This is a genomic window from Actinomadura luzonensis (assembly GCF_022664455.2).
In the GTDB taxonomy this organism is placed as follows: domain Bacteria; phylum Actinomycetota; class Actinomycetes; order Streptosporangiales; family Streptosporangiaceae; genus Nonomuraea; species Nonomuraea luzonensis.
The window spans coordinates 4004214-4061424 of record NZ_JAKRKC020000001.1; the positions used below are offsets into that span (position 1 = coordinate 4004214).

Genomic DNA, 57211 nt, shown 5'->3' on the forward strand with positions numbered 1-57211 from the left:
CAGCCGCCTCGGCCTGCGCACGTCCCTCGCGGCGGCCTTCGGCGACGACGACTACGGCGACTTCTGCTGGCGCACCCTGGAGGAGCAGGAGTCGGTCGACCTGTCGCGCTCGCGCCGCTTCGAGCACTGGCACTCGCCCGTCACGGTCTCCATGGCCGTCCACCGCGACCGCAGCATGGTCACCCACGGCCATCCCCCGCCCATGCCCGCCTCGGAGATGATCGGCAAGCCGCCGCGCTCCAAGGCCGTGATCGTGTCGCTCTCCCCCGACGAGCCGCTCGGCACCCCCGGCAGCGCCTGCAACTGGGCGGAGCTGGCGCACCGCGACGGCGCGCTGCTGTTCGCCGACGTCGGCTGGGACCCCTCCGGCGCCTGGCCCGCCGGGGTGCTGGAACAGCTCTCGCTGTGCCACGCGTTCATGCCGAACGCCATCGAGGCCATGGCCTACACCCGCACCGACACCCCGCGTGACGCGCTCTACGCGATCGCCGACCTCGTCCCGCTCGCCGTGGTCACCGACGGCGCCAACGGCGCGATGGCCATCGACTCCTCCACCGGCGAGGAGTCGTTCGTCCCCGCCCCGCGCGTCACCGCGCTGGACCCGACCGGCGCGGGCGACGTGTTCGGCGCGGGCTTCGTGCTCGGCACGCTGTGCAACTGGCCGCTCGCCGACCGGCTCGCCTTCGCCGAGGTGTGCGCGGCGCTCGCCGTGCAGCAGTTCGGCGGGTCGCTGGCCGCGCCCGGCTGGGGCGACATCGCCGACTGGTGGCACGAGGTGCGCGCGGCGGCCCGGCACAGCGGCGCCTACGGCAGCTCGCTGGCCCGCCGCTACGCCTTCCTCGACCGCCTCGTCCCCACCGTCCCGGTCGGGGCGGTGCGCCGCGCCGCCGCCACGATCGCCCGCTACGCCGACGTCGGCGTCGCACCGGGTGCCCAGCAGGCCCCGGCCGCGGCGGACGAGGACCCCGGCACCCCCCGCGTGCCCGCGCAGAAGGAGTAACCCCCCATGACCCCCTCGACGCGACGGCCACGCCGCGCCCCGGCGACCGCGGCGACCGCGCTGCTCGCCGCCGCCCTCGTCCTGACCGCGTGTGCCCCCGGCTCCACCGCCCCGCCCGCCCCCGTGACCTCGGCCCCGGCCGCCGTCCGCACCGACGCCGCCGCCCTCGGCGACGTCACGCTCACCGTCTGGGACCAGGAGGTGCGCGGCGGGCAGGCGGCCCAGATGAAGCAGCTCAACGCCGCCTTCGAGGCCAAGTACCCCAACATCAGGCTCAACCGGGTCTCCCGCTCCTTCGACGACCTCAACACCACCCTCCGCCTCGCGCTCAGCGGCAACGAGCCGCCCGACGTGGTCGAGGCCAACAACGGCCGCTCGTCGATGGGCGCGTTCGTCAAGGCCGGCCAGCTCCGCCCCCTCGACGCCTACGCCGACGCCTACGGCTGGAAGCGGCGCTACCCGGAGTCGGTGCTGCGCTACTCGCGCTACAGCGCCGACGGCAAGCTCTTCGGCGAGGGCAACCTGTACGGCCTGCCGCAGGTCGGCGAGGTCGTCGGCGTCTTCTACAACAAGGCCAAGCTGACCGGGCTCGGCCTGCAGCCGCCGAGGACGTGGGCCGACTTCGAGACCGCGCTCGGCACCGCCAAGGCCGCCGGCGAGGTGCCGCTGCAGCTCGGCAACCTCGACAAGTGGCCGGCCATCCACGTCTTCGGCACCGTGCAGGGCCGCCACGTGCCGCCGCGGCAGATCTCCACCCTCGCCTTCGGCCGCAAGGGCGCCTCCTGGACCACCCCGGAGAACACCGCCGCCGCCGAGCAGCTCGTGAGCTGGGTGGACAAGGGCTACTTCAACAAGGGCTTCAACGGCCAGGGCTACGACCCGGCCTGGCAGGCGTTCGGCAAGGGCCAGGGCGTCTTCCTCATCGGCGGCACCTGGCTGCTGGCCGACCTGCAGAAGGCCCTCGGCGCCGACCTCGGCTTCATGCTGCCGCCCGGCGTCACGGCCGACGCCGCGCCGGTCGCCACCGGCGGCACCGGCCTGCCCTTCGCCATCACCGCCAAGAGCCCCAACCCGGACGCGGCCGCGGCGTACATCGACTTCATCACCAGCGCCGACGCCATGCGAACGCTGACCCGGACCGGCAACCTGCCGGTGGCCGAGACCGGGCAGCAGAGCGTGCCGGCGGGGCCGCAGCAGGACGTCTTCACCGCGTTCGGCACGGTCACCGCCAAGGACGGGCTGGTGCCGTACCTGGACTACGCCACCCCGACCTTCGCCGACACGCTCGGCGCGGCCCTGCAGGACCTGCTGGCGAAGAAGACGGCGCCGCAGGAGTTCCTGACCACCCTGGAGAAGGACTACAAGACCTTCGCCGAGAGCAACGGATGACCCAGCGGACGACGGCGGGCCGGCCTCCCGGGGAGCCGCGGCGCGTCGCTTACCTGTACCTGTTGCCGGCCTTCGTGATCTACGCCGCGTTCCTGCTGTTCCCGATCGGGCGGGCGGTGCAGTTCTCGCTCTATGACTGGGACGGGCTGTCCGTGGGCAGGTGGGCGGGGTTGGACAACTACGCCGCCATCGTGGCCGACGAGGGGTTGCGGGCCGCCTTCGGTCACGCGCTGGTGCTCGTCGTGTTCTACGCGCTGATCCCGCTCGGCATCGGGCTGGTGCTGGCGGCGGTGCTGAACCACGCCAAGGTGCGCGGGCTCGGCTTCTTCCGCACGGTGGTGTTCCTGCCGCAGGTGGTGGCCATGGTCGTGGTGGCGGTGGCGTGGCGGCGGGTGTACGCGCCGGACGGCACGCTGAACGGGCTGCTCGGCGCGCTCGGCCTGGAGTCGCTGGCGCGGGGCTGGCTGGGCGAGTACGCGTTCGCGCTGCCCGCGGTGGGGGTGGTGGGCACGTGGTTCGAGACGGGGCTGGTGACCGTGCTGCTGCTGGCCGGGATGAGCCGGGTGCCGGGCGAGCTGTACGAGGCGGCGCGGCTGGACGGCGCGGGCGCGGTGCGCGAGTTCCTGGCGGTCACGCTGCCGTCGGTGCGCGGGGAGATCGCGGTCGCCCTGACGCTGACGGTGATCGCCGCGCTGCGCACGTTCGACCTGGTGTACGTGACGACGCGCGGCGGCCCCGGCACCTCGACCACCGTGCCGTCGTACGAGGTGTACCACCGGGCGTTCGGGCTCGGGCAGGTGGGGTCGGCGGCGGCGGTCGGGGTGACGCTGACCCTGGTCATCTTCGTGATCTCGTTCGGGGTCAACCGGTTCGCCGACAGGAGGCTCACGTGATCTCGCGCGGGGAGCGATTGGCGAACTACGTCATCCTGTCGGTGTTCGCCGCCTTCGCGCTCTTCCCGATCGTGACGATCCTGGGGGCGGCGCTGGGGCCGGCCGAAAGCGGCGGCACGTCGGGACCGGCGAACTTCGCGGCGGCGTGGGAGGCGGGCCGGTTCGGGACGTACCTGCGCACGAGCCTGGCGGTGTCGGCGTTCGTCGTGGTCGTCAGCGTGACGTTGTCGATCATGGCAGGGTACGCGTTCGGGACGATGCGCTTCCGCGGCCGGTCGGCGTTGTTCTACCTGTTCATGCTCGGGATCATGATGCCGAGCGAGGCGGTGGCGGTGCCGCTCTACTTCGACCTGCGCTCGCTGGGGCTGATCGACACGTTCTGGTCGGTGGCGTTGCCGCAGGTGGCGTTGTCGGTGGCGTTCGGGACGTTCTGGATGCGGGCCTACTTCCTGGCCTCGAACCGGGCGATCGTGGAGGCGGCGCGCATCGACGGGGCCTCGACCTGGCGGGTGCTGTGGCAGGTGCTGGTGCCGCCGGCGCGGCCGGCGGTGGTCACGCTGACCGTGCTGGTGTTCATGTGGACGTGGAACGAGTTCCTCATCCCGCTGATCATGGTGACCAGTGAGTCGCTGCGGACCGCGCCGCTCGGCCTCGCCTTCTTCCAGGGCCAGTACACCTCGGGCTTCACGCTGCTCGCGGCCGGGTCGGTGATCGTCGCGACGCCGGTCGTGATCTTCTACCTGTTCCTCCAGCGACACTTCGTCCGCGGGCTGCTCCAGGGGGCGGTCCGCGAGTAGAACCCCCCGGAGGCGCCATGCGATTGTTCCTGTCCGCCCTGCTGATGCTCGTCCCGGCCGTCGTCGCCGCTCCGGCGCCGGCCGCCGCCGCGGCTGCCGTGGACCTCGACGCGTTGTTCGTCGGGGCGCACCCCGACGACGAGGCGTTCAGCCTGTCCACGCTCGGCCAGTGGAACGAGGACCACCGCGTCCGCACGGGCGTCGTCACCGTGACCAGGGGCGAGGGCGGCGGCAACGCCGTCGGCCCCGAGGAGGGGCCCGCGCTGGGCCTGCTGCGCGAGGCCGAGGAGCGCGCCGCGGTCGCCAGGGCCGGCGTGCGGGAGGTGTTCAACCTCGACGACGTCGACTTCTACTACACGGTCAGCGCCCCGCTGACCGACCAGGTGTGGGGCGGCGACACGCTGGAGAAGGTGGTCCGGGTGGTGCGGCAGACCCGGCCGGAGGTCCTGCTCACCATGGACCCCGCGCCGACGCCCGGCAACCACGGCAACCACCAGGAGGCGGCCCGCCTCGCGGTCGAGGCGTTCTACGCCGCCGCCGACCCGAAGGCGTTCCCCGAGCAGCTCACGAAGGAGGGGCTGAAGCCGTTCGCGCCGGCCCGGCTGCTCACCGGCGGCGGGCGCGGCACGTCGCAGCCGGGGCCGTCGTGCGCGGCCACGTTCCAGCCGGCCAACCCCGCGCAGAACGTGTACGGGGTGTGGAGCGGGCGCGCCTCCGGTTCCGGCCGCACGTGGGCGGCGATCGAGCGGGACGCGCAACGCGTGTACGCCTCCCAGGGCTGGGCCGTCTTCCCCGACGTGCCGGCCGACCCCGCGCAGCTCGGCTGCGACTTCTTCACGCAGGTGGACGCCCGGGTCCCGTTCCCCGAGCCGGGCAGCCCGGCCGCCGCGGCGCCCACCGCGATCCTGGACGGGGCGCTGACCAGGCCGGCGGGCGGATTGCCGCTCGGCACCGGGCTCACGCTGCGGACGTCGGCGTTCGACGTCCGGGAGGGCACGCCGTTCACGGTGGAGGTCACGGCGTCGGCGCGCGAGCCGCTGGGCCGGGCGCGGGCCGCGCTGCGCGTCCCCGCCGGCTGGACGGTCGCCGGCTCCGGCGACCTCGGCCGGCTCGCGGCGGGCCGGTCCGCCACGGCGCGGTTCACCGTGACGCCCGCGGCGGGCGCGAGCGGCCGGGCGCGGATCGGCGCGGTGCTGACCACCGAGCGGGGCCGCGGCTACACCGACCGGCAGGTGGAGGCGGGCCCGGCGGTGCGCGGGCAGCAGCAGCTCCTCCCGCAGGTCGCGCAGTACGAGAGGTGGACCTCCGACGTGGGCGTGCCACAGCTCCGCGGCCTGGTCACGCCGGTGCTGACGCTGCCGTCCGGCGGCTCCCGCCAGGTCGGCGTCGTGGTGACGAACGTCGGCGGCGCGGCGCGCTCCGGCACCGTCCGGATCGGCCTGCCCGCGGGCTTCACCGCCGACCGCACCGAGGCCGGCTACCCGGAGCTGGCTCCCGGCGCGTCGGCGACGGTGCCGTTCACCGTCACCAACACCGACACCGCGCTGAAGACGTCCAACGAGGGCGGCGACTACGCCTACACGGTCACCGTGGACGGCGTCGTCACCGGCCGGCCGGCGCTGGAGCTCGTCCCCGCGACAACCATCCCGCGGGCGGCGACGGCCCCGGCGGTGGACGGCGACGACGGCGACTACCCCGGGCCCGCGCTCGACGTCTCCCGCCTGTGGGAGGGGACGGCGTGCTCGTCGGCGGCCGACTGCTCGGCCACGGCGAAGCTGGCCTGGCACGAGGACACGCTGTACGTGGCGGTGCGGGTCAAGGACGACGTGCTCGGCACCCGGCTGGCCGCGGCCGACTGCAAGCGGCACTGGCGGACCGACTCGGTGGAGATCGCGCTCGACCCGCGCGGCACGTCGGAGAACACCTCGACCACCTTCAAGGCGGCGGTGCTGCCGGTGACCGCCGAGGGGCCGCCGTGCGCGCTGCGCGACGCCGACAACCACCAGGGCCCGGCCACCGGGGTGCGGATCGCGTCGAAGGTCGCCGCCGGCGAGTACGTGGTGGAGGCGGCCGTACCGCTGGAGCTCCTGCCCGGCTCGGTGGATCCGCGGCACCTCGGGCTGAACATCCTGGTCTACGACTCCGACACCCAGGACAAGACCGGGCAGACCCGGATCGGCTGGTCGACGTGGGGCGGCGTGCAGGGCGACCCGTACCGGTGGGGCGTGGCCTCCCTGGACGGCTACCAGGCCGCCGAGCGGCCGGCGCCCGACCCGGTGATCCCGGACACGGCGCTGTCCAGCCTGGACTCGCCGCAGTCGCTGGAGCAGGCGGTCCGCGTACGCCTGCCGCTGGCCGGCGGGCCGCCGGCCGCGGACGCCGGCGCGGTGGTGTCGGCCGTCCGGGCGGGCCAGGCGGTGCGGGTCACCTTCCGGGCGGCCGGGCCCGGCAGGGCGCACCTGTTCGCGCGGGACGCGCAGGGCACGGCGGGCGGCAAGGTGGTCACGGTCGCCGCCAAGGGGACGGTGACGGCGAGCGTGCCGCTGACCCGCGCCCTCGCCGGTGACGCGACGGTGGTGGCGGGCTGGGAGCCGTCGCGCGGCGGCACGTCGGCCTCGCAGGCCCACCTCCGCTGAAGGGGCCCGCCGCAGGGGCACGTGGGTGCCGGCCGCCCGCCAGTTGGTCCGGCCGGCACCCGTGCCCCGGTGCGGCCCCGGTCAGGAGGTCCCCGTGGCCGTCTGCGCCGGCGGGGCCGGCGTGGACGGTTCAGGGGACTCGCCGGGGCCGTCCTGGGGGATCGTGGTGACCGAGCCGGTCGGGCGGGGGCAGTCGCGGCGGGCCGCGCCGTTGCCGCGCCGCCGGCCGGCCGGGTCGGCGCACCCGCCGGGGTCCGGGTCGCCGGGCTCGCCGGCGTCCGGCGGGCGGAAGGTCTCCTCCCGGTCCGGGGTGGGCGTGATGACGGCGACCGGGCCCTCGGTGCGGGTGCGGGTGACGTACACGGTGGGCGTCGAGATGACGGGGACGGTCGCGGCGGTGGCCGCCCGGCTGGGCGGCGGCCCGCCGGTGCGGCCGGCGCGGGGCCGGTAGGTGGACCCGGCGCTGCCCTGCGGGTGGACGGCGGCGGGCGGCGCGACGGACCCGCCCTCGGGGTTCCCCGGCGGCCCGGCCGCGGCGGCGATGACGGTGACGGCCGCGATCGACACGGTGGCGAGGGCCGCGAAGGTGGCGTGCGACAGGTGCGCGCCGCCCCTGGCCCGGCTCCGGCCGCGCCGGGGCGCCGTACGGGCCGCCGGAGCGGACGCCTCCGCGTGCGGGAGCCCGGCCCGCGAGGAGGACGCCTCCTGGAGCGGGAGGGCGTCGTCCGGGAGCGGCCCGTCCGGGGGCGCGCCGCCGCCCGCCGGGTACGGCACGGGCGTCCAGATCTCGGCGAGCACGCCCTCGACCGCCTGCCGCAGGTCCCACGGGTCACCGACGCCGCCCGCCGCGAGCAGCGCGCGCAGCAGCGCGGCGGCGCCGGGCCGGGCGTCCGGGTCCTTGGCGAGCGCGGCCTCCACAGCGGGCCGCAGCAGGGCGGGGACCCCCTCCAGCCGGGGCGCGCCGAACAGGATCCGCCGGGTGAGCGCGTCGGTCTCGCCGCCGCCGAAAGGGTGGTGCCCGGTGGCCGCGAACGCCACCAAGCAGCCCCAGGCGAACACGTCCGAGGCGGGCAGCGCGGGGCCGCCGGTCAGCCGTTCGGGGGCGACCCAGCCGGGGCTGCCCATGACCTGACCGGCCTGGGTGTGCGCGGCGGCGACGTGCCCGCCGCCGGGGCCGTCCGCCTCCGGGGCGACGTCGCGGGCGATGCCGAAGTCGATGACGCGCGGCCCGCCGGGGGACAGCAGCACGTTGGCGGGTTTGAGGTCGCGGTGCACGAGCCCGGCCTCGTGCGCGGCCACCAGCGCGGCCGCCGCGCCGAGCGCGACGCCGTAGGCGAGGTCGGGCGTCAGCGGGCCGCCGGCGAGGACGACCTGCGACAGCGCGGGCCCCGGGATGTACTCGGTGACCAGGTAGGGGCGTTCGGCGCCGGTGGCGCGGTCGGTGCCGTCCTCCAGCACGGCCGCGGTGCAGAAGGGCACCAATCTGCGCGAGAATGCGACTTCTTCGGCGAAGCGCGCCCGCAGCGTGTCATCGTGGAGGTGCGCCGCGTGCGGTGTCTTGAGCGCGACCAGGCCGCCCTGAGGGTGCTCGGCCAGGTAGACCACTCCCATCCCGCCCGCCCCGAGGCGGCCGAGGAGCAGGTACCGGCCGATGACGACCGGGTCGCCCACCGTAAGCGGTCGCACGCCGGGAGGCATGCCGCTCGCACCACGCGCCATCCGGATCTCGCCTCTCCTGTCTGGAACACGGCCAAGCACACTGTGGCCGGATCCGGGGAGGCTTTCCGCATGTCTTACATAAGGGGTATTGGAGGTAAGGCGGTCGTCCCCAAAAGGTAAGAAATGGGTGGGATGCGATGGCCTGAAGTGGCCATACGGGAGAAATGTTCCTGGCGGCGTCAGCGCGTGAGCGCGGCGGCCTCCTCGGCCTCGACCTCGCGGTTCCAGTCGCGCTTCACCGCGCGCCAGCCCTCGTCGTCGACGCCGCGGCGCCAGTAGCCGGAGATCGACAGCCGGTTCAGCGGGACGCCCCGCTCGACGCGCAGGTGACGGCGCAGCTCCTTGACGAAGCCGGCCTCGCCGTGGACGAACGCGTGCACGTCGGCGTCCGGGAACTCCAGCTCGCGGACCGCCTTGACCAGCTTCTCCCCCACCGGGCGGTCGCCGCGGTAGAGCCAGGTCACGTGCGCCTCGGCCGCCGTGCTCAGCTTCAGCTCGTCCTCGGGCCCCTCGACCTCGACGAGGACGTGCGCGAGCGCCCCGCCGGGCAGCGCCTCCAGCGAGGCGGCGATGGCGGGCAGCGCGCTCTCGTCGCCCACCATGAGGTGCCAGCCGGCCTCGGGGTCGGGCGCGTAGCCGCCGCCGGGGCCGAGCAGGAACACCTCGTCGCCGGGCGCGGCCCGCTCGGCCCACGGCCCGGCCAGGCCCTCGTCGCCGTGCACGACGAAGTCGAGCGTCAGCTCCCGCGTGTACGGGTCCCAGGCGCGCACGGTGTACGTGCGCAGCCGCGGCCACACCTCGCGCGGCATGGTCTCCCGGCACGCCTTCACGCTGAAGGGCCGGGGATATTCGACGCCCTCGTACGGGAATACGATCTTGACGTAGTGGTCGGTCAGCCCTGAGGTGCCGAAGTCGGCCAGCCCGTCGCCCCCGACCACGACGCGGACCATGTGCGGCGACAGCCGCTCGGTGCGCCGGACGACCCCCCGGTGATGATCCACAGGCTTGTCAGCCATGAAGAACTGCCCCCTGACGAAGTAAGGTATACCTTACCTTACACTCCGTAGGCCGAGCGGGGCCAGCGGCCCTTGCGTCACATAACGCTCAGGCGGCCGCCTCGTCATCCCGGGAGGCCGGTTCCGCCCCGACCGCGGCCAGGAAGCGGGCCATGTGCCGGAAGGCCAGCCGCGCCTCGGGCAGCACGTCGGCCAGGATCGGGAAGACGTGCGGCATGCGCCGCCACTCCTCGTAGCGGACCGGCACCCCGGCGCGGCGCGCCGCCTCGGCCACCCGCCGCCCCTCGTCGCGCAGCACCTCGGTGGAGCCGGTCATGATCATGAGTGGTGGCAGCCCGGTGAAGTCGCCGTGCACCGGCGAGACCAGCGGGTCGCGCGGGTCCAGCCCGTCGGTCCAGTGGCGGGCCAGCCAGCGCACCCGGCTGGCCGGCAGCAGCGGGTCCTGCCAGCGGTTGGCCCGGCGCGGGACGTCGGTCAGGTCGGCCCACGGCGACAGGCACAGGGCCGCGGCGGGCAGCGGCATCCCCCGGTCGCGCAGCGCCAGCAGCGTGGCGAGCGTCAGGTGGCCGCCGGCCGAGTCGCCCGCGACGATGATGTCCTCGGGCGCGTGGCCGCGCCGCAGCAGGCACGTGTAGGCGTCCAGGGCGTCGGCCAGCGAGTCGGCCAGCCGGTGCACCGGCCCCTGCCGGTAGTCCAGCGCCAGCACCGGCCGCCGGGCCACCACCGACAACCGCCAGGTGATGGACCGGTGCGTCCGCGGCGAGCAGGAGAAGTAGCCACCGCCGTGGAAGTACAGCAGCGCCTTGCGCTCGTCGAGCCCCTGGCCGCCGCGCACCCACTCGCCGCCGCAGTCGGAGAAGGCGGCCGGCACGATCGACACGTGCGCCGGGTGCGGCACCTGGACCAGCCGGGCCAGCTCGCCGACGCGGGCCACGCCGACCAGCGCGAGCGGATGGCGCATGAAGAGCGTGGAGGCCGGTTTCAGGGTGCCGCGCATGACGCCGGTGAGCGCGCGCGCCTGCCAGCTCAAGGGGTATTGCGGTACTACGTCCCCATCAATCCACATAGTGACCCTCCGACCGTTTTCTTCCCCCCAGACGGGCCCCCTACCGGCGAGTAAGTATCTCATTGCTTACACGGATATTTCGGGTTGATGTCGCCGGAAAATCCGTTGCGTCCCCAGCCGCGCCGGACGGATAATTCCGTGCTTTCCGTCGGCAGACCCGTGCGCGGGTCCGGTCACGGCTCGTGACCGTGCCCTCACCCATCGGAGGTGCAGAACCATCCCGCTCTACGCCCGGCTCGTCCGGTACGGCTTCCGCAAGCACGCCACCTACGTGTGGGCGGCGCTCGCCGGCGCGTTCACCAACAGCGTGTTCGGCGTCCTCCGCTCCTACATCCTCATCGCCCTGTGGCAGGCCCGCCCCGGCCTGGCCGGCTACGACGTCACCGACGCCGTCACCTACTGCTTCGTCACCCAGGCCCTCATCGGCCCGATGCAGCTCTTCGGCGGCGGCCTCGGCCTGCCCGAGCGCATCCGCAGCGGCGACATCGCGCTCGACCTGGTCCGCCCCGCCTCGCTGCAGCTCTGGACGTTCGCCGAGGACGCGGGCCGGGCCGGCTACCTGTTCCTGGTGCGCGGGCTGCCGCCGATGCTGCTCGGCGCGGCGCTGTTCGGCATCACCGTGCCCGCCGACCCGGCCCGGTGGGCGGCCTTCCTCGCCGGCTTCGCGCTCGCGTTCGTGGTCAGCTTCGGCTGGCGCTACCTGGTCGCGCTGTCGGTCTGCTGGCTCGCCGACGACCGCGGCGTGGCCGTGCTGTCGCTGGTGCTCAGCACGTTCTTCTCCGGGCTGATGCTGCCGCTGCGGATCTTCCCCGGCGCGCTCGGCGACCTGGCGGCCGCCCTGCCGTGGGCGGCCATGGTCCAGGTGCCCACCGACCTCTACCTCGGCCGGGCGCCCGTCCCCGGGGCGCTGGCCTTCCAGGCGTTCTGGGCGGCGGTGCTGCTCGGGCTGGGCGCGCTGGCCACCCGGGCGATCCGCCACAAGGTGGTGATCCAGGGTGGTTAGGACGTACGTGCTGCTGGCCTGGACGTGGACCCGCGCCGCCGCCGCCTACCCCGCCTCGTTCTGGCTCATGACCGTGCTCGGCCTCGCCGTGGCCGTCACCGACGTGGCCGTCATCCTCGTCGTCTTCGCCAACACCACCACCCTCGCCGGCTTCTCCCGCGAGGAGGTCCTGTTCCTGTACGGGGCCGCCGGCCTGCCCTTCACGCTGTGCGACATGTTCGTCAGCAACATCGACCGGGTCAGCCAGCACATCAAGGCCGGCACCCTCGACACCTTCCTCATCAGGCCGGCCGGCGCCTGGCTGCAGCTCGCCACCGACCGCTTCACCGCCACCAGGATCGGCCGGGTCCTCCAGGCGGGCGGGGTGCTCGGCTACGCCCTGACCGCGCTCGGCCCCGACCCCGGCCGCCTGTGGATGCTCCCGGTCATGATCGCGACCGGGGTCGTCATCTTCACCTCGCTCTGGACGCTGGCCGGCGCCCTGCAGTTCGTGCTCACCGGCGCGCCCGAGGTGGTCAACTCCTTCACCTACGGCGGCTTCCAGCTCACCCAGTACCCCATGTCGATCTACGGGCGCGACCTCGTCAGGGGCGTCACGTACGTGCTGCCGCTGGCCTTCGTCAACTGGCAGCCCGCCCTGTACGTGCTGGACCGGGCCGACCCCTTCGGCACGCCGGGGTTCACCCGTTTCCTCGGGCCGGTCGCCGCGGCCGTCCTCGCCCTGCTGGCCGCGCTGGCCTGGCGGCAGGGCATCAGGCACTACCGATCCACCGGGAGTTGAACAATGATCGAGCTCGATCGGGCGGGACGCTCGTTCAAGGTCAGGCGGAACGTCGTGCACGCCGTGCGCGACCTGTCGTTCACCGTGTCGGCGGGCGAGTTCGTCGGCTACCTCGGGCCGAACGGCGCGGGCAAGTCCACCACGATCAAGATGCTGTGCGGCATCCTCACCCCCACCTCCGGCCGGGTCCGGGTGGCCGGGCTCGACCCCTCGCGCCGCCGCACCGCGCTCGCCCGGCGCATCGGGGTCGTCTTCGGCCAGCGCACCACCCTGTGGTGGGACCTGCCGCTGGCCGACAGCTTCGAGCTGATCCGGCTGCTGTACAAGGTCGAGCGGAGCGCCTTCCGCGCCCGGCTCGACGAGCTGACCGCGACGCTCGACCTCGGCCCGTTCCTGCGCACGCCGGTGCGCCAGCTCAGCCTCGGCCAGCGCATGCGCGGCGACCTCGCGGCGGCGCTGCTGCACGCGCCCGAGGTGCTCGTCCTCGACGAGCCCACGATCGGCCTGGACGTGGTGAGCAAGGCCGGCATCCGGGAGTTCCTGCTGCGGCTCAACGCCGAGCGCGGCACCACCGTCCTGCTGACCACGCACGACCTCGGCGACATCGAACGGCTGTGCCGCCGGGTCATGCTCATCGACCACGGCCGGCTGGCCTTCGACGGGACCCTGGAGGAGCTGATGGCGACCGCACCCGGCCAGGCGAGCATCGAGGACGTCGTCACCCGCCTCTACACCGGCGCCGGCGAAGAAGGCCCTGCCGTGATCCAGTAGCGGCGTGGTTCAGTAGTAGCTGCCCTCCGGCGAGCTCTCGTAGTCGTCGTCGGCGTCGTCGTGCGGGCGCGACCAGCGCGAGGGCATCAGCACGGGGATGAACAGCGCCACGCCCAGCAGGGCCAGCACGCCGCTCGTCAGGAGGGTCCGCGCGCCCGCGCCCGCCTCCCTGAGCAGGGCGTTCACCGACGGCTCCGCGGGGATGAGGGAGAGCGCGCGAGGCTGGTCCAGCGCGTACACCACCGTCCAGGCCAGCAGCACCATCGAGGGCACGAACGTCGCCAGCGGCGAGACCCGCCCCGCCACCACGAGCCCGAACACCAGCCCGACCGCGGCCATCGCGCCGAGGGCGATCCACAGCTTCTGGTCGTCGAACGGGACCGCCGCGGCCTGGCCGGCCTGCGCCGCGGCGGTGCCGGCCGCCTGGGTCAGGGCCTCCGACGTCGCCCAGCCGCCACCCGCCAGCACGGCCGCCGTCACCACGAGCCCGAGGAGCAAACCAGCTAAGTGCCGCAACGTTCTCACCTCTATGTCAACGTAGATCGGCACGACCCTAGCGACAAAAGCGGCCCGACGCCCAGGCATCGCCCGGTCGAGGTCACAGGGGACCTTGCCCCGTGAGACGATGTGGCACACCCATGCGTGCGCGACTCCCCCTGAGGCTGGCGCGGACGGCGGCCTTCTCCGCTGTCTGCGTGACCCTCGCTGCCCTGGCCCACGTGCTGGGTGGCGGCTCGGGGCCGGCCGCGGCGACCGCCGGGCTGGGGCTCGCCGCGGCGGCCGGGCTGGGGCTCGCGCTGTCCGGCCGGGAGCGCTCGGCCCCCGCCGTCAACGTCGCGCTCGTCGTGGCCCAACTGGGGCTGCACGAGCTGTTCGCGGGCGACGACGCCTCAGGGACCACCGCATACGTGCCGGTGCACGGACACGGGCAGGGGCTCGCGGTCAACGCCGGCATGCTGGCCGCCCACCTCACGGCCACCCTGATCACCGGGCTGTGGCTGGCGCGCGGCGAGGCCGCGCTGTGGGCGCTGCTGCGCCGGGCCGGGCGGCGGCTCACCCTGCTCCGGCCGGTCGCGGCGCCCGCCGTGCCGCCGCGCCCGCGGCCGTCCGGCCGCACGCGGGCGGTCCCCCTCCAGCCGGTCCTCCGGCACTGCCTGGCCAGGCGCGGTCCTCCACTTCCCGCCTGACCGTCTGACACCCCTTTTTCTTCTTCTCACCAAGTGGAGTTCCCGCATGTCCTTCGTACGCCGTGCCGCGACCGTGCTCGCCGCCGCCACCGCCCTCACCGCCGGGCTCGCGCTGCCCGCCCTCGCCCACGTCACCATCCAGCCCGGCTCCGCCGAGCAGGGCGGCTTCACCAAGGTCACCTTCCGGGTGCCGAACGAACGCGACGACGCCTCGACCACCAAGATCGAGGTCGCCTTCCCCGCCGACCACCCGCTCGCGTTCGTGTCGGTCAAGCCGGTGCCCGGCTGGGACGTCAAGGTCACCGAGGGCAAGCTGCCCACGCCGGTCAAGACCGAGTACGGCGACCTCAAGGAGGCCGTCACCAAGGTCGTCTGGTCCGGGGGCAAGATCGAGTCGGGGCAGTTCCAGGAGTTCGAGGTGTCCATGGGGCAGCTGCCCAAGGACGCCCAGCAGCTGATGTTCCCGACGAAGCAGACGTACTCGAGCGGTGAGGTCGTCGACTGGAGCGAGGCGCCGAAGGCGGACGGCTCGGAGGCCGAGCACCCGGCGCCGCTGCTCAAGCTCACCCCGGCCACCGGCGAGGACGGCCACGCCGCCGCCTCCGCCTCCCCCGCCACCTCCACCGGCGCCTCCTCCGGCGCGGCGCCCGCCGCCGGCTCGCCCAGCGTGGCCCCGGTCGCGGCCGGCTCCTCGCCGTCGTCCTCCGACGGCACCGCCCGGCTGCTGGGCGGGGCGGGGCTGGCGGTCGGCGTGATCGGCGTCGTCATCGCCCTCCTCAGCCTCCGCCGCCGCCCCACCGCCTGACCACCCCTCAAGCCCCTGCCACCTCCCCACCCCCGCCCGGCCCCGGCGCCCTGTCCCGGAACCACGCCTTCGGGGGCTGAAGAGGGCGGCGAACCACCGCGCCGACCCGCCGGACCGGGCAGCACCAGGGGCGACGCGACCGGGCCAGGGCGGCACGACCAGGCGGTGCGGCGCCGGACGACTCGGCACCGCACCGCCCCCGGCTCGGCCCAGCCGGGCGCCCCGCACCCGCTCGGACTGGCGGCAGAGCGAGTCGGGACGGCGGGGTGCCGGGCGTCCCCCCGGAGCACGGAAGGGGCCCGGGAGCAAGCGGCCCACGGCAAAGCGGCGCCGGGCGACTCGCCACCGTACCGCCCTCGGCTCGGCCCAGCCGGGCGCCCCTCGCACCCAGCGGGCCGGGCCTCAGGGCGGGCCAGCACAGAGCCCACCAGCACCAGGGCGGGCCAGCGCCAGGGCGGGCCAGCCCTAGAGCCGGCCGACGCCGGCGCGGGCGTCGGGGTGAGCGAGGGCCGGGTGGGGGTGGACGGGGTGGGGGTGGACGGGGGAACGTCGGAGGTATGGCCGGTAACAGGCGTACCTCCGTGACGTGGACCGCGTTCGGGCCGATGATGATCGCCGCCTGCGAGCGGTTCCTCCCCCCTGAGGCCAGGATCGTGGACGACGACCTGGCCCCGCGGCTCCTGCCGCCCGCCCTGCGGCTGCTGATCCGGCTGCCGGCCGCCCGCCGGGCGCTGGTCGCCGGGTCGGAGCGCCGCCTGCCCGGCATCTGGGCGAGCGTGCTGTGCCGCAAGCGGTATGCCGACGACCAGGTGCGGGCCGCGCTGGAGGCCGGCGTCGACCAGGTCGTGGTCCTCGGCGCGGGCCTGGACACCCGGGCCTGCCGCCTGGCGGGCCCCAAGGTGCGGGCGTTCGAGCTGGACCTGCCGGACAACGTGGCCCGCAAGCGGCGCCGGCTGACCCGCGCGTTCGGCCGGGTGCCCGAGGGCCTCACCCTGGTCCCGATCGACTTCGACCGCGGCGGCCTGGCCAGGACGCTGGCGACGGCCGGGTTCCGCGCCGACCGCCCGGCGGTGTTCGTGTGGGAGGCGGTCACCCAGTACCTCAGCGAGGACGGCGTCCGCGCCACCCTCGCCTCCCTGTCGAGGGCGGCCCCGGGCAGCCGCCTGCTCTTCACCTACGTCCGCCGCGACTTCCTGGACGGCGTGAACCTGTACGGGGGCGGCCGCATGCGCCGCGACTTCGTCGAGCGGCGGCCGGTGTTCCGCTTCGGCCTGCTGCCTGAGGAGGTGGCCGGGCTGCTGGCCCCGTACGGGTGGGCGGAGGCGGAGCAGGCCGGTCCGGCCGAGTACGCGGCCCGCTACCTGCGTCCGTCGCGCCGGGACCGGGGCCTGAGCGCCCCGACGGAGATCGAGCGGTTCGTGCTGGCGACGACCGCGGCGGCGCGAGAAGGTTAGTTAAGGCAATATAATAGTTATATGGCACTAACTAATGTCGGCCGCCGCGGCCGTCAGGAGGCCCGGCCGCGCAGGCCGATGCTCGTCCTGGCCATCTGCTGCACGAGCCTGTTCATCGTCGGGCTGGACAACACGATCGTGAACGTCGCGCTGCCGTCCATCCGGCGCGACCTCGGCGCCTCGGTCTCCGGCCTGCAGTGGATCATCGACGCGTACACCGTCGTGCTGGCCTCGCTGCTGATGTTGTCCGGCTCGACCGGCGACCGGGTCGGCCGGCGGCGCACCTTCCAGACCGGTCTCGCCCTGTTCACGCTGGGGTCCCTGCTGTGCTCGCTGGCGCCCGGCCTGGGCTGGCTGATCGCGGCCCGCGCGCTGCAGGCCATCGGCGGCTCGATGCTCAACCCCGTCGCCATGTCGATCATCACCAACACCTTCACCGAGCCGCGCGAGCGGGCCCGCGCGATCGGCGTCTGGGGCGCGGTCGTCGGCATCAGCATGGCGCTCGGCCCGCCGCTCGGCGGCGTGCTGGTGGCCTCGATCGGCTGGCGGTCCATCTTCTGGATCAACATCCCGGTCGGTCTGGCGGCGCTGGCGCTGTGCGCGCTGTTCGTGCCGGAGTCGCGCGCGCCGCGCCCGCGGCCGGTGGACGCCGTGGGGCAGGTGCTGGTCGTGGTGCTGCTGGCGAGCCTCACCTACGGGCTGATCGAGGCGCCCGACGCCGGCTGGGCCTCGGCGCAGACGCTGGGCTGCTTCGCGCTCGCCGCGCTGGCGCTGGCCGTGCTGGTGCCGTACGAGCTGCGCCGCCGCGAGCCGCTGATCAACCCGCGCTTCTTCCGCAGCGTCCCGTTCGCGGGAGCCACGGTGATCGCGGTGTGCGGCTTCGCCACGCTCGGCGGCTTCCTGTTCCTCAACACCCTCTACCTCCAGGAGACCCTGGGCTACTCCGCCCTGCACGCCGGCCTGCTGACCCTGCCCATGGCCGCGCTCACGGTGGTCTGCTCGCCGGTGTCGGGCCGCATCGTCGGCGCCGCCGGGCCGCGCGTCCCCCTGGTCATCGCCGGGACCGCGCTCACCGCCAGCATGCTCATCCTGACCACGCTCACCGCGCACACCCCGCTGTGGCTGCTCATCACGGCGTACGTGCTGTTCGGGCTCGGGTTCGGGATGCTGAACGCGCCCATCACCAACACCGCCGTCTCCGGCATGCCGGTCGCGCAGGCCGGGGTCGCCGCCGCGGTGGCCTCCACCAGCCGGCAGATCGGCCAGTCGCTCGGCGTCGCCGTGCTCGGCGCGCTGGTCACCTCCGCCGTACGCGGCCCGCTGCCCACCGGCTTCCCCCAGGCCAGCCACATCGGCTGGTGGGTCGGCGCCGGGTGCGGCGCGGTGATCCTGCTTCTCGGTATCCTCACCACAGGCCACTGGGCCAAGCAGAGCGCCGCCCGCACCGCAGAGCGGCTCATCCACGGCTCGACGAGGACGGCGGACACCTGATGAGCGACCCAGCGCCCCCCGACGCGCGCGCCACCGCCGTCGCCCGGGTGTGGGCGGCGATGCGCGTGCTGGTGCTGGAGGAGGAGGACCGCCGCAAGGAGGTCGCCGACACGCTCGGCATCAGCTTCTCCCGCGCCAGGGCGCTGCGCCGCCTGCTGCCCGGCCCGCTGACCATGCGCGAGCTGACGGCCCGGCTGAGCACCGAGAAGCCGTACACGACGCTGGTCGTGGACGACCTGGAGGAGCGCGGCTACGTGCGCCGCACCGTGCACCCGGACGACCGGCGCAGCAAGATCGTCACGCTGACGGACGCCGGCCGGGCCGCCGCCGAGCGGGCCGACCGCATCCTGGCCCGCCCGCCGCGCCGCCTGGCCGCACTCGCCCCCGACGACCTGGCGGCCCTCGACCGCATCCTGACCGGCCTGTTCGCCGCCGAGCCCTGAACCGCGCCTCCCCGGCCGGCCTTCCCGGCCCTCAGGACGTGATGTCCTTGCCGGTGAAGCGGGCCCAGGCGATCGAGCCGAACAGCGCGATGTAGGCGGCGAACGACAGCAGCCCGTCGCGCAACGCCCCAAGATCGATGGGGGTGCGCAGCACCGCGTCGAAGCCGGTGAACCGGGTCGGCAGCAGGTACGGCGTGATCGGCGCGAGGTCCGGCACCGCGCGCAGCACCTGGCACACGATGAGCAGCACCATCGTGCCGGCGATGGCCCCGATGGCGACCTCGGTGAACGTCGACAGCGCCAGCGCGACGGCGGCCAGCGCCGCCATGCCGGCCCCCACGTAGCCGATGGCGATGAGGATGCGCAGCAGGCCCTCGCCCATCGTGATCGTGGTGCCCGACAGCAGCGTCACCGAGCCGCCGGGGAACAGCGCGAGGCCGGTCAGCAGCGCCGACACGGCCACGACGACGGTCGCGGCGTAGGCGAAGACGACCGCGTTGAGGTACTTGACCGCCAGCAGGCGGGTCCGGCCCGCGGGGGCGGCCAGCAGGTAGCGCAGCGTGCCGCCGCCCGCCTCGCCCGCGATCGAGTCGCCCGCGACCACGCTGACCGCGACCGGCATCAGCAGCAGCACCAGGAACGAGAACGACAGGAACGTCAGCATGAGGCTGTTGCCGGCCACGTCCTGGATGATGCCGCCCATCTCGCCGTCGCCGGTCGTGCCCGCGGCGAGGCGCAGGCCCACGCCGAGCACGATCGGGACGACGCCGAGCACGGCGAGCAGCGCCATGTTGCGGGGGCGGCGGAAGGTCAGGCCGAGCTCCGAGGCCAGCAGCCGCCAGAACGCGCCGGGCCGCCGCCGCCCGGCCGCCGCGCCCCCGCCGGCGGTCACCCGAATCAGGTCCTCGTGCTCCTCGCCGGCGGCCGGGCCGCCGGGCTCGGGCGGGCGGCGCTCGACCGTGCGCAGGGTCTCCGTGACCGGCACCAGGCCGGGCATGCGGCGCGGCTCCCGGCGGCCGGCGGCCGCCCGTCCGCGGCGGGCGTGCCCTGCGGAGGCGCCGGGGCGGCCGTCTCCCTGGGCGCCCGCTCCCGGGCCGCCGCGCCCGCCTGGGTGCGGGTGTCAGCCGTCGACATCGAATCCTTCTCCCGTCAGTCCGACGAACACGTCCTCGAGGCTCGGCCGGACGACCGCCAACCCCCGTACCGCCACCTCCTGCCCCACCAGAGCCGCATTGATCGTCTCGGGCCGGGCCGCGCCGAGCTCGGCGGTCACCTCGTCCCCCTCCGCCCGCACCGCGGCCAGGCCGAGCGTGCCGAGCACCCGGGCCGCCGCGGCCGCGTCGGGCGTCTCCACGCGGATCAGCGGCACCCGCCCGGCGCTCAGCGAGGCGATCGTGCCCTGCGCGACCAGCCGGCCGGCCCGCATGATGGCCGCGTGCGTGCACATCTGCTCGACCTCGGCCAGCAGGTGCGAGGAGACGAAGACGGTGGTGCCCTCGGCGGCGATCTCCTTGACCAGCGCGCGCACCTCGCGGGTGCCCTGAGGGTCGAGGCCGTTGGTGGGCTCGTCCAGGATCAGCAGCTCGCGCGGCCCCAGCAGGGCGGCGGCGATGGCCAGGCGCTGGCGCATGCCGAGGGAGTAGGCGCGGTAGCGCTTGCCCGCCGCGGCGGCCAGGCCGACGCGGTCGAGCGCGGCGGCGACCCGCCGCCGGGCGGTGCCGCGCTCGGCGGCCGGGTCGGCGGCGTCGAAACGCAGCAGGTTGGCCGCGCCCGACAGGTACGGGTAGAACGCCGGCCCCTCGACCAGCGCCCCCACCCGGGTCAGGGCCTGCGCGGGCGGCAGCCCGAGCACCGAGAACCGGCCCGCCGTGGGCGTGACCAGGCCGAGCAGCATGCGGATCGTGGTGGTCTTGCCCGAGCCGTTGGGCCCGAGGAAGCCGAACACGGCGCCGCGCGGCACGGTCAGGTCCAGCGCGTCCACCGCGACCTGGCCGCCGCGGAAGCGCTTGGTGAGGCCGCGGGTGACGATGGCGGCGGCGGGGTCCGGCGCGGGCGGGGCCGCCCCGGAGGGCAGCCCCGCTTCCTGCGTCAGGGCGCTCACTTGACGCCCGCCGCCTTGACGATCTCCTCGGGGGTGACCGCGCCGGCCAGCAGGCGGCCGTCGTCGGTCAGCAGGGCGGTGACGAGCTTCGTCTTGATCAGCTTGCCCGAGCCCCACGGCCCGCTCACCGGGGTGGCGGACTTGAGCACGGTGTCGAGCAGCGCGCCGGGGTCGGCGTTCTGCCCGTTGCGCCCGCCCTGGCCGTCCTGCCCGGCCTGGGCCTTCAGGTCGGCCCGCGAGAACGGCAGGACCGCGACGGTCGTCCACCCCTCGCCGACGACCTTGGCCTTGCCCGCCATGTCGGCGGCGTGCTCGGCCCGCTGCTCGGCCTGCTTGCCGAAGCCCTCGTCGCCGATCGTCGCCTCCTCCACCTTGGCGCCGGCGGGCGGCGTGAAGCTGAAGTTCTCCGGCGCCGGCGGGGTGAAGGTGACCTGGGTGAAGCCCACCTGGTACGCCGGCTCGGCCGACCCCTTGGCGTAGAGCTGCACCTGGAGCGGCACGTACGTCTCGCCGTCGAGCGCGATCCGCACCTCCTGCACCAGCGAGCCCTCGGCCTTAGGCGCCAGCACGAGCTGGTAGACCGGCCGGCCCGCGACCTCGGCGGTGTTGATCACCCGGACCGCGGTGTGCTCGTCCACGGCGGCCAGCAGCCGCGCCGCCGCCTGCTGCGGCGTCAGGTCGGTCGGCTGCGGCGTGGGCAGCGCGTGCTGCTCCTCCGCGCCGGCCTTGACGCTCAGCCGGGTGGCGGTGTTGGTGGCGCTGTCCCAGTACCAGATCTGCTTGCCGTTGTAGATCAGGTTGGTCTCGTTGAGCTGGGTGGGCATGGCGACGCGGATCTTGTCCTCGCCGCCGTACCAGACCTTCACCTCGTGCGTGCCGGACAGCAGGCTGAGCGGCGACGTCTCCCCGGCGGACGGCAGGGCGGGCAGGCCGAGCGAGGCGGTCTGCTGCACCGTGCCGGACATCGGCTTGACGCCCTGCTGCTTGCCGGTGGCCGCCGCGGCGTCGGCGAGCAACTGCTCGGCCGAGCGCTCCGGCAGCGCGGGATCGCCGCTCACCGCGGCTATGACGGGGCCGGCGCCGATCGCGGCTCCGATCACGGCCGCCGCCGCGATCGGGACTCCCCACCTCACGAACGTGCCTCTGCGCATCTCACTCCTTAACGGTATGTCGATGCTCATAGCCTGCGTGGGGCATCCTTAGGCGGACCTGAGACAGTCTGAGACCCCTCTCAGTCTTCTCAGCGCGGTCTCAGGGAGGGGACGGGAGAATCAGCACATGAGAGTACTTGTCGTCGAGGACGAGCGGCGGATGGCGGCGGCGCTCCAGCGCGGCCTCCAGGCCGAGGGCTTCGCCGTGGACCTCGCCCACGACGGCGAGGAGGGCCTGCACGCGGCCCGGCAGGGCGACTACGACGTCGTGGTGCTCGACATCATGCTGCCCCGGCTGTCCGGCTACAACGTGTGCAAACAGCTCCGCGCCGAGGAGAACTGGGTGCCGATCCTCATGCTGTCGGCCAAGGACGGCGAGTACGACATGGCCGACGGCCTCGACCTCGGCGCCGACGACTACCTGACCAAGCCGTTCTCGTACGTGGTGCTGGTGGCCCGGCTGCGGGCGCTGCTGCGCAGGGACGCGGGCCGGCGGCCGGCGGTGCTGCAGGCCGGCGACCTGTCGCTGGACCCGGCGCGGCGGCGGGTGGAGCGCGACGGCGCCTCGATCGAGCTGACGCCGCGCGAGTTCGCGCTGCTGGAGTACCTGCTGCGGCGGCGCGACGAGGTGGTGTCGAAGTCGGAGATCCTGGAGCACGTCTGGGACACCTTCGACACCGACCCGAACGTGGTCGAGGTGTACGTCGGCTATCTGCGGCGCAAGATCGACGCCCCGTTCGGCAGGAACGCGCTGCAGACCGTGCGCGGCGCCGGGTACCGGCTGGCGGGCGACGGTGGCTGAGGGCGCCCCGCCCTCGCGCTCGCCGATGGCGTGGTGGCGGCGGCAGGGGCTGCGCTTCCGGCTGACGGCCGTGGCCGCCGCCGTGCTCGCGCTGGCGCTGGCGTTGTCGGCGTCGGTGCTGCTCAGCGTCCTGGACCGGGCGCTGATGGCCACCGTCGACGACAGCACCAGGCAGCAGGCCGACGTGGTGCGCGTCGCGGCCGACGCCGGCACGCTGACCAGCCCGATCACCACCCACGACGGCACGATCGTGCAGGTGCTCGACGCGCGGGGCCGGATCACGCACGTCACCTACGGCACCGACCGGCTGGTGCCGCTGCTGGACGCCGCCGGCCGGGCCGCGGCGCTGACCTCGGGCAGGGCGGTGGAGGTGGACGGGCGGCCGTACGCCGTCCCGGGCTTCCTGCACGTGGTGGTGCTCAGCGCCGACCACGGCCAGACCGTGCTCGCGGCCCGGTCCGTCAGCGAGATCAGGACCAGCCTCGGCACGGCCTCCCGGGTGCTGATGGTGGGCACGCCCGCGCTGGTCGTGCTGCTCGCCGTGGCGAGCTGGCTGATGATCGGGCGCACGCTGCGCCCGATCGCCGCGCTGCGCAGGGGCGCCGACGGGATCACGCACACCGCCCGCTCGCGGCGGCTGCCGGTGCCGGCCTCGCGCGACGAGGTGCACTTCCTGGCCACCACGCTCAACGGCATGCTGGCCCGGCTGGAGGAGGCCGAGCAGCGTCAGCGCGGCCTCGTCTCCGACGCCGCGCACGAGCTGCGCAGCCCCCTGGCCAGCATCCGGCTGCAACTGGAGGTGGCGCTCGGCCACCCCGAGGGCCAGGACTGGCGGGAGACCGCCGAGGGCGTCCTGGAGGACACCCTGCGCCTGTCCCGGCTGGCCGAGGACCTGCTCGCGCTGGCCCGGCTGGACGAGCGCGGCGGCGTCCCGGCCAGGAGCGAGCCGGTCGAGCTGGACGAGGTGGTGCGCCGGGCCGTGGACCGTTACGCCGAGGCCCGGCTGACGGCCTGCGACCCGGTCGTGGTCCGCGGCGACGCGCTGGACCTGAGCCGGGTGCTGACCAACCTCATGGACAACGCCGTGCGGCACACCTCCTCCAAGGTCGAGGTGGCGCTGACCGCCGACGGCGTGCTCACGGTCACCGACGACGGCCCCGGCATCCCGGAGCAGGACCGTGAGCGCGTGTTCAACCGCTTCACCAGGCTCGACTCCGGGCGGAGCAGGGACGAGGGCGGCGCCGGGCTCGGGCTGGCCATCGTGCGCGAGACCGTGCGGGCGCACGGCGGCACGGTGGCCTTGGAGGACGCCGCGCCAGGACTGCGTGCGGTGGTGCGGCTTCCCGTGTCCCGATGAGGTGTTCCCGTGTCCCGGGGAAGGATCCGCCCCCGCCGCCGTCGCCTGAGGGGCGAGGCCGTGGCCAGGGGGCTGAGGGACGAGGGGCCGGTGAGAGGGGCGCCCTCTGGGCCGGGCTGCGTCGCCGGGCCCTGCATATCGGTGCGGATCGGGGGGTTCTTCGGGGTGGTTCTTCGGGTGGTTCTTCGGGGGGTTGCGCAGGAGGGTTCAGGGGTGAGTGGAGCGTTCCGGGGTCAGGCGGCTGTCGTTCCCTTCTCCGCGGTCGCCAGGAAGTCCTGGGCGATGAGCGGCAGTCTGCGGCGGGCGTGCACGACGGCGATGACGCGGCGCACCGCCGGTTCGAGCGAGCGCACCACGAGGCCGGCGCGGGCGGCCTGCTCGGCCATGCCGCGGTACCACAGGAGCGAGGCCCGGCCGGCGCGGACGGCGTTGAGCCAGCCGTTGCGCTCGTCGGTCTCCAGCACGACCGTCGGGGTGACGGCGTAGCGGCCGAACATCGCGTCGAGCTCCCTGCGCCGGGTGCTGCCGCGGGCCGGGAGGGCCAGGCGCATGCCGTGCAGCCTGCCCATCGGCACCGGGTTCGGCAGTTCGAGCCCGGGCGGGGAGATCAGCACGATCTCCTGCCGTTCGAGGGGGTGGGTGACGAGGTCGGCGGGCACCGGCAGGTCGGTGAGACCGAGGTCGGCCCGCTGGTCCCGGATGGCGCTGACGACCGCCTCGCGGCCGTCGCAGCGCACGATCTGGACGCGTACGCCCGGGTGCTCGGCCGCGTAGGCCGGCAGCAGCCGCCCCGCGAGTCCGGGCTCCAGGCTGGGCGTCGAGGCGATGCGCAGTTCGGCGTCCGTGGCGCCGGTGTGGTTGGCCAGGCCCTCGATCTCGTGGACGGCGTCGAGCGCCTCCCGTGCGAGCTTGACCACCCGCCTGCCCTGGGCGGTGACGACGACGCCACGGCCGGAACGGGCGAACAGGGTCATGCCGAGCTCGCGCTCGAGATCGCGGATCGCGCGGGAGAGCGCTGGCTGCGCGATGTACAGCGACCTGGCCGCGTCGGTCATGGTGCGGTGCTCCGCAGTCGCGACCACATAGCGGAGCTGCTGGAGATTCATGCCAAAGAAGCTAGGACACAGCCCGCTCCGCGGACCGAAAGATAACCGAGATCACCTCGAATGATTTCGGACTGTGACCGTGCACTGCTACATCCGTGACGGGTGATAAATCAGTATGCTTTTGCCCCAAATTTGCCAAGGGTCCGTCAAGTCGCCGGACGAAGCGCGGCAAACAGACAACGGGGCGAACGGGGAGACAGGGTGACAGGTAACGGGCAATATCCACCCCCGCCACAGGGGCCAGGGCAGCCACAGCGGCCCCCGTCGTTGCCGTGGCCGCCGCCCGGCCACGGCCGGCAGGGCCGGCAGCCCCAGCCGCCGCAGCCCCAGTCCCAGCCGCAGGGCGGCAACCCGTACGGGCAGCCGCCCGCCGCGCCGCCGCCGGGATACCCGCCGCCGCCCGGATACCCCCCGCCGCCGCCGCAGGGCCCGCCGGGGTACCCGCAGGGGCCCGGGTACCCGCAGGGGCAGCCCGCGTACCCGCCGCAGGGGGCGCCGCAGCACGACGGCCTGACGCGGCCCTACACGCAGCAGATGCCGCCGCCGCCTCCCCCGCCGCCGCAGTACGCGCAACACTACCGGCAGCCCGCGCCTCCCCCTCCTCCGCCGCCGCCCCCGCCGATGCCGCCGCGGCAGTGGCAGCATCCGCCGCCGCGCCGCCGGTCCGGCATGGGCGTGGTCGGCGTGCTGGGCGCCGTGTTCGGCGCGATGGCGGCGCTGTTCGTGCTGCTCGTCGTGGGGGCGGCGATGCTGAAGAGCTCGTCGCGGTCGGAGACGACGACGCCGATCGCGGTCCCGACGTACGAGCCGCCGTCGCGCTTCACCCGTGAGCCGTCGCCGGACCCGAGCAGCACCGCCACCAGGCGGCCGACGCCGCGGCAGACCCGCACGCCGGAGGAGACGGTGACGCCGCCGGCCAGGGTCACGGTCAACACGAGCCTGAAGAACAACACGCTGTACCGGGCGGGCGCGCTGCCCCGGCTGAACTGCCGGGCGGGCAACGTCAGCATCTTCAGCCACAGCCAGCTCAAGGCGCTGATCCTGAGGACCGGCAAGTGCATGGACCGCGCGTGGGGGCCGCTGCTGGAGAAGCAGGGCTTCGACTTCAGCCCGCCGGGCTACGCCATCGCCTCCGGCCGCGGCCGGGGCGCGTGCGGCGACTACCCGCACGCCGGCAGCATGGTGCCGTACTACTGCCCGCGCAACGAGACGATCTACGCCTCGACCTCGGCCATGGCGCGCGGCAACGGCAACGCGCGCGGCTACGGCCAGATCATCTCCTGGCACGGCGGCATCATCAGCATGATGGCCCACGAGTACGGCCACCACGTCCAGAACGAGACGGGCCTGATGAACTCCTGGTGGGACAGCACGCTGGACAGCTCCAGCCAGAGCTCGAAGCTGGCGCTCAGCCGGCGGCTGGAGCTGCAGGCCACCTGTCTCGGCGGCCTGTGGATGCGCTCGGTGGCCTCCTCCTACCCGGTCAGCACGGCCAACAGGAGCCGGCTGTTCTGGTTCTACGGCCAGGTGGGCGACTACCCGGGCTGGCCGCGCGACCACGGAACGCCGGCCAACAACAACCGGTGGTTCCGCCAAGGTTGGGAGAGGAACAAGCCGTTCCAGTGCAACACGTGGATGGCTCCGTCCTCGACAGTGTCCTGAGAACCTCCTGAGAATTCCACGTGGAGTTCATCTCAGCTTGGGCAAGTGTCTGTGTTGTCCGCTTATGGGGACTAGAATCCTGGCAATCTTCGTCCCCGACGGGGGATTGTCCTGCCTGGTGAAGGAGCCGGTGTGAGAGAGCGCGACGGGGTCGACACCGAGCCAGGAGGCGGTTCAGAAGGCGGCGGCGATCGCCGCCCGCGCCGGCCGCGCCCGGCCCCGGGCGGGCCCCGCTTCGCCCGGCCGCTCACGCCCGGCGCGGTGCTCGGCTGGACCGCGCTGTCGGCGGTCGCGCCCGGCGCCGCGCACCTGCGCGCCGGGCGCCGCCGCACCGGGCTGGTCATGCTCGGCGCGTACGCGGCGCTGCTGCTCGCGGCCCTCGCCTTCGGCCTGACCCGCAGCGTGACGGACCTGACGTCCTTCGTGGACGGCGGGATGATGATGCTGGTGATCGTCGTCGCCTCGGCGCTGGCGCTGGCCTGGTTCGCGATCGTGGTCACCTCGTACGTGGTTCTCAGCCCGAACCGGCTCAACCAGCAGGGCCAGATGCTGACCGGCGTGCTGGTGGGGGTGTTGTGCGTGGCGGTGATGGCGCCCTTCGCGCTCGTCGCCAACACCGTCCTCACGCTCAGGAACACCGTCCAGAACATCTTCCCGTCCGCGCCCGACTCCGACACCCCGGCCGTCGCGCACAACCCCGAGGACCCCTGGGCGGGCAAGGACCGCGTCAACTTCCTGCTGGTCGGCGGCGACGCGGCCGGCAACCGCACCGGCGTGCGGACCGACAGCATGAACGTGGCCAGCATCGACGTCAAGACCGGCAACACGGTCCTGTTCAGCCTGCCGCGCAACCTCCAGCACGTGCACTTCCCGCCCGGCTCGGCGCTGGCCAGGCAGTTCCCGAACGGCTACATGGCCGAGCTGCCGAACGGCGGCCTGCTCAACGAGGTCTGGCAGTACGCCAACGAGAACCCGCAGATCGCGGGCGGCAGGAACAAGGGCCCGCGGGCGCTGATGGACGCCATCGGCTACACCCTCGGCCTGCGGATCGACTACTACGCCCTCATCAACATGTACGGCTTCGCCTCCCTCGTGGACGCCATCGGCGGCCTGAAGATCCGCGTGGAGCAGGACGTGAAGTGGGGCGGCCTCTACGGCACCGCCGGCACCATCAAGGCCGGCTACCGCAAGCTCACCGGCGAGCAGGCCCTCTGGTACGGCCGCTCCCGCGTCAACAGCGACGACTTCTCCCGCATGGCCCGCCAGCGCTGCGTCATCGGCGCCTTCGCCCAGCAGGCCACGCCCGCGGTCATCCTGGCGAACTTCGAGAAGATCGCCGGCGCGACCAAGCGCATGGCGCAGACCAACATCCCGCAGCAGCTCCTCAAGCCGCTCGCGGACCTGGCGCTGAAGGTGAAGGACGCGAAGATCACCAGCCTGCAGTTCGTGCCGCCGGAGTTCTACTCGGGCCGGCCCGACTGGGCCAAGATCCGCCAGGCCACGAAGAAGGCGATCGCCGACTCCGTGCGACCGGCCCGCCAGGCCCAGACCGCGAACGTCACGGCCTCCCCCACCGCCACCGGCCCCGCCGACTCCACCACCGGCCCCACCACCGGCCCCACCGCGTCGCCGACGCGGACCCGCGCCGCCGCGCCCACGCAGACGCCGACCCGCAACACGCAGAAGGCCGGCGCCCGCTCCCTGGACGAGCTCTGCGGCCTGTGAGGCGGCATGCGGGGGCTTCCCGTGAGGGTGTGAGGGGCGCGGCGCGGCACGCCCCTCACACCCGGCCACCCCGCCGGGAGGTCACTTGCCGAGCTGCCCGAGGATCCACTCGGCCAGCGTCGCGGTCACCTTCCCGTGCTCGCTGTTGTGGGCGTCGCAGTGGTAGTCGTCGAGCTGGCTGTGCTCCGGCGACAGGGCGGTGATGTCGGTGTAGAGGTCCACCGGCCACTCCAGGGGGTCGTACTGGAGGGCGACGGAGCTGACCGACGGGACGAAGCAGGCCGAGCGGTAGCGGCCCTCGATCGGCGCGCCGAACCCGTCGGCGACCATGCCGTAGCAGGGCATGGTGCCGCCGGGCGCGCCGTCGAAGGACGGCACGCCGCTGGTGTAGCTGCGGCTGGCCCACAGCGGCAGCGCCCGCATGCCGCCCACCAGGCGGTCGCGGCCCCGCTCCGGCTGGGTGCGCACGCTCGCCCCCACCAGGCCGCCGAGCTCGCTCCACTCGAACACCGGGTCGTCGGGCGGGATGTTCCTGCCGGTGCCGTCCGCGGCGCCGTTGGAGACGCCGAGCTTGCGCGGCCGGACCGGGAACCAGCCCACCCGCCGCAGGTCCTCCAGGAACTCCACGCGCAGCAGGCTCGCGGTCGCGACCGGCCCGGAGTAGCGGCCGCTCTCCACCCACGCCCACAGCACCTGCTGGGCCATGGGGCTGCTGACGAGGTCGGCCTGGCCGGCCGGGACCAGGCTCTGGCTGAAGTAGGCGAGCTGCTGGAGGACGAGCGGGATCCAGGCCCCGTTGTGCGGGGTGTCGTAGGACAGGTACGTCCCGGTCTGGTGGTCCTCGCCGCGGTTCTCCATCTCGGCCAGCGCGTACCGGGTGATCAGCCCGCCCACGCCGAGCCCGCCGACGATCAGGGGCGCGTGGCCGGACCGCTCCTCGATGGCCCGGCGCACGCACGCCGCCGCCACGCCGGCGTTGGCCTGGATGTGGCCGTGCCGGGCGGCGAAGCCCAGCAGCACGACGTCGATGCCCTGGGCGAGGAGCTGGTCGAGCAGGCACTGCTGGTGCGGCGGGTAGGGCGTGTCGAGCTGGTTCCACAGGCCCGCCAGGTCGCTGGGGCCGTGGTTGAAGCCGTCGGCGATGATCATCGGTCTGACCAGGCGGTCGTGGCCCGCGCCGTAGTGGACGGCGGCGGTGCCGGCGGCGCTGCGGCCCTGGTGGGACCAGGCGGCGCCGAGCGTCCACACCTCGTCGGCGGTGCGCGCCTGCCCGGCGGGCGGCGGCGTCGCGAAGAACACCTCCCGGGGCATCACCCGGGCGACCTCCTCCGCTCGCCCGGCCGGCGCCGGCTCCGACTCCTGCCGCAGGGCACGCACCACGTCGATCCTGGCTGCCCCTTGTGTCGCCATGATTTGTTCACCTTTTTTCTCGCGGGTTACCGGACGTCACCCCCGATCTCGGCGCCTCCTTTTCCGGGAAGAGCTGTTTCCTTTTTCCGCGGCCGGGCGATCAGCTCACCCGGCCGCGGGCTGGTATGTCCAGCTCACCTCGCGCCCGGCGACAAATCAAGGCACGGCGAAAACAATCGTCCTGACCGTCCGTCAAGGTGTTACTGGGAGCGTTTCGAGAAATTGACGGGGATCAGCGGAAGTCGGAGATGCGCAGCACCGCGAGCATGTCCGTCGCCCGCGACCCGGTGGAGAACGACGCCTCGACGCCGACCCAGCCGCGGAAGGCGCCCGTGTCGTCGATGATCTGCATGAGCGGCTTGACGTGGGAGTTGCCGGTGTAGCAGAACTCGTGGCGCTCCATCGCCAGGCAGGTGCACCAGTGCCACAGCGTGTCGCGGCGGTCGGAGGTGGAGATCGTCGTCAGGTAGTACTGGATGGAGCTGACGTTCGCGCGGGTGCCGCCGCCGTACTTGGGGCAGCCGCCCGACTTCTGGCAGGCGCCGCGCGAGGACGGCTGCAGGTACGTCAGGCACGAGGTGGTGGCGGCGCAGGCGCGGAAGGCGGAGTGGCCGAACGGCTGGCCGGCCGAGGTGACGAGCTTGCCGCTCGCCCAGCTCGTCAGGTCCTGGCGGAGCGAGCCGCGGAAGGCGCGCACGGACGTCATCGCGCGCCGGGTGCCCGCCGCGGCGTTGCTGCCGTAGCCGTACCCGTGGGTGGCGAGGGTGCTGTGCTTGAGGTCGAGGCGGGCCAGCCGGCCGTCGGGCGCGGAGCGCACGTACCACTGCTCGGTCCAGGTCTGGGCGATCTTCCACCGGATGGTGAGCACGCCGCCCGCCACGCTGTAGGTGCCGGTGCGGCGCTCGCCTGGCGCGCCGGTGAAGCCGCCCGCGGTCAGCACCTCGCAGGCGCGGGGCCGCGTCCCGGAGCCGCCCGCCTTGGTGGTGCAGCTCGGGTCGGGGACGGTGCCGGTGCGCTGGCGGGCCGTGGGGTGCCGCTGCCACCACAGGTAGCCGGCGGCGCTCACCGTGCCGTCCGTGGCGAAGCGGTAGGTGGCGAGACGGACCCAGTTCTGCCGGGAGGAGGTCTTCAGGTGGCCCTGGGAGACGACGAAGGTCGTCTTCCCGCCCGGCAGCCGCGCCGCGGCGGGCGCCGTGGCGGCGGCTGTGGTCGTGGCGGCTGTGGCGGGCTGGACGGGCAGGAGGGTGATGGCGAGCACGAAGGACAGGATCGCCGCTGCGGTGCGCATGAACAGACTCCGGAAGGCTTGCTTACGGTCTTGACCGATCGTCAACGGGCCACCGTAGTGGCCGCCGGCCGGATCTGTCCCGTGAACGCCCGGTCACGCCGCGACGGCGCCCCGGCGGGGCAGCAGCAGGAACGCGCCGACGTACAGCAGGGCCGCGACGATCAGCAGCCCCTTGTAGCCGATCACCAGCGCCGCGTACTCCAGGCAGCCGCCGACCATGGCGCCCAGCAGGTTCGCGCCGAAGGACGTGGTGGCGTCGGCGGTGTCGGCGAAGCGCTTGGCGAAGACGACGTTGGCGGCGAAGATCGGCAGGAAGGCGACCGTGACGGCGGCCAGGGCGCGCAGCGGCACCGGCAGCGACAGCAGCCAGGCGTTCGGCACCAGCCAGGCCAGCAGCAGGCCGCCCAGCAGCACGGCGTACATGACGGGCAGCGGCGGGGTGCGGAAGCGGCGGGTGACCTCGACGGCGGCGAGCACGGCGACCAGCACGCCGGCGAAGACGATGGCGTTGACCACCCACGTGGTGCCGAACAGCAGCGCGAAGCCGGTCACGCTCTTGGTCTCCAGCAGCATGAACGCCACGCCCAGCAGGAACAGGTCGGCGTAGGGGCGCATGCGCCGGTAGGGGCCGGCCACGACGCGGACCGCGATCAGGCTGACGGCGAGGACGAGCGCCAGCGTGATGAGGTAGATCGGCGGGATGGTGGCGTCGTGCAGGTAGAGGAAGGGCCGGTCGTCGTCGGCGGGCGGCGGGGTGCCGGCGGCGGCGCCCGGCCACTCGGCGGCGCAGCGCTGGTCGGCGGCGGCCAGGCCGGCGGTGATCACGGCCTGCTGCCCGGCGGTGCTGACGACGTCCACGCACGGCTTGTGGCCGAAGGCGCGCTGCATGGTGAGGGCCAGCCGGTCCACCAGCCAGCTCTCGCGGTAGTAGTTGTACATCGAGAAGGTGCCGCCGGGCTTGAGGTGGGCGCGGGCGGCCCGCATGGCCTCCTCGGTGAACAGGTAGCTCTCCAGCCGCAGCGAGCTGGCCCCGGAGACGAGGGTGAGGGAGTCGGGCAGCGCGAACAGGATCAGGTCGTAGGAGCCGCCGCCGCGCTCCAGGAAGGCCCGGCCGTCGGTGACGTGGGTGGTGACCCGGGGGTCGTCGTAGGGGTGGTCGGGGTGGACCGAGCCGCCCAGCTCGCGCAGCTTGGGGTCGATCTCGACGGCGTCGACCCGGCGGGCGCCCTTGGACAGCGCGATCGCCACGTCGGTGCCGCTGCCCGCGCCGACGATGAGCACGTCCTGGGGGGGCTTGGCGGCCCGCTCGTACGGCAGCCCGTACTGGGCCTCCCACTGCAGCCGGGCGGCGGCGGGCACGGCCTGCTGGTGCGGGATGCCGTTGACGGAGATGTCGGTGACGGGCACGCCGAGGACGCGCAGCGGCTTGGCGGTGACCTTGTAGTACGGCGACCACAGGGCGCCGGCGGTGAGCGTCTCGGCCAGCAGCAGCCCGACCACGGCCAGGGAGGGCACGGTGACCAGCCCCAGGTAGAGCGCGCGCGGCCGGGGCGCCAGCAGCGCGCCGTAGCACAGGGCGGCGACCAGCCCCCAGAAGACCGGCGGCGCGCTCAGGAACGACAGCGCGGTGAAGGCGGCGATGCCGCTGAGGCTGCCGATGAGGTCGTAGCGGTAGGCCTCCAGCCGCGGCAGCTCGGGGAAGCAGCGGCCGACCAGCTCGGCGGGCCCCATGAGGACGAGCGCGGCGGCGCAGAAGACGACCGGCAGGATGAGCCAGGCGGGCGGGCCGGTGGTGGACAGGCTGGTCCAGTACAGGACGCCCTCGGTGTCGCGGTCGACGGTGACGGGGAAGGCCAGCACGACCATGACCAGCAGGGCGAGCACGACCGGCGAGTAGTACGGCTGCCGCCGCGAGCGCCCGACGCGCAGGAAGCCGAGCCCGATCCCGAGGAACGACCCCAGCAGCACGAAGTTGGTGAAGTAGCTGAGGTGCACGATGTTGGAGCCGGTCCAGCGGATCAGCGCGAGTTCGAGGAAGAGCATGAACCCGCTGGCGAGGACGAGCCGCGGCCGCACCGCCAGCCAATGGGCCTTCTCTCCGTCATCGACCGGCTTCTGCGCCTGGAGCGTCATGGTGCCTCACCGTAGTGAACGGACCGAAAACACGGAAGCCTGACGGCCCAGAAGAAATGTCGTCCGCTTCGCGCTTTTTGCGTTGTTTCCGCAGGTCAAACCGTCGGAATCCGCTGGACGGACCTGGCCGGATGAAGGAATGTTGGGGGGTTCCTTCCCTCCGCGCAACCTTCGGTGGTGACACATGCGGGTCATGATCCAGCTCCGCCCCTCCCCCGACCTCGTCGCGGCAGTGGCCGATCCGTCCCGGACGGCGACCACGGCCGACGTCGCGGACGGCCTGCCGGGCGTCGAGCTCGACACGGCGTTCACGCCGGTCGCCGTGCCGCGCCCCGTCCCGGCGGCCGGCGGCGACCCCCTCTCGCTCAACCAGCCGCTCGACTTCTCGCTGGCCCCCGACGACGCCTCCGTGCTGGTCCGCGGCACGATCTCCGACGACGAGCTGGTCTCCAGGGTCACGCTGCTGCCCACGCTGCGGCCCGGCGTGGTCGGCGTGTTCGCCGACCCGGTCATCGAGTCCTCGCCCACCTGCGGCGGCGCTCCGCCCGTGGGCGACTGGCACGACGTCGAGCGGCTGCTCAGCGTGGCCGCGCTGCACGCCGAAGGGCTCGACGGCGCCGGCGTGGCGCTGGCCGTGCTCGACACCGGCGTCAACGCCGCCCACGCCGCGCGCCGGCTCGGCCGGGCCGTCACCGTCGACGCGGCCCGCTGCTGGAGCCCGCAGGGGGTGACCGGGCGGCCGGGCGAGTTCGCGGTCGACCACGGCACCATGTGCGCCTTCGACGCGCTGATCGCCGCCCCGCAGGCGGCGATCGTCGACATCCCGCTGCTGCTGTCCACCCGGCCCGGCGGCACGGCCATGGACGGCCTGCTGTCGGACGCGGTGGCCGCCTTCGCGCACCTGCGCGGCGTGCTGGAGGCCCAGCCGGCCGAGTCGCGGGCGCTGGTGGTGACCAACTCGTGGGGGTCGTTCTCGCCGGAGTGGGACTTCCCCGTCGGGCATCCGGGCAACTACTCCGACAACGCGGCGCACCCGTTCAACCTGATGGTGGCCGCGCTCGACCGGATCGGCGGCGACGTGCTGTTCGCGGCGGGCAACTGCGGGCGGGAGTGCCCCGACGGGCGGTGCGCGTACCCGAGCCGGCCCATCGTGGGCGCCAACTCCCATCCGCGGGCCCTGTCGGTGGGCGGGGTGGACGTCAACGGCCGGCGGGTCGGCTACTCCTCCCAGGGGCCGGGGCGGCTGACCGCCCGCAAGCCGGACGTGTGCGCGTACACGCACTTCGCGGGCTCGCGGGCGTTCGGCGAGAGCGAGCCCGACTCGGGCACCTCGGCGGCCACGCCGGTGGCGGCCGGGCTGGTCGCCGCGGTGCGCACCAGGTGGCCGGCCGCCCGGCTCTCGCCCGCCCAGCTCCGGGCGCTGCTGCGGCGCACCGCCGAGGACCGCAGCGAGGTCGGCTTCGACTACGACTACGGGTACGGCACCGTCGACCCGCACGCGGTCATGGCCGCGCTGGAGCGGCGGTCGCGGAGCGCGGCCTGACCGTCAGGCGTTCTCCCGGTTGAACACCCGCGTGCCGACGGTGAGGCTGACCGCGGCGAAGACCGCGGTCACCGCCACGCCGAGCGCCACCGTGCCGGTGGCGTAGTGGCCGTGGAACAGCTCGCGCAGCGCTTCCAGGGGATACCTGAAGGGGCTGAGGCGGGACAGGGCGTCGAGCCAGCCCGGCGCCATCGACATCGGCAGGAACGAGCCGGACAGCAGCACCAGCGGCACCACGGCGGTGGACATGACGGGCGCGAAGAGCTCCTGCTGGATGGTGAGCGCGACGGCGTACGACAGCGCGGCCAGGCTGACGCCGAGCACGAGCACGAGCGCGAACCCGGCCAGCACGCCGGCCAGCGGGGCCCGCAGGCCGAGCGCGTAGGCGGCGGCCAGCAGCAGCACGGTCTGGATGATCAGCGTGACGGCGTTGTTGAGCACCCGGCCGAGCAGCAGCGCGAGCCGGCTGGCCGGGGTGACGCGCATGCGCTCCAGCACGCCCGAGCTCCGCTCGAAGACCACGCCGAAGCCGGCCAGGCCGGTGCTCATCAGCCCGAGCTGGATGATCAGGCCGGGCACGAGCGTCTCCCACGTGCCGATCGTGGTGAACAGCGGCCCGAACAGCACGAGGAACATCAGCGGCTGCACCGCCCCGAAGACGATGCCGAGCTTCTGCCGCAGCGTGGCGCGTACGCCGTGGCGGAACAGCACCCAGGTGTCGCGCAGCATCAGGCGGACACCTCCTCGCGCAGCGAGCGGCCGGTGATGTCGAGGAAGACGTCGTCGAGGGTGCGCCCGCCGCGCTTCAGCTCGGCCGGCGTGCCCTCGGCGACGATGCGGCCGTGGTCGATGATCAGCAGCCGGTCGCAGAGGGCGTCGGCCTCGTCGAGGTAGTGGGTGGTCAGGAAGACGGTCAGCCCGCGCTCGGCGCGCAGCGCGCGGACGTGGTCCCACAGGTTGGCCCGGCTCTGCGGGTCGAGGCCGGTGGTGGGCTCGTCGAGGAAGAGCAGGACCGGCTCGTGCAGCAGGGCGAAGGCGATGTCGAAGCGGCGGCGCTGGCCGCCCGACAGCGCGGCGCCCGGCCGCTCCTCCAGGCCGGTGAGCTCCAGCCGGGCCAGCAGCTCCCGGGTGCGGGCGGCGGCGCGTTCGCGGCTGAGGCCGTACAGCATGCCCTGCAGCTCCAGCTCGCCGCGCAGGGGCGCGACGGGCGAGATGCCGCCGTTCTGGGACACGTAGCCGATGCGCCGCCGCACCTCGCGCGGGTCGGCGAGCAGGTCGCGGCCGGCCACGGCGGCGGTGCCCGAGGTGGGCTTGAGCAGGGTGGTCAGCATGCGCATGGTCGTGGTCTTGCCCGCGCCGTTGGGGCCGAGGAAGCCGACGATCTCGCCGGCCTCCACGGTGATGTCCACGCCCGCGACGGCGGGGGCGCCGTCGCCGAAGGTCTTCGTCAGACCCGAAGTCTTGATCATTTCATCGCCTCCAAGATTGAGGTAACCACAAAATTGGAGTGACTGCAATTTAGGTAGCATGAGGGCATGGAAGAGGGGCTGCGGGAGCGGAAGAAGCGCGAGACCAGGCAGCGCATCGCCGACATCGCGATGGGGCTGTTCATGGCGAAGGGGTTCGACAACGTCACCGTGGCCGAGGTGGCCCGCGCGGCCGACGTGTCGGTCAACACGGTGTTCAACTACTTCAGGACCAAGGAGGACCTGTTCGCCGACCGCCAGGACGTCGTGGTCGACCTGCCTCGCAAGGTGCTGCGGGAGCGCAGGCCGGGCGAGGGCGTCGTGGCCGCCTTCCGGCGCGACTTCCTCGACGCGATGGCCGGCCGCGACTGGCGCTACGGCCTCAACCAGGGCGGCGACGCCGTCAGCAAGGTCATCGCCGGCAGCCCCGCGCTGGTCGCCCGCTTCCGCGAGATCCAGGAGCAGCGCGAGGAGGCGCTGGCCGCCGCCCTGGCCGACGAGCTGGACGCCGCGCCCGAGGACCTGACGCCGCGGCTGGCGGCGGCGCAGATCCTCACCGCGACGCGGCTGCTGAGCGCCTACGCGACGGAGCGCCTGGCGGCGGGCGAGGACTGGGTGAGCGTCGAGCCCGACCTCAGGGCGCAGGCGGACACCGCCTTCGGCCTGCTGCGGGACGGGCTCGCCGACTACGGCAGGCGGCCCCTAGGAGCCGGCCTCGGTGATGATGGCGACGGTGAGGCCGAAGGCGACGAATAGCAGCGTGATCCCCATCAGGACGCTGCTGACGATGCCGCAGATCCGCCCCGCCTGGATGTGGCCCCGGTTCTCGTAGGGGTAGCCGCTCTGGTCGATCTCGCGCAGCGCCCTGGTGCCCATCGACCAGGCGAACGGCCCGAGGAAGGAGCACACCACCAGGCTGAGGATGCCCAGCACGAGGACGGTCGTGCCGTTGGGGTGGCTGCGCAGCGGCGGGCCGTAGTACGGGTCGTACGGCGGCGGATCGTAGGGAGGCGGGTCGTACGGGGGATATGACATGGCTTCTTATATACCGCCATGCCCTTGATCACGTTGCGCCATCATGGTACGGCACTTCATCCGTCCTCCCAGGAGTCTCATCCGTGCGCGAACGCACCCGTGCCGTCCTCGCCCATCCGCGCTTCCAGCGCTTCATCGTCGGGGTCATCCTCGTCAACGCCGCCACCCTGGGGCTGGAGACGTTCCCGCCCGTCGTCGAGCGGTACGGCGGCCTGCTGACCGCGGTCGACCACGCGGCTCTCTACATCTTCGCGGCCGAGCTGCTGGCCAAGATGTACGTCGAGCGCCTCCGGTTCGTCCGCGACCCGTGGAACGTCTTCGACTTCGTGATCGTCGCCATCGCCTTCGCGCCCGCGACCGGCGGCCTGTCGGTGCTGCGCGCGCTGCGCATCCTGCGGGCCCTGCGGCTGCTGTCGGTGGTGCCGAGCCTGCGCAAGGTGGTCTCGGCGCTGCTGCGGGCGATGCCCGGCATGAGCTCGATCGTGGTGCTGCTGGCCCTGGTGCTGTACGTGGCCGCGGTGATGGCCACCAAGCTGTACGGCGCGGCCTCCCCCGACCGCTTCGGCAGCCTGCCGACCTCGCTGTTCACCCTCTACCAGACGATGACCGGCGACGACTGGGGCAACATCGCCCGCGACGTCATGACCCGGCACCCGTCGGCCTGGGTGTTCTTCACGATCTTCATCCTGGTGTGCACGTTCGTGATACTCAACCTGTTCATGGCGGTCGTCGTCAGCGCCATGGACGAGGAGGGCGCCGAGGAGCGCGCCGCCCTCGAGGACACCACCGCGCACCACTCCGAGCTGATCCTGCGCGAGCTCGCCGAGCTGCGCAAGGAGGTCGCCGAGCTACGCCGGCACAGCGCCGTCGAGTGACCCGCCGGCCGCGCCGCGCGGCCGGTAGGCCAGCCGCCACAGCGTGACGGCCAGCAGCAGCGCCACCACGAGCCAGCCGGCCAGCAGCCCGGAGACGGCGGCCACGGCGAGCGGCCCGAGCACGGTCGGCACCCCCCAGGCCCAGATCCAGGCCGGCCGCGCGCCGATCGCGACGCCGAGCGCCAGGGAGGCGGCGAAGTAGGCGGCCAGGCCGCCGCCCAGCACCCATCCGACGCCGCCGTGCAGGTGCGCCTGCGGCTCGGCGGCCACCACGCCGAGCCCGGCCGCGGTCGCGGTGATGCCGGCCGTCATGACGAAGTGGGCGGGCAGCGCCACGTACGAGGGCAGCCCGCGCGCGGTCGCGCCCGGCACGGCGCTGAGGCCGTAGTGGAGGGTCAGCCACCACAGCGCGACGATCAGCCCGAACCCGGCGAGCGCGGCCAGCGCGAGCTCCGCCCCCCAGGAGTGGCCGGAGGAGGCCGTGACGACCTGCACGACGGCCTCGCCGAGCACGATGATGACGAACAGCCCGAGCCGCTCGCCCAGGTGCGGCAGGTCGAGCACGGCGGCGGCCGGCCGCTCCACGGGGTGCGCGGGCCGGCCCGGCCTGGCCCGCCGCCGCTCGCGGTCCTCGCGCCGGTCAGCCTGCTTGCGCATCTCCTCGAGCAGCCGTTCGGGGCGGCGGCTCTGCAGCACCGAGAAGAGCACGTCGAGGAGCGCGCCGAGGCCCCACAGCCAGTACCGCGCGGGCGGGTCGGCCCAGACGGAGGCGAACCACGGGGCGACGCCCGCGCCGAGCTGCGCCGCGGGCCAGGCGGTCAGCACGGTGCCGGACGCCTGCAGCCGCCGGGAGGCGCCGATCCGGCAGAAGATGTACGCGGCGATGAACCAGCCGTCGTGGGTGCCGGCGCCGGGGATCAGGTGCGCCACGTCGGGCGCGGCCGCGGCCATGACGGCGATGCCGAACATGCCGATGAGCATGGAGCGCGTCCTGGTCTTCTCGCCGCGGACGTTGGAGTAGAGCGTGAGGGTGGTCCACACGCTCCACACCGCGTAGTAGAGCAGCCCGAAGAGCGCCACGTCGCCCCAGGTCGGGTGTGCCAGCCGGTGGGCGAGCTGGGCCACCGCCACGACGACCACGAGGTCGAAGAACAGCTCCAGCCAGCTCGCGTGACGCTCTCCCGCTTGATCCACGGCTAACGAGAATAGAACTCCACCACGAGCTGCTCGTCCACGGGGATCGCGATCTGCTCGCGTTCGGGCCGCTGCAGCAGCGTGAAGCGCAGCTCGGCGTGCTCGACCGACAGGTAGGCGGCGGTGCGCTCGTCGGCGTAGGTGCCCTCGGCGGCGGCCACGAACGGCTGCATGCGGCGCGAGCGCTCCCTGACCGACACGACCTGTCCCGGCTTGACCAGGTAGCTCGGGATGTCCACCTTGCGGCCGTCCACGGCGATGTGCCCGTGGGCGATGTACTGGCGGGCAGCGTAGATGGAGGGCGCGAGCCCGGCGCGCAGCACCAGCGAGGCCAGGCGGGTCTCCAGCAGCGTCACCAGCTCGGCGCCCGACGCCCCGGGCTTGCGCACGGCGAGGTCCCAGTAGCGGCGGAGCTGCCGCTCCGAGACGTCGTAGTACCAGCGCAGCTTCTGCTTCTCCAGCAGCCGCAGCCCGTAGTCGCCGGTGGTGCGGCGGTTGGTCTTGCGGCCGTGCTCGCCCGGCGGGTAGGGGCGCTGCTCGAAGTAGCGGACGGCTTTCCTGGTCAGCGGGACGCCCGCGCGACGGGACAGTCGCACCTTGGGGCCGGTGTAGCGCACGTTCACCTCAATGTGATTAGGTAGTCCTTACTTAGGTAAGCCTAACCTACACTATTGCTCCCTCAGGAGGCGTCATGCTCCCGATCCCCGAACGGGTCCGCACCCTCGCCGCGACCGCCGGCGTCGCCAAGCTCACCGTGGACGGCGCCCCCTCGCCGGCCCGCGGCGGCGTGGACGAGCGCGGCCGCCCCGTGCTCCTCGTCCGCCCCGGTGAGACCCTGCACGGCCTGACCGGTGACGCCGTGGTGGCGGTGAACCTGACGGCGATGCGCCGGCTCGGCGAGGCCACGCACCCGCGCGGGCTGATCGAGGTGCAGGGCTGGGCCGAGGCGGTGCCGGAGGAGGAGGCCCGCCCGGCGGCGGTGGCGGTGGCCGCGCACTGCGCGGACGAGAGCCTGTTCGAGGCGCTGGAGCGCTTCGGGGCGCCGGACGCGCCCCGGCTGCTGCGCCTGGACGTGGCCCAGGTCGTCTACCTGACCGGCCAGGAGTCCGGCCTGCTGGACGCCGACGACTACCTGGAGGCCGCGCCCGACCCGCTCACCGAGGTCGCCGAGCGGGTGCTGGCCCACGTCAACGCCTCGCACCGGGCGCAGCTCACCGCCGGGGTGTCGCGCCAGCTCGGCGAGTCGCCCGGCGAGGTGTGGCTGTGGGAGCTGGACAGCTACGGCGCGACCGTGCGCGTGGACGAGTCGCTGGTGCGCTTCCCCTGGCCGCGGCCCGCGAGGTCCGGCGTGTGCCTGGAGACGGCGCTGCGCGGGCTGCTCTGCACCTGCTGACGGCCGTTCCCCCGTCAATCACGGTTCGATGATGATTATCCGGACATAGCGTCACTTCGGCATGACCAGGGCGCGCACGTCTCTAGCATCGTGACGCGTGAGTGCGAGGCACAGAAGTCCCGGCGCGGCCGGGACAGCGGACCGGAGCGGCCGCCGGCAGCGGATCCTGATGATCAGCGGAGTCCTGGCCGGCACGCTGATGCTGGCCGTGGCGGCGGTGCTGATCAGCGGCGCGTTCGGCACGACGCGGCTGGACGCCGTGCGGTCGCCCGGCGGCGACCCGACGCCAGAAGTGACCGAACCCGGGACCGGCCCCCGATCCACCGGCCCCAGGACCACCGATCCCAGGACCACCGGGCCGTCGGCCACCCGGACGGGCACCTCCTCCCCCGCCGCGCGGGACATCCGCCCGGCCACCCCCAAGTCGTCGCCGGTCTCCCGCCGCACGACGGCCCGCACCTCCGCGCCCGCCAGCCAGGCCCCCGTCGTCCGGCTCAGCGGCCGCCCGTCCGCCACGACGTCCGCGCCCACCCGGGCGCCGTCGGCCGATCCCGTCACGTCCGCGCCCGCGACCTCCGCTCCCACCGCCTCGAGCTCGACGCGCCGGCCTCCCGGCCTCGACCCGAACAGGACACGCGGCCCCAAGAAGTGACCCGGCGCGCGCGGGCCGGCGCGCGGCCGTCAGGGGCCCGGCCGCCGGGGCGGCCCATCAGGCGGGCGGGGGCGTCCGCGTCGTGAGACGCCTGGCCTCCTCCATCCCGGCGAGCAGGTGGCCGAGGCCCTCGGCGAAGACCGCGTCCCACTCGGGGTCGAGGCCGTGCTCGGCGAGGGCCGGGTAGCGGGCGGCACGCTCGCGCAGGAACGCGCCCGAGCCCGCGCCGCCGCGGTCCTGCCAGGTCACCTGCATGAGGACCGAGCCCATCACGTAGTTGGACAGGGCGTGGGCGGCGGTGGCGGGCGCGGCCAGCCCGGCCGCGGCCAGTGCCTGGAACAGGAACTCCGTGCGGGCCAGGGCGTTCGGCCCGAGCAGCGGCCGGTCGAGCACGGTCGCCGACCACGGGTGGCGCAGCAGGGCCGCCCGCCAGCCGCCCATCAGCGCCCGCACCGGCTCCCGCCAGGACGCGCCCGGGGGCCGGGCCGGCTCGGGCACCTCGCCGAAGACCGCGTCGAGCGCCAGGTCCAGGACGTCGTCCTTGGTCCTGACGTGCCAGTAGAGGGTGGTCGAGCCGGTGCCGAGCCGTTCGGCGAGGCGGCGCATGGTGAGCCGGGCGACGCCCTCCTCGTCGAGCAGCGCGACCGCCTCGGTCACGATGCGCTCCAGCGTCAGCGTCTGCCTGGGCGCCCGGCGGGGGCGCGACCACACGTTCTCCACCGGACGATAATACGTTGTACGGCGACCGGATCAATGGTCTAGTAGTGGAACGGCGATCGAGAAGGCGGGCGGTCATGGGGCACATCGAGGTGAGCGACCTGACGTACCTGCTGCCGGACGGCCGCCCGCTGCTGCTGGAGGCGTCGTTCAAGGTCGGCGACGGGGCGAAGGCGGCGCTCGTCGGGCCGAACGGCGGCGGCAAGACCACGCTGCTGCGGCTGATCGCGGGCGAGCTGCGGCCGGCCGGCGGACGGGTGACGAGCAGCGGCGGCCTCGGCGTGATGCGGCAGTTCCTCGGCACGGGCACGGTCCGCGACCTGCTGCTCGGCGTCGCGCCGCGCCGGGTGCGGGAGGCCGCGGCGGCCCTCGCGGCGGCCGAGGCGGCGCTGGCCCGGCGCGACGCCGAGCCCGAGCAGCTCGGCTACGCCGAGGCCCTGGCCGGCTACGCCGACGCGGGCGGCTGGGAGCTGGAGGTCGTCTGGGACGTGTGCGCGGGCCAGGCGCTCGGGCTGCCGTACGAGCGCGTCCGGGAGCGGAGCCTCGCCACGCTGTCGGGCGGCGAGCAGAAGCGGCTCGTGCTGGAGGCGCTGCTGCGCGGCCCCGACGAGGTGCTGCTGCTGGACGAGCCGGACAACTACCTCGACGTGCGGGCCAAGCGGTGGCTGGAGCGGGCGCTGCGCGACTCGTCCAAGACGGTGCTGCTGGTCTCGCACGACCGGCAGCTCATCGCCGAGGCGGCCGACCGGATCGTCACCGTGGAGGGCCGTACGGTGTGGGTGCACGGCGGCGGCTTCGCCGGCTACGGCGAGGCGCGGCGGCGGCGCGCGGAGCGGCTGGAGGAGCGGCGGCAGCGCTGGGAGGACGAGCGGGCCCGGCTGCGCCGCCTGGCGCACACGCTGCGGCAGCGCTCGGCGCACAACGACGCGCTGGCCGGGGCCTACCGGTCGGCGGTGACCCGGCTGGAGCGCTTCGAGCGCGAGGGCCCGCCGCGGCGGGCGCCGAAGGAGCAGAACGTGCGCATGCGGCTGCGCGGCGGGCGCACCGGCAAGCGGGCGGTGGTGTGCGAGGAGCTGGAGCTGACCGGGCTGCTGCGGCCGTTCTCGGCCGAGATCGGCTACGGCGAGCGGGTCGGCGTGCTCGGCCTGAACGGCACCGGCAAGTCCCACTTCCTGCGCCTGCTGGCCGGCGAGCCGATCGCGCACACCGGCGAGGCCCGGCTGGGCGCGCGGGTGGTGCCGGGGCGCTTCGCGCAGACGCACCTGCGTCCCGACCTGGCGGGCCGGGCGGCGGCGGAGGTGCTGATGGAGCGGCACGCGCTGACCCGCAACGAGGCCATGGCGGCCCTGGCCCGCTACGAGCTGGCTCCGGCGGGCGGGCAGCCGTTCGAGACGTTGTCGGGCGGGCAGCAGGCGCGGCTGCAGATCCTGCTGCTGGAGCTGTCCGGGGCCACGCTGCTGCTGCTCGACGAGCCGACCGACAACCTCGACCTGGCCAGCGCGGAGGCGCTGCAGCAGGGGCTTGAGGGGTTCGCGGGCACGGTGCTGGCGGTCACGCACGACCGCTGGTTCGCCCGCGACCTCGACCGGCACCTGGTCTTCTGCGCCGACGGGCGGGTCAGGGAGAGCGCCGAACCGCTCTGGGACGTGTAGCCGACGGCCGGGGCCAGGGACGCGCGGCCGGTCAGACCGGCTGGCGCCGTAACGCGGTGACCGTCATGGTCTCGTCGACCGCCTCGGGCGAGAGCACGTGGTCGAGCACCATCACCGCGCACCCGCTGATGCCCGCCTGCGCGCCGAGCCGGCTAGGCTCGATGCGCAGCCGCCGCGTGGCGAGCGCGGTGGAGCGCCGGTAGACGACCTCGCGGATGCTCGACACCAGCGGGCCGAACGCCTCGGCCACGTCGCCGCCGAGCACCACGACCGACGGGTTGAGGATGTTGACCGCGCCGGCCAGCACCTCGCCGATGCGCCGCCCGGCGGTGCGGACCATCGCCATGGTCTCGGCGTCGCCGGCCCGGACCAGGGCCGTCACGTCGGCGATGGTCCTGACGTCGCGGCCGGCCGCGCGCAGCTCGCGCAGCAGCGCCGTGCCGCTGGCGACGGAGTCGACGCAGTCGGTGTTGCCGCAGCGGCACAGCACGCCGCCGCCGTCGAGGACGGGGATGTGGCCGATCTCGCCGGCCGCGCCGAGCGCGCCGCGCAGGATGCCGCCGCCCGCGATCACGCCCGCGCCGATCCTGGTGGACACCTTGACGAACATCAGGTCGTCGAGGTCGGGGTAGAGGCCGCGGTGCTCGCCGATGGCCAGCACGTTGACGTCGTTGTCGACCAGCACTGGGACGGGGAAGCGGGCGCGGATGACCGGCGGGATGACCACGCCGGTCCAGGAGGCCATCACCCGGGCGCTCTCGGTGCGGCCCTGCGCGAACTCGACCGTGGCGGGCACGCCCATGCCGACGCCGCGGATCATGCCGCGCGGCCGGTCGCCGAGCAGGTCGTCCCAGGTGTCCATGAGCAGGGGGAGCACGACGTCGGGGCCCTGCTCGACGTCCATGGCGAACTCGCGGCCGTCCAGCTCGCGCCCGGCCAGGTCGCAGATGGCGACGCGGGTGCGGGTCGCGCCGAGCGCGGCCACCAGCACGACGCCGCCCGAGGCGTTGAACTCGAGCCGCACGGGCGGCCGGCCGCCGGTCGAGGGGGCGTCGGTGCGCTCCACGACGAGCCCGCGTTCCAGCAGCTCGGCGACGCGCAGCTGCACCGCGGGGCGCGACAGGCCGGTGACCCGGCCGAGGTCGGCCCGCGTGACGGCCTCACCGGTGCGGATCAGGCGGAGCACCTCGCCGCTCGTGGCGAGGGTCGCGGCGGTACGACGTGGCATCGGCTAAGTGAACCACACAGGGTTGTGTAATGAAAACTCCGAACTTTTTCATCTCAGATGGCAAAACTCTGCTTGTGCAAGACCCAAACTCTGGTTAGTGTCCGTTCTGTCCTTGCGTTGGTAGATCTTGCGGAGTCCCTCACCGTGTCCACCCATTCCGTCCCCGGTGTCCATACGGCCGACCTCGTCGTCTTCGGCGGGACCGGCGACCTGTCCATGCGCAAGCTGCTGCCCGCGCTGTACCACTGCGACCGGGACGGCCGGCTCTCCCCCGCCACGCGCGTGATCGCGATGTCCCGGGGCGGGCTGACCGACGCCGACTTCCGCGGCAAGGTGGACGCCGAGGTACGCGCCTTCGTCCCGGTGGACGACGACCCGTCCGGATGGGAGCGCTTCCTCGGCCGGCTGCACCACGTGTCGGTGGACGTCGGCGGCGCCGACGGCTCCGGCTGGCACGACCTCGCCGCGCTGCTGGCCGGGCACGAGGACCGCGACCGGGTGTTCTACCTGGCCAGCCCGCCCCGCACGTTCGGCCCCTTCTGCCGCGAGCTGGCCGCGGCCGGGCTGGTGACGCCGCGCTCGCGCGTGGTGCTGGAGAAGCCGCTCGGCCACGACCTGCCGAGCGCGCAGCGCATCAACGACGAGGTCGGCGCCATCTTCGACGAGCGCCAGATCTTCCGCATCGACCACTACCTGGGCAAGGAGACGGTGCAGAACCTGCTGGTGCTGCGCTTCGCCAACGCCTTCCTGGAGCCGATCTGGAACTCGCTCTGGATCGACCACGTCCAGATCACCGCCGCCGAGACCGTCGGCACGCCGGGCCGGCGCGGCTACTACGACCACGCGGGCGCGCTGCGCGACATGGTGCAGAACCACCTGCTCCAGCTCCTCACGCTCACCGCGATGGAGCCGCCCGCGCGCAACGACCGCGAGGCCATCCGCGACGAGAAGGTCAAGGTGCTGCAGGCGTTGCGACCCATCGCGGGCACCGAGGCCGGCCGGTTCACCGTGCGCGGCCAGTACACCGGCGCCGGCGACCTGCCCGGCTACCTCGACGAGCCCGGCTCGACGCCGCCCACCGAAGGCTCACGCCGGGTGGAGACCTTCACCGCGATCCGCGCCGAGATCAGGAACTGGCGCTGGGCCGGGGTGCCGTTCTACCTGCGCACCGGCAAGCGGATGCCGTACCGGCGCTCGGAGATCGTGGTGCAGTTCAAGGACGTGCCGCACTCCATCTTCCCCGGCGGCAGCCCGAACCGCCTGGTGCTGCGCCTGCAGCCGGAGGAGGGCATCGAGCTGCACATCATGGCCAAGGAGCCGGGCGCGGGCGAGGTGACGCTGAAGCCGGTGCCGCTCGCGCTGAGCTTCGGCAAGACGTTCAGCAACCGGGTGCCCGAGGCGTACGAGCGGCTGCTCACCGACGTGCTGGCCGGCAACCCCACCCTGTTCATGCGCCGCGACGAGGTCGAGGCCGCCTGGCGCTGGATCGATCCGATCCTGGACGCCTGGCGCGCCGACCCCGCCCTGCCCGAGCCCTACCCCGCCGGAACCACCGGCCCCGCCGGAGCCCACGAGCTGCTCGGCCGCAGCGGTCGCGCCTGGCACGAGGAGGAACTGTGAACCCCGACCGGACCGCCATGAACCCCGTCGTCCAGGAGATCACCGACCGCATCCGCGAGCGCAGCGCCGCCAGCCGGGCGAACTACCTGGCGCGGATCCGCCGCGACGGGGAGGCCGCCAGGGCCAAGGGCCCGGCCCGCGCGCACCTCGGCTGCGCCAACCTGGCCCACGGCTTCGCCGCCGCGCCCGCCGAGGACAAGCTCGCGCTGCGCGGCTCGGCCAAGCCCGGCGTGGCCATCGTGACCAGCTACAACGACATGCTCTCCGCCCACCAGCCGTACGAGACCTACCCGCCGGAGCTGAAGGACGCGGTGCGCAGGGCCGGCGGCGTGGCGCAGGTCGCGGGCGGCGTGCCGGCCATGTGCGACGGCATCACGCAGGGCCGTCCCGGCATGGAGCTGTCGCTCTACAGCCGCGACGTCATCGCCATGGCGACGGCGATCGCGCTGTCGCACGACATGTTCGACGCCTCGCTGCTGCTGGGCGTGTGCGACAAGATCGTGCCGGGCCTGTTCATCGGGGCGCTGCACTTCGGGCACCTGCCGGCGATCTTCGTCCCGGCCGGGCCGATGGCCTCGGGCCTGCCGAACAAGGTCAAGGCCCGCACCCGCCAGCTCTTCGCCGAGGGCAAGGTCGGCCGGGACGAGCTGCTGAACGCCGAGGCCGAGTCGTACCACTCCCCCGGCACCTGCACCTTCTACGGCACCGCCAACTCCAACCAGGCGCTGATGGAGGTCATGGGCCTGCACCTGCCGGGCTCGACGTTCGTCAACCCGCACACCGAGCTGCGGCACGCCCTGACCAGGGCGGCCGGGCGGCGCGCGGTGGAGATCACCGCGCACGGCGACGCGTACACGCCGATCGGCGAGCTGGTGGACGAGAAGTCGATCGTCAACGCCTGCGTGGCGCTGCTGGCCACCGGCGGCTCCACCAACCACACGCTGCACCTGGTCGCCATGGCCGCCGCCGCGGGCCTCGTGCTGACCTGGGACGACTTCGCCCGCCTGTCGGGCGTCGTGCCGTCGCTCACCAAGATCTATCCCAACGGCCAGGCGGACGTGAACCACTTCCGCGACGCCGGCGGCATGCAGGTGCTCATCGGCGACCTGCTGGACGCGGGCCTGCTGCACGGCGACGTCCTGACCGTGGCCGGGCCCGGCCTCGACCGCTACCGCGAGGCCCCGGAGCTGGTGGACGGCGAGCTGGTCTGGTCGCCGGTGACCGGCGGCAGCAAGGACCGCGACGTGCTGCGGCCGGTGGCCGAGCCGTTCTCCGCCGACGGCGGCATCCACATGGTCGAGGGCAACCTGGGCCGCGCGGTCAGCAAGGTCTCGGCGGTCAAGCCGGAGCACCTGGTGATCGAGGCGCCGGCCAAGGTGTTCGACGACCAGCTCGACCTGCTGAAGGCGTTCGAGGCGGGCGAGCTGGACGGGCAGGACTTCGTGGCCGTCCTCCGCTACCAGGGCCCGAGCGCCAACGGCATGCCCGAGCTGCACAAGCTGACGCCGCCGCTGGCGGTGCTGCTGGACCGCGGCCAGCGGGTGGCGATCGTCACCGACGGCCGCATGTCCGGCGCGTCGGGCAAGGTCCCGGCGGCCATCCACCTGTCGCCCGAGGCGGCCGACGGCGGCCCGATCGCGCTGGTGCGCGACGGCGACGTGATCAGGCTCGACTCGGCGGCCGGGACGCTGGAGCTGCTGGTGCCGGCCGAGGAGCTGGCCCGGCGCGCGCCCGAGGGCCGGCCGCTGAGCGACGCGCAGTGGGTGGGCACCGGGCGCGAGCTGTTCGCCGCGTTCCGCCGCATGGCGGGCCACGCCGAGCAGGGCGCGGGCATCTTCGGCGTCAGCGGCGCCGAGTCGCCGCACCACGGCCCCGGGCTCGGCTTCCCCGCCGAGGCGGGCGCCTCCCACCTGGAGACGGGCGCCCCGTTCGGGGCGCGGCCCGCCGGGCTGGCCCGGTGAGCCTGCTCTGGGCCGGCGCGGGCGTCCGTGACATCCTGCGGAGGATGGCGAGCGATCTTGACGCCGCCCTGATCTCCGGAGGTGCGCGGTGAGTGCCTTTGACCTTCCGTGGCTCGTCGCCGACATCGGGGGGACCAACGCCCGCTTCGGGCTGGTCACCTCGCTGGACGAGCGGCCGTCGAACGTCGCGGTCCTGGCCGGGGCCGACTACGACACCCTCCCCGAAGCCGTAGCCGCCTATCTCGCGCAGCACGCGGGCGGAGTGCGGCCGGGGGCGGCGTGCCTGGCGCTGGCCGGCCCGATCGACGGCGACCGCTACCGGCTCACCAACTCGGCGTGGGCCGGGTCGGTGCGCGACCTCGGCATCCCGTACGCGCGGCTGCTCAACGACTTCGAGGCGCTGGCCGTGTCGCTGCCGCACCTGGACGGCGACGACCTGGTCTCGCTCGGCGGCCCCGCGCCCGGGCACGGCGTCAAGGCGGTGCTGGGCCCGGGCACCGGGCTCGGCGTCGGCGGGCTGGTGCCGGCCGAGCACGGCTGGACGCCGATCCCCGGCGAGGGCGGGCACGTCACCGTCCCGGTCGTGGACGCGCGGGAGCTGGAGATCGTCCGGGTCCTGCAGGCGCGGGGGCTGCCGCACGTGGTGGCCGAGCACGTGCTGTCCGGGCCCGGCCTGGTGCGGCTGCACCGGGCGCTGGCCGAGGTCAACGGCGTGAGCGCGCCCGAGCTGTCCGCCGCCGACATCGTCGCCCGGCTGGACGACTCGTTGTGCGCGGAGACGGTGGAGGTGTTCTGCGGCATGCTGGGCAGCTTCTCCGGCAACGTCGCGCTGACGCTGGGCGCGCGGGGCGGGGTGTACCTGGGCGGCGGCGTGCTGCCCCGGATCGTGGAGCGGGTGTGCGCCAGCGACTTCCGCGCCCGTTTCACCGCCAACCCCGACATGTCGGCGTACCTGGAGGGCATCGGGACGGCGCTCATCGTCGCCCCGCAGCCGGCGCTGACCGGCGCGGCGGCCTGGCTGAGCCAGCACGCCCGCCGCGAGCTGGTGAGCTGAACAATGAGGAGAGAAGACCCTATGAGCTTGCTCGATCTGGCCCCCGTGATCCCCGTCGTGGTGATCGACGACGTCGGGACGGCGGTGCCGCTGGCCCGGGCGCTGGTCGCCGGCGGCCTGCCGGTCATCGAGGTGACCCTCCGCACCCCGGCCGCCCGCGAGGCCATCGCCCGCATCGCGGCCGAGGTGCCGGAGGCCACGGTGGGGGCGGGCACCGTGCGCACCGCCGAGGACATCGCGGCCTCGGCCGCCGCCGGCGCCCGGTTCCTGGTGTCGCCGGGCACCACGCCGTCGCTGGTGGAGGCGCTGGAGGGAAGCGGGATGCCGTACCTGCCGGGCGCCGCCACGGTCTCCGAGGTGATGGCGCTGGCCGAGCGCGGCGTCAAGGAGCTGAAGTTCTTCCCGGCGGAGGCGGCGGGCGGCGTGCCGTACCTGAAGTCCCTGTCGGGGCCGCTGCCCGACGTGCGCTTCTGCCCGACCGGCGGCATCCGCGCCACCACGGCCGCCGACTACCTGGCGCTGCCGAACGTGGGCTGCGTGGGCGGCACCTGGCTCACCCCGGCCGACGCCCTGGCCTCGGGCGACTGGGCCCGCGTCGAGAAACTCGCCGCCGAGGCCGCCGCCCTGTGCCCATGAGGCCCCCGAGGGCCCCTGAGGGCTCTGGTGGCGCGCGTCCGGTGGGCCTAGCTCCAGATCGAGACGTGCACCGGCGGGCGGAAGCGGTTGCGGGGGATGCCGTCGTCCGGGGTGCGCATGGTCTGGGTGGCGGACGGGGTGGTGAGGAAGTCGAGGAAGGTGCCGGCGGCCGCGGAGCGGGTGGCGGCGTCGAGGGTGGTGGCGTACCAGTAGGACGGGAGCGGGGTGGCCGGGGTGTCGACGGGGATCAGGGCGCCGCGGCGGAGCTGGGCGGAGACCAGGTGGGCGGTGGCGGGGGCGAGGCCGGCGCCCTCGGCGGCGGCCTTCCAGGCGGCGCTCTGGTTGGCGTAGACGCGCACCTGCGACTCCGGGACGCGTAACAGGCGCAGCAGGCGGCTGGTGTCGCTGGCCGGGTCGGCGCCGGAGGGGCCGACGAGCCAGTGGTCGCGGCGGCCCCGGGGCGCGCCGACGACGATGAGGCGGCAGCGCAGCACCGGGCGGCTCACTAGGCCGTCGCCGCCCGCCTGCGCGCCGAGCGCGACGTCGGCGAGGCGGCTGGACAGCAGCAGCGGGACCTCGGCGGTGGCGGCCACCCCCGAGGTCGCGTCCACCGGCTTGCGCTGGGTGAACAGGCACAGCAGCGGGCCGGCCACGTACTCGGCGAGGCCGGCGTCCATGACGACGTGGAGGCGGGCGGGGCGGCCGGGACGGACGGCGTCCATCGCCTCGGCGCCGAGCGCGACCATCCGGGAGGCGATGCCGAGCAGCCGGCGGCCGCCCTCGGTGAGCACCATGCGGTCGCCGCTGCGGGTGAGCAGCGGGTCGCCGAGGTGGCGGCGGAGCTGGCCGAGCGACTGCGAGACGGCGGGCTCGCTGACGCCGAGGGCCCGCGCGGCGGCCTTGACCGAGCCGAGGCGGGCGACGAAGACGAACGCGCCGAGCTGGCTGAGTGTCACGCCCCTTTCATAGACGCCGGGCGCGGATTAAGGAATCCCTTATTTGTGGATTGTCGCGACAAATCGGCGCCAGCAATGTGCTGGGCATGCAGGTTCCCGCGACGTTCGAATACGAGCGAGCCGACAGCGTGCCGCACGCGATCGCGCTCTTGGAGCGGTACGGCCCGGAGGCCAGGATCGTGGCCGGCGGCCACAGTCTCATTCCCATGATGAAGCTGCGCCTGGCCCAGCCCGAGGCGCTGATCGACATCAACGGCCTGGCCGGCGAGCTGGGGCGGATCGCGGTGGAGGGCGGCGAGCTGGCGGTCGGGGCGCTCGTCCGGCACGCCGAATTGCTGGAGAGCGAGACCGCCACCGACCTTTTCCCGATATTTCGTGATGCGGAGCGGGTTATTGCCGATCCGATAGTGCGTAATCGGGGGACCGTTGGCGGCTCGCTCTGCCAGGGAGACCCGTCCGAGGATTTGCCGGCGGTGTTCGCCGCGTTGCGCGCCACCGCCGTCATCCAGGGCCCGGGCGGCCTCCGCGCCGTCCCGGTCAGGGAGTTCCACCGCGGCCCCTACGAGACCGCCGTCGAGCCGAACGAGCTGCTGGTCCAGCTCCGCGTGCCGGTCACGCCGGGCACGGGCAGCGCGTACGAGAAGGTCGAGCGGCGGGCCGGCGACTGGCCGGTGGCCGCGGCCGGAGCCGTGCTCACCGTCGCGGACGGCGTGATCACGCAGGCCGGGATCGGGCTGACGGCGGTCGGCGCCGAGAACTTCTGCGCCCCTGAGGCCGAGCGGCACCTGATCGGCCGCCCGCCGGCCGCCGAGGCGTTCGCCGAGGCGGGCCGGATCGCGGCCGGGCACTGCGAGCCGCACGCCGACCAGCGCGGCCCGGCCGACTACAAACGCCACCTGGCCGCCGAGCTGACCCGGCGCGCCCTCACCCGCGCCGCCGGGAGGATCTGACATGCGCATCACGGTCACGGTGAACGGGCAGCCGCACACCCGGGACGTCGAGCCCCGGCTGCTGCTCGTGCACTTCCTGCGCGACGAGCTGGACCTGACCGGCACCCACTGGGGCTGCGACACCTCCAACTGCGGCGTGTGCACCGTGCGGCTCGACGGCGTGCCGGTCAAGTCGTGCACGGTGCTCGCGGTCATGGCCGACGGCCACGAGGTGACGACGGTCGAGGGGCTGGAGCGGGACGGCGAGCTGGACGCGGTGCAGAAGGGCTTCGTGGAGTGCCACGGGCTGCAGTGCGGGTTCTGCACGCCGGGCATGCTGCTGACCGCGCGCTGGCTGCTGGACCGCGACCCCGACCCCGACGAGGGCCGGATCAGGGAGGCGATCTCGGGCCAGCTCTGCCGGTGCACGGGCTACGAGAACATCGTCCGCTCGATCAGGTGGGCGGCGGAACAGGAGGCGCGGTCATGAGCTTCGGGCGGATGCACCGCAAGGAGGACGCCCGGTTCATCCGCGGGCGCGGCCGTTACACCGACGACGTGCGGCTGCCCGGCATGCTGTACGGCGCCGTCATCCGCAGCCCCCACGCGCACGCCAGGATCGTCTCCGTCGACACCAGCGCCGCCGAGGCGCACCCCAAGGTCCGGGCGGTGATCACCGGGCGGACCCTGGAGGGCCTGGGGCTGGCCTGGATGCCCACCCTGTCGCAGGACACCCAGGCGGTCCTCGCCACCGACAAGGTGCGCTTCCAGGGCCAGGAGGTCGCGTTCGTGGTGGCCGAGGACCCGTACTCGGCCAGGGACGCGCTGGAGCTGATCGACGTCGAGTACGACCCCCTGGAGGCGGTCGTGGACGCCCGCCGCGCCCTCGACGAGGGCGCCCCGGTGATCAGGGACGACCTGGAGGGCCGCACCGGCAACCACATCTTCGACTGGGAGGCCGGCGACCGGGCCCGCACCGACGCCCTGTTCGAGCAGGCCGAGGTGACGCTCGCGCAGGACATGCTCTACCCGCGCGTGCACCCGGCCCCGCTGGAGACCTGCGGCGCGGTGGCCGACTTCGACAAGGTCACCGGCAAGCTCACCGTATGGTGCCCGACGCAGGCCCCGCACGCGCACCGCACGCTGTACGCGATGGTGGCCGGGCTGCCCGAGCACAAGATCCGGGTGATCTCCCCGGACATCGGCGGCGGCTTCGGCGGCAAGGTCGGCATCTACCCCGGGTACGTGTGCGCGATCGTCGGCTCCATCGTCACCGGCCGTCCCGTGAAGTGGATGGAGGACCGCTCCGAGAACCTGATGAGCACGGCCTTCGCCCGCGACTACCACATGCGCGGCGAGATCGCCGCCACCCGCGACGGGCGGATCCGGGCGATCCGCGTCAAGGTGCTGGCCGACCACGGGGCGTTCAACGGCACCGCGCAGCCCACCAAGTTCCCGGCCGGCTTCTTCCACGTCTTCTCCGGCTCCTACGACATCGAGGCCGCGCACTGCGAGGTCACCGGCGTCTACACCAACAAGGCGCCCGGCGGCGTCGCCTACGCCTGCTCCTTCCGCGTCACCGAGGCCGTCTACCTGGTCGAGCGCATGGTGGACCTGCTGGCCGCCGAGCTCGGTCTGGACCCGGCCGAGCTGCGGCTGCGCAACCTGCTGCGGCCCGAGCAGTTCCCGTACCACTCCCCCACCGGCTGGGAGTACGACTCCGGCGACTACCCCAAGGCGCTGCGCCTGGCCATGGACATGATCGGCTACGACAAGCTCCGCGCCGAGCAGGCCGACCGGCGCTCCAGGGGCGAGCTGATGGGCATCGGCGTCAGCTTCTTCACCGAGGCCGTCGGCGCGGGCCCGCGCAAGCACATGGACATCCTCGGCCTCGGCATGGCCGACGGCGCGGAGCTGCGCGTGCACCCGACCGGCAAGGCGGTGCTGCGGGTGTCGTGCCAGTCGCAGGGCCAGGGGCACGAGACGACGTTCGCCCAGATCGTCGGGCAGGAGCTGGGCATCCCGGCCGACGACGTGGAGGTCGTGCACGGCGACACCGACCAGACGCCGTTCGGGCTCGGCACGTACGGCTCCCGCTCCACCCCGGTCTCCGGCGCGGCCACCGCCCTGGTGGCCAGGAAGGTGCGCGACCGGGCGAAGATCGTGGCGGCGGCCATGCTGGAGGCGTCCCCGGACGACCTGGAGTGGGACGGCGGCCGCTGGTCGGTGGTCGGCGACCCGGCCGCGGGCAGGTCGATCGCGGAGATCGCGCTGGCCGCGCACGGCAGCCTCGAGCTGCCCGAGGGCGTCGAGGGCCACCTCGACGCGGTGACCGTCTACAACCCGCCGAACCTGACCTACCCGTTCGGCGCCTACATCTGCGTCGTGGACGTCGACCCGGGCACCGGGCAGGTCAAGGTGCGCCGGTTCGTGGCGGTGGACGACTGCGGGGTGCGCATCAACCCCATGATCGTCGAAGGGCAGATCCACGGCGGGCTCGCCGACGGGGTCGGGATGGCGCTCATGCAGGTGATGGCGTTCGACGAGGACGGCAACCACCTGGGCGCCTCGTTCATGGACTACCTGCTGCCGACCGCGATGGAGTGCCCGTCGTGGGAGCTGGGCGAGACGGTGACGCCGTCGCCGACGCACCCGATCGGGGCCAAGGGGGTGGGCGAGTCGGCCACCGTCGGGTCGCCGCCGGCCGTGGTCAACGCCGTGGTGGACGCGCTCGCCCCGTACGGGGTGCGGCACGCGGACATGCCGCTCACCCCCGCGAACGTGTGGCGGGTCGTCCAGGGACGGCCGTTCCGCACGGACCTGGCGATCCCGTGAGCGAGTTCCTGGGCATGCCGGCGCCCGTGCGGCGGGCGCCGGCCGCCCAGCCCGCGGGCGGGCTCGACGTGCAGGCGCGGGCGGCGGAGCTGCGGTCGGGGCGGGAGCCGTACGTGCTGGCCACGGTCGTGCGGGCGCAGCGGCCGACCAGCGCCAAGGCGGGCGACCGGGCGCTGGTGCTGCCGGACGGGACGATCGAGGGGTTCGTCGGCGGGGTGTGCGCCACGGACACGGTCCGCGCGCAGGGCCTGCGCCTGCTCAGCACCGGACGCGCCACGCTGCTGCGCATCACGCCCGAGGCCGGCGAGCCGCACGAGGAGGAGGGGCTGGTCGCGGTGGGCCAGCCGTGCCTGTCCGGCGGCACGCTGGAGATCTTCCTGGAGGCGGTGCTGCCGCCCGTGCTCGTCCAGGTGCACGGCGACAGCCCCATCGCCCGCGCGTTCGCCGCCGTGGGCCGGGCGATGGGCTACCAGGTGGAGGCGAGCGCCGACCCGCTGACGCCGATCGCCGGCGACGCCGCCGCCGTGCTCGTGGCGAGCCACGGCGTGGGCGAGGAGCCGGTGCTGCGGGCGGCGCTGGCGCAGGGGGTGCCGTACGTGGCGCTCGTCGCCAGCCGCCGGCGCGGCGCGGCCGTGCTGGCCCGGGTGGAGGGGGGCGAGCGGGTGCACGTCCCGGCGGGCCTGGACATCGGGGCCAGGACGCCCGGGGAGGTGGCGGTGTCGGTCTACGCCGAGCTCATCGATCTGCGCTGACCTGCGTATTTGGGGACGCGGCCGCCGGGGTAGGTCAAGGGATGTCAAGCCGCAGTCTCGGGGAAGCCCCCTCCTGCTCGCGCAGAGCGAAGGGACACTGATGCTCACGCAAACGGCCGGCCAGGAGCCACCGCTCGCCGGCGACCGCCCGGACGTCCACCCGGGCAGCCGCCCGGACGTCCGCCCGGACACTCACCCGGGCAGCCGTCCCGGGTCGCAGCCGGGAAGCCTGGACAGGGGGATCGACATCCTGCTCGCGCTCGCCCAGGCGCCGGGGCCGGGGCCGGTCAGCCTCGCCCAGCTCTGCCGCAGCACGGGCCTGCCCAAGTCCACCGCCCACCGCATCCTCGGCGTGTTGTGCGGGCGCGGGCTGGTCCGCCGGGCGGGCACCGGCTACCTGCCCGGCGAGCTGCTGGACGTGCTCGCGGGCGGCGGCCGGGCGCGCGTCCCCGGCACCCGCCGGGTGGTCCTGCCGTACCTGCTCTACCTGTACGAGACCACCCGGCAGACGGTGAACCTGGCGGTGCCGTGCGGCCTGGAGGCCCGCTACGTCGAGCGGCTGTACGGGCACAACCGGGTCGGCACGCCGTCCGACGCCGCGGACCTGGCGCCGCTGCACTGCACGGCGACCGGCAAGGCGCTGCTGGCCTTCGACCCGCGGCTACGGCAGGAGCTGCTGGCGCGCGGCACGTTCGAGCGCATGACCCGTCGGACGATCACCACGCCGGCGCGGCTGGAGCGGGAGCTGGCCCAGGTGCGGCGGCACGGGGTGGCGTACGCGCAGGAGGAGTTCGCCGACGGCGTGGCGTGCGTGGCCGCACCGGTGTTCGGGCCGGGCGGGCGGATCCGCATGTCGCTGGGGGTGGCCGCGCCGGCGCCCGGCGCGGCGCTGGGGCGGCTCGGCATCGCGGTGCGCGGGGCGGCGCAGGCGATCTCGGCGGCGCTGCTCGGCGGGTAGGCGTTCCGCGGGCCGGGACGCGAAGGGGTTTCGCGGCGGGAAGCGTTCCACTGGCCGAAACCCCGATTGCGGGCGGGCGGGCCGGCGCGATCACATGACCGGTATGGACTTCCTTCCCGCTCCGGCCACCCCGGAGGCGCCCGCGGTCCGCTGGGCACGGGCCCGTACGGCCCCGGACCAGCGGGCGCCGGGGAAGCGGGTCCGGCACCCGCGGTCACCGCGGGAACGTTCCAGCGCCCGGCTCCGGGCGCGGCGGCCCGGGCGGGAGCACACCGGTGCCTAGGGGGCTGCCCAGGGCGAGCGTGCTGGAGAGCCTGCGGCTCTCGGCCGCGCTGGTGCCGCCGTGGGCGCCGCACGCCCTCCCCGGCCGCGACCTGCTGCGCGCCCGCTCCCTGCTCACCGCGCTGGAGGCCAGGTACGGCGGCCGTCCCGTGCTCGTACGCGGCCGCCGGCGCGGCCCCGCGCTGCTCGTGCTGTCCCGCCGCGACGTGCTGCGCGTGCTGGTGGAGGAGCGCGACGCCTACGCGCCCGGCGTCGAGGAGCGGCCCTTCGGCCTGCCGACGGACGTC

The 57211-nt window shown here is 74.0% G+C and carries 52 protein-coding genes (2 of these 52 only partly in view); 33 read left to right on the forward strand and 19 right to left on the reverse strand.

The window, feature by feature from the left end:
- The 5 genes in view from MF672_RS19530 to MF672_RS19550 are tightly spaced (at most 17 nt apart) and all read left to right on the forward strand, a layout consistent with a single transcriptional unit that may run on beyond the window.
- A protein-coding gene (locus MF672_RS19530) for a carbohydrate kinase family protein (protein WP_242382035.1) crosses the window boundary here: on the forward strand, positions 1-1000 show its 3' portion. Its footprint begins 197 nt before the window's first position; only the last 1000 of its 1197 coding nucleotides appear in the window; its start codon lies off the left edge, out of view; it ends in the stop codon at positions 998-1000.
- A gap of 6 nt (positions 1001-1006) precedes the next feature.
- The gene (locus MF672_RS19535; protein WP_242382034.1) at positions 1007-2389 is read left to right on the forward strand and encodes an extracellular solute-binding protein; all 1383 of its coding nucleotides are present in this window, start codon (positions 1007-1009) and stop codon (positions 2387-2389) included.
- On the forward strand, positions 2386-3282 hold the full coding sequence (locus MF672_RS19540; protein ID WP_242382033.1) for a carbohydrate ABC transporter permease: 897 nt from the start codon (positions 2386-2388) through the stop codon (positions 3280-3282). Before MF672_RS19535 ends, MF672_RS19540 begins: the two co-directional genes overlap by 4 nt.
- The gene (locus MF672_RS19545; protein ID WP_242382032.1) at positions 3279-4079 is read left to right on the forward strand and encodes a carbohydrate ABC transporter permease; all 801 of its coding nucleotides are present in this window, start codon (positions 3279-3281) and stop codon (positions 4077-4079) included. The genes MF672_RS19540 and MF672_RS19545 overlap by 4 nt, the downstream gene beginning before the upstream one ends.
- 17 nt (positions 4080-4096) lie before the next feature.
- Complete coding sequence (locus MF672_RS19550) at positions 4097-6715, forward strand: sugar-binding protein (protein ID WP_242382031.1); 2619 nt, start codon at positions 4097-4099, stop codon at positions 6713-6715.
- 81 nt (positions 6716-6796) lie between these two features.
- On the opposite strand, the gene MF672_RS19555 is transcribed toward MF672_RS19550, so the two are convergent.
- The 3 genes from MF672_RS19555 to MF672_RS19565 all read right to left on the reverse strand — a co-directional run bounded on the left by MF672_RS19555 (position 6797) and on the right by MF672_RS19565 (position 10480).
- Positions 6797-8401: a serine/threonine-protein kinase gene (locus tag MF672_RS19555; protein ID WP_247815325.1), complete on the reverse strand. Its 1605-nt coding sequence runs from the start codon at positions 8399-8401 to the stop codon at positions 6797-6799.
- Positions 8402-8613: 212 nt separating this feature from the next.
- Positions 8614-9450 (reverse strand): siderophore-interacting protein, encoded by an 837-nt coding sequence (locus tag MF672_RS19560; RefSeq protein WP_242377253.1) that lies wholly within the window; start codon positions 9448-9450, stop codon positions 8614-8616.
- Positions 9451-9538: 88 nt separating this feature from the next.
- Complete coding sequence (locus tag MF672_RS19565) at positions 9539-10480, reverse strand: alpha/beta hydrolase (protein ID WP_242377255.1); 942 nt, start codon at positions 10478-10480, stop codon at positions 9539-9541.
- 307 nt (positions 10481-10787) lie between these two features.
- Here MF672_RS19565 and MF672_RS19570 point away from each other — a divergent pair, with 307 nt between their 5' ends.
- The 3 genes from MF672_RS19570 to MF672_RS19580 are packed head-to-tail and all read left to right on the forward strand — an operon-like array spanning position 10788 to position 13071.
- Complete coding sequence (locus MF672_RS19570) at positions 10788-11519, forward strand: ABC transporter permease (RefSeq protein ID WP_242377257.1); 732 nt, start codon at positions 10788-10790, stop codon at positions 11517-11519.
- Complete coding sequence (locus MF672_RS19575; RefSeq protein ID WP_242377259.1) at positions 11512-12300, forward strand: ABC transporter permease; 789 nt, start codon at positions 11512-11514, stop codon at positions 12298-12300. The genes MF672_RS19570 and MF672_RS19575 overlap by 8 nt, the downstream gene beginning before the upstream one ends.
- A gap of 3 nt (positions 12301-12303) precedes the next feature.
- Positions 12304-13071 (forward strand): ABC transporter ATP-binding protein, encoded by a 768-nt coding sequence (locus tag MF672_RS19580; protein WP_242377261.1) that lies wholly within the window; start codon positions 12304-12306, stop codon positions 13069-13071.
- Between the two features lie 9 nt (positions 13072-13080).
- Here the strand turns inward: MF672_RS19580 and MF672_RS19585 are convergent, their stop codons facing one another.
- Positions 13081-13587 (reverse strand): hypothetical protein, encoded by a 507-nt coding sequence (locus MF672_RS19585; RefSeq protein WP_242377262.1) that lies wholly within the window; start codon positions 13585-13587, stop codon positions 13081-13083.
- A gap of 179 nt (positions 13588-13766) precedes the next feature.
- Between MF672_RS19585 and MF672_RS19590 the strand changes: the two genes are divergently transcribed.
- From MF672_RS19590 to MF672_RS19610, 5 genes are all read left to right on the forward strand, one after another.
- Positions 13767-14258 (forward strand): MFS transporter, encoded by a 492-nt coding sequence (locus MF672_RS19590; RefSeq protein ID WP_242377263.1) that lies wholly within the window; start codon positions 13767-13769, stop codon positions 14256-14258.
- Positions 14259-14304: 46 nt separating this feature from the next.
- The gene (locus MF672_RS51430) at positions 14305-15063 is read left to right on the forward strand and encodes a YcnI family copper-binding membrane protein (protein WP_302893235.1); all 759 of its coding nucleotides are present in this window, start codon (positions 14305-14307) and stop codon (positions 15061-15063) included.
- Positions 15064-15644: 581 nt separating this feature from the next.
- Positions 15645-16517 (forward strand): SAM-dependent methyltransferase, encoded by an 873-nt coding sequence (locus MF672_RS19600; protein WP_242377264.1) that lies wholly within the window; start codon positions 15645-15647, stop codon positions 16515-16517.
- A gap of 21 nt (positions 16518-16538) precedes the next feature.
- Positions 16539-18008, forward strand: a complete 1470-nt coding sequence (locus MF672_RS19605) for an MFS transporter (protein ID WP_242377265.1) — start codon at positions 16539-16541, stop codon at positions 18006-18008.
- Complete coding sequence (locus MF672_RS19610) at positions 18008-18451, forward strand: MarR family winged helix-turn-helix transcriptional regulator (RefSeq protein ID WP_242377266.1); 444 nt, start codon at positions 18008-18010, stop codon at positions 18449-18451. The genes MF672_RS19605 and MF672_RS19610 overlap by 1 nt, the downstream gene beginning before the upstream one ends.
- Positions 18452-18482: 31 nt before the next feature.
- Here the strand turns inward: MF672_RS19610 and MF672_RS19615 are convergent, their stop codons facing one another.
- The 3 genes from MF672_RS19615 to MF672_RS19625 form a co-directional block, all read right to left on the reverse strand.
- The gene (locus MF672_RS19615; protein ID WP_247815326.1) at positions 18483-19448 is read right to left on the reverse strand and encodes a DUF2705 family protein; all 966 of its coding nucleotides are present in this window, start codon (positions 19446-19448) and stop codon (positions 18483-18485) included.
- 123 nt (positions 19449-19571) lie between these two features.
- On the reverse strand, positions 19572-20552 hold the full coding sequence (locus MF672_RS19620) for an ABC transporter ATP-binding protein (protein WP_242377268.1): 981 nt from the start codon (positions 20550-20552) through the stop codon (positions 19572-19574).
- Complete coding sequence (locus MF672_RS19625) at positions 20549-21703, reverse strand: LolA family protein (protein WP_242377269.1); 1155 nt, start codon at positions 21701-21703, stop codon at positions 20549-20551. The genes MF672_RS19620 and MF672_RS19625 overlap by 4 nt, the downstream gene beginning before the upstream one ends.
- Positions 21704-21830: 127 nt before the next feature.
- On the opposite strand from MF672_RS19625, the gene MF672_RS19630 reads away from it, so the two are divergent.
- Both MF672_RS19630 and MF672_RS19635 read left to right on the forward strand, forming a co-directional pair.
- A complete protein-coding gene (locus tag MF672_RS19630) occupies positions 21831-22505 on the forward strand; it encodes a response regulator transcription factor (protein ID WP_242377271.1) in 675 nt (224 codons plus the stop codon).
- Positions 22498-23862 (forward strand): sensor histidine kinase, encoded by a 1365-nt coding sequence (locus MF672_RS19635; protein WP_242377273.1) that lies wholly within the window; start codon positions 22498-22500, stop codon positions 23860-23862. The genes MF672_RS19630 and MF672_RS19635 overlap by 8 nt, the downstream gene beginning before the upstream one ends.
- A 233-nt stretch (positions 23863-24095) precedes the next feature.
- On the opposite strand, the gene MF672_RS19640 is transcribed toward MF672_RS19635, so the two are convergent.
- Positions 24096-24968, reverse strand: coding sequence for a LysR family transcriptional regulator (locus MF672_RS19640; RefSeq protein WP_242377275.1), 873 nt, complete (start codon positions 24966-24968; stop codon positions 24096-24098).
- A 267-nt stretch (positions 24969-25235) separates the two neighbouring features.
- Here MF672_RS19640 and MF672_RS19645 point away from each other — a divergent pair, with 267 nt between their 5' ends.
- Positions 25236-26630 (forward strand): neutral zinc metallopeptidase, encoded by a 1395-nt coding sequence (locus MF672_RS19645; RefSeq protein ID WP_242377277.1) that lies wholly within the window; start codon positions 25236-25238, stop codon positions 26628-26630.
- Positions 26631-26762: 132 nt separating this feature from the next.
- Entirely contained in the window at positions 26763-28355 is a 1593-nt protein-coding gene (locus MF672_RS19650) for an LCP family protein (RefSeq protein ID WP_242377279.1), read from the forward strand.
- A gap of 81 nt (positions 28356-28436) precedes the next feature.
- Here MF672_RS19650 and MF672_RS19655 read toward each other — a convergent pair whose 3' ends face one another.
- The 3 genes from MF672_RS19655 to MF672_RS19665 form a co-directional block, all read right to left on the reverse strand.
- Positions 28437-29765: a hypothetical protein gene (locus tag MF672_RS19655; protein WP_242377281.1), complete on the reverse strand. Its 1329-nt coding sequence runs from the start codon at positions 29763-29765 to the stop codon at positions 28437-28439.
- Positions 29766-29997: 232 nt separating this feature from the next.
- On the reverse strand, positions 29998-31053 hold the full coding sequence (locus tag MF672_RS19660) for a hypothetical protein (protein WP_242377283.1): 1056 nt from the start codon (positions 31051-31053) through the stop codon (positions 29998-30000).
- A 93-nt stretch (positions 31054-31146) separates the two neighbouring features.
- Positions 31147-33186, reverse strand: a complete 2040-nt coding sequence (locus MF672_RS19665; protein WP_242377285.1) for a spermine/spermidine synthase domain-containing protein — start codon at positions 33184-33186, stop codon at positions 31147-31149.
- Between the two features lie 184 nt (positions 33187-33370).
- On the opposite strand from MF672_RS19665, the gene MF672_RS19670 reads away from it, so the two are divergent.
- Positions 33371-34729 (forward strand): S8 family serine peptidase, encoded by a 1359-nt coding sequence (locus MF672_RS19670; RefSeq protein WP_242377287.1) that lies wholly within the window; start codon positions 33371-33373, stop codon positions 34727-34729.
- Positions 34730-34732: 3 nt separating this feature from the next.
- On the opposite strand, the gene MF672_RS19675 is transcribed toward MF672_RS19670, so the two are convergent.
- Together MF672_RS19675 and MF672_RS19680 are read right to left on the reverse strand one after the other, a co-directional pair.
- A complete protein-coding gene (locus tag MF672_RS19675; protein WP_242377289.1) occupies positions 34733-35458 on the reverse strand; it encodes an ABC transporter permease in 726 nt (241 codons plus the stop codon).
- Positions 35458-36198, reverse strand: a complete 741-nt coding sequence (locus MF672_RS19680) for an ABC transporter ATP-binding protein (RefSeq protein ID WP_242377292.1) — start codon at positions 36196-36198, stop codon at positions 35458-35460. The genes MF672_RS19675 and MF672_RS19680 overlap by 1 nt, the downstream gene beginning before the upstream one ends.
- Before the next feature lie 66 nt (positions 36199-36264).
- Between MF672_RS19680 and MF672_RS19685 the strand changes: the two genes are divergently transcribed.
- Positions 36265-36951: a TetR/AcrR family transcriptional regulator gene (locus MF672_RS19685; RefSeq protein ID WP_242377294.1), complete on the forward strand. Its 687-nt coding sequence runs from the start codon at positions 36265-36267 to the stop codon at positions 36949-36951.
- On the opposite strand, the gene MF672_RS19690 is transcribed toward MF672_RS19685, so the two are convergent.
- Entirely contained in the window at positions 36898-37230 is a 333-nt protein-coding gene (locus tag MF672_RS19690) for a DUF4190 domain-containing protein (RefSeq protein ID WP_242377296.1), read from the reverse strand. The genes MF672_RS19685 and MF672_RS19690 overlap by 54 nt on opposite strands.
- A gap of 83 nt (positions 37231-37313) precedes the next feature.
- Here MF672_RS19690 and MF672_RS19695 point away from each other — a divergent pair, with 83 nt between their 5' ends.
- Positions 37314-38105: an ion transporter gene (locus tag MF672_RS19695; RefSeq protein WP_242377298.1), complete on the forward strand. Its 792-nt coding sequence runs from the start codon at positions 37314-37316 to the stop codon at positions 38103-38105.
- On the opposite strand, the gene MF672_RS19700 is transcribed toward MF672_RS19695, so the two are convergent.
- Both MF672_RS19700 and rpsD read right to left on the reverse strand, forming a co-directional pair.
- Complete coding sequence (locus tag MF672_RS19700) at positions 38079-39299, reverse strand: low temperature requirement protein A (protein WP_242377300.1); 1221 nt, start codon at positions 39297-39299, stop codon at positions 38079-38081. The genes MF672_RS19695 and MF672_RS19700 overlap by 27 nt on opposite strands.
- A gap of 2 nt (positions 39300-39301) precedes the next feature.
- Entirely contained in the window at positions 39302-39916 is a 615-nt protein-coding gene (rpsD, locus tag MF672_RS19705; RefSeq protein WP_242377336.1) for a 30S ribosomal protein S4, read from the reverse strand.
- A gap of 74 nt (positions 39917-39990) precedes the next feature.
- Between rpsD and MF672_RS19710 the strand changes: the two genes are divergently transcribed.
- Together MF672_RS19710 and MF672_RS19715 are read left to right on the forward strand one after the other, a co-directional pair.
- Positions 39991-40692, forward strand: a complete 702-nt coding sequence (locus MF672_RS19710; RefSeq protein ID WP_242377303.1) for a DUF2470 domain-containing protein — start codon at positions 39991-39993, stop codon at positions 40690-40692.
- Positions 40693-40861: 169 nt separating this feature from the next.
- Positions 40862-41344 (forward strand): hypothetical protein, encoded by a 483-nt coding sequence (locus tag MF672_RS19715; protein ID WP_242377305.1) that lies wholly within the window; start codon positions 40862-40864, stop codon positions 41342-41344.
- 57 nt (positions 41345-41401) lie between these two features.
- Here MF672_RS19715 and MF672_RS19720 read toward each other — a convergent pair whose 3' ends face one another.
- The gene (locus MF672_RS19720) at positions 41402-42064 is read right to left on the reverse strand and encodes a TetR/AcrR family transcriptional regulator (protein ID WP_242377307.1); all 663 of its coding nucleotides are present in this window, start codon (positions 42062-42064) and stop codon (positions 41402-41404) included.
- A gap of 74 nt (positions 42065-42138) precedes the next feature.
- On the opposite strand from MF672_RS19720, the gene MF672_RS19725 reads away from it, so the two are divergent.
- Positions 42139-43713: an ATP-binding cassette domain-containing protein gene (locus tag MF672_RS19725; protein ID WP_242377309.1), complete on the forward strand. Its 1575-nt coding sequence runs from the start codon at positions 42139-42141 to the stop codon at positions 43711-43713.
- A gap of 31 nt (positions 43714-43744) precedes the next feature.
- Here the strand turns inward: MF672_RS19725 and MF672_RS19730 are convergent, their stop codons facing one another.
- Entirely contained in the window at positions 43745-44941 is a 1197-nt protein-coding gene (locus MF672_RS19730; protein WP_242377312.1) for an ROK family transcriptional regulator, read from the reverse strand.
- A 144-nt stretch (positions 44942-45085) separates the two neighbouring features.
- On the opposite strand from MF672_RS19730, the gene zwf reads away from it, so the two are divergent.
- The 4 genes from zwf (at position 45086) to eda (ending at position 50212) form a co-directional block, all read left to right on the forward strand.
- Positions 45086-46561 carry a glucose-6-phosphate dehydrogenase gene (zwf, locus tag MF672_RS19735; RefSeq protein ID WP_302893236.1) on the forward strand — a complete coding sequence of 492 codons (1476 nt, stop codon included), beginning with the start codon at positions 45086-45088 and terminating at the stop codon, positions 46559-46561.
- A gap of 17 nt (positions 46562-46578) precedes the next feature.
- On the forward strand, positions 46579-48522 hold the full coding sequence (gene edd, locus MF672_RS19740; protein WP_242377340.1) for a phosphogluconate dehydratase: 1944 nt from the start codon (positions 46579-46581) through the stop codon (positions 48520-48522).
- Positions 48523-48610: 88 nt separating this feature from the next.
- Positions 48611-49576, forward strand: coding sequence for a glucokinase (gene glk / locus MF672_RS19745; protein WP_242377315.1), 966 nt, complete (start codon positions 48611-48613; stop codon positions 49574-49576).
- 21 nt (positions 49577-49597) lie between these two features.
- Positions 49598-50212, forward strand: coding sequence for a bifunctional 4-hydroxy-2-oxoglutarate aldolase/2-dehydro-3-deoxy-phosphogluconate aldolase (eda, locus tag MF672_RS19750; protein WP_242377317.1), 615 nt, complete (start codon positions 49598-49600; stop codon positions 50210-50212).
- Between the two features lie 47 nt (positions 50213-50259).
- Here eda and MF672_RS19755 read toward each other — a convergent pair whose 3' ends face one another.
- Positions 50260-51168, reverse strand: a complete 909-nt coding sequence (locus tag MF672_RS19755) for a LysR family transcriptional regulator (RefSeq protein WP_242377319.1) — start codon at positions 51166-51168, stop codon at positions 50260-50262.
- Positions 51169-51254: 86 nt separating this feature from the next.
- On the opposite strand from MF672_RS19755, the gene MF672_RS19760 reads away from it, so the two are divergent.
- From MF672_RS19760 to MF672_RS19785, 6 genes are all read left to right on the forward strand, one after another.
- A complete protein-coding gene (locus tag MF672_RS19760) occupies positions 51255-52118 on the forward strand; it encodes an FAD binding domain-containing protein (protein WP_242377321.1) in 864 nt (287 codons plus the stop codon).
- A 1-nt stretch (position 52119) separates the two neighbouring features.
- Complete coding sequence (locus tag MF672_RS19765) at positions 52120-52587, forward strand: (2Fe-2S)-binding protein (RefSeq protein WP_242377323.1); 468 nt, start codon at positions 52120-52122, stop codon at positions 52585-52587.
- On the forward strand, positions 52584-54932 hold the full coding sequence (locus tag MF672_RS19770; protein WP_242377325.1) for an aerobic carbon-monoxide dehydrogenase large subunit: 2349 nt from the start codon (positions 52584-52586) through the stop codon (positions 54930-54932). The genes MF672_RS19765 and MF672_RS19770 overlap by 4 nt, the downstream gene beginning before the upstream one ends.
- Positions 54929-55684, forward strand: a complete 756-nt coding sequence (locus tag MF672_RS19775) for an XdhC family protein (RefSeq protein ID WP_242377327.1) — start codon at positions 54929-54931, stop codon at positions 55682-55684. The genes MF672_RS19770 and MF672_RS19775 overlap by 4 nt, the downstream gene beginning before the upstream one ends.
- A gap of 100 nt (positions 55685-55784) precedes the next feature.
- Positions 55785-56642 (forward strand): IclR family transcriptional regulator, encoded by an 858-nt coding sequence (locus tag MF672_RS19780; protein ID WP_242377330.1) that lies wholly within the window; start codon positions 55785-55787, stop codon positions 56640-56642.
- 275 nt (positions 56643-56917) lie between these two features.
- Positions 56918-57211, forward strand: partial view of a cytochrome P450 gene (locus MF672_RS19785; RefSeq protein WP_242377332.1) — the 5' end (the start) only. Its footprint extends 915 nt past the window's final position; 294 of the gene's 1209 nt are visible here — the first part of the coding sequence; its start codon is at positions 56918-56920; its stop codon lies off the right edge, out of view.

Coding starts and splice junctions, on each gene's coding strand:
- MF672_RS19640 (WP_242377275.1), bottom strand. CDS start 24,968: ATGAATCTCCAGCAGCTCCGCTATGTGGTCGCGACTGCGGAGCACCGC.
- eda (WP_242377317.1), top strand. CDS start 49,598: ATGAGCTTGCTCGATCTGGCCCCCGTGATCCCCGTCGTGGTGATCGAC.
- edd (WP_242377340.1), top strand. CDS start 46,579: ATGAACCCCGTCGTCCAGGAGATCACCGACCGCATCCGCGAGCGCAGC.
- MF672_RS19665 (WP_242377285.1), bottom strand. CDS start 33,186: ATGACGCTCCAGGCGCAGAAGCCGGTCGATGACGGAGAGAAGGCCCAT.
- MF672_RS19550 (WP_242382031.1), top strand. CDS start 4,097: ATGCGATTGTTCCTGTCCGCCCTGCTGATGCTCGTCCCGGCCGTCGTC.
- MF672_RS19690 (WP_242377296.1), bottom strand. CDS start 37,230: ATGTCATATCCCCCGTACGACCCGCCTCCCTACGATCCGCCGCCGTAC.
- MF672_RS19625 (WP_242377269.1), bottom strand. CDS start 21,703: ATGCGCAGAGGCACGTTCGTGAGGTGGGGAGTCCCGATCGCGGCGGCG.
- MF672_RS19710 (WP_242377303.1), top strand. CDS start 39,991: ATGCTCCCGATCCCCGAACGGGTCCGCACCCTCGCCGCGACCGCCGGC.
- MF672_RS51430 (WP_302893235.1), top strand. CDS start 14,305: ATGTCCTTCGTACGCCGTGCCGCGACCGTGCTCGCCGCCGCCACCGCC.
- MF672_RS19535 (WP_242382034.1), top strand. CDS start 1,007: ATGACCCCCTCGACGCGACGGCCACGCCGCGCCCCGGCGACCGCGGCG.
- MF672_RS19675 (WP_242377289.1), bottom strand. CDS start 35,458: ATGCTGCGCGACACCTGGGTGCTGTTCCGCCACGGCGTACGCGCCACG.
- MF672_RS19770 (WP_242377325.1), top strand. CDS start 52,584: ATGAGCTTCGGGCGGATGCACCGCAAGGAGGACGCCCGGTTCATCCGC.
- MF672_RS19715 (WP_242377305.1), top strand. CDS start 40,862: ATGATCAGCGGAGTCCTGGCCGGCACGCTGATGCTGGCCGTGGCGGCG.
- MF672_RS19730 (WP_242377312.1), bottom strand. CDS start 44,941: ATGCCACGTCGTACCGCCGCGACCCTCGCCACGAGCGGCGAGGTGCTC.
- MF672_RS19610 (WP_242377266.1), top strand. CDS start 18,008: ATGAGCGACCCAGCGCCCCCCGACGCGCGCGCCACCGCCGTCGCCCGG.
- MF672_RS19655 (WP_242377281.1), bottom strand. CDS start 29,765: ATGGCGACACAAGGGGCAGCCAGGATCGACGTGGTGCGTGCCCTGCGG.
- MF672_RS19765 (WP_242377323.1), top strand. CDS start 52,120: ATGCGCATCACGGTCACGGTGAACGGGCAGCCGCACACCCGGGACGTC.
- MF672_RS19540 (WP_242382033.1), top strand. CDS start 2,386: ATGACCCAGCGGACGACGGCGGGCCGGCCTCCCGGGGAGCCGCGGCGC.
- MF672_RS19760 (WP_242377321.1), top strand. CDS start 51,255: ATGCAGGTTCCCGCGACGTTCGAATACGAGCGAGCCGACAGCGTGCCG.
- MF672_RS19560 (WP_242377253.1), bottom strand. CDS start 9,450: ATGGCTGACAAGCCTGTGGATCATCACCGGGGGGTCGTCCGGCGCACC.
- MF672_RS19780 (WP_242377330.1), top strand. CDS start 55,785: ATGCTCACGCAAACGGCCGGCCAGGAGCCACCGCTCGCCGGCGACCGC.
- MF672_RS19580 (WP_242377261.1), top strand. CDS start 12,304: ATGATCGAGCTCGATCGGGCGGGACGCTCGTTCAAGGTCAGGCGGAAC.
- MF672_RS19630 (WP_242377271.1), top strand. CDS start 21,831: ATGAGAGTACTTGTCGTCGAGGACGAGCGGCGGATGGCGGCGGCGCTC.
- MF672_RS19605 (WP_242377265.1), top strand. CDS start 16,539: ATGGCACTAACTAATGTCGGCCGCCGCGGCCGTCAGGAGGCCCGGCCG.
- MF672_RS19660 (WP_242377283.1), bottom strand. CDS start 31,053: ATGCGCACCGCAGCGGCGATCCTGTCCTTCGTGCTCGCCATCACCCTC.
- MF672_RS19615 (WP_247815326.1), bottom strand. CDS start 19,448: ATGCCCGGCCTGGTGCCGGTCACGGAGACCCTGCGCACGGTCGAGCGC.
- MF672_RS19725 (WP_242377309.1), top strand. CDS start 42,139: ATGGGGCACATCGAGGTGAGCGACCTGACGTACCTGCTGCCGGACGGC.
- MF672_RS19670 (WP_242377287.1), top strand. CDS start 33,371: ATGCGGGTCATGATCCAGCTCCGCCCCTCCCCCGACCTCGTCGCGGCA.
- MF672_RS19685 (WP_242377294.1), top strand. CDS start 36,265: ATGGAAGAGGGGCTGCGGGAGCGGAAGAAGCGCGAGACCAGGCAGCGC.
- MF672_RS19680 (WP_242377292.1), bottom strand. CDS start 36,198: ATGATCAAGACTTCGGGTCTGACGAAGACCTTCGGCGACGGCGCCCCC.